This is a genomic window from Pseudomonas sp. P4795 (assembly GCF_048822895.1).
Classification (GTDB): Bacteria; Pseudomonadota; Gammaproteobacteria; order Pseudomonadales; family Pseudomonadaceae; genus Aquipseudomonas.
In genome coordinates this window covers 56198-112923 of sequence record NZ_JBMFBT010000010.1, presented here as the reverse complement: position 1 = coordinate 112923, position 56726 = coordinate 56198, and the positions used below count along the sequence as shown (strand labels likewise).

Here is a 56726-nt window from a genome sequence, read left to right as displayed (position 1 = left end):
CAGAAAAATGAGGGGCTACCTATAACAGGCACAGATTTCAAAAGTGGGATAACTGGCATGGGGGATGCGTGCCAACAGTACCAAGACGACATAGCCCACCTAGGAGTGTTGTATCAAAAACTACACTCTGAAGAGGAAATGCTTGCGATAGCAATTGCCATTGAGGGACAGACCAGAACTTATGTTGATGATTCTAAAGCAATGATGGATCTCAGCGCTTCTTTTGCCCAGGGTTGGAAAGACACTGAGTCTAACTTTAACTCGGTTTATAAGCAACTGCTCGCAACCGATATATCGGAATCGAAGTTGGTGGAAATAAAAGATAATTTTCTGCATGAAGCAAATGGAGGATGGAAGGCATTCAAAACAAATTTACTTAAACTTTCCCGTGCGCTAAGTGGGCTGGGCTAATAAATCAAATATATTTTATAGGGAAATAATATGAACACCCAACTGAAAAATGCAGTGCCCGATAACGTAACGCCTGCACTAAAATCAATCACTTCGATGCAACAAACTCACATGGGAGCTGGAGTCACAATCCAATCGTATGCGATTAGCATTTTAACCCAAGCACATGTACAACTTCAAAACTTTCCGAATCTTAAAGATGAAGAGGATAAAATCAATAACGCGCTCGATGGTGCCAAAGCGCACGCAAAAGATTACCTAGACCACTTGCAAGTTAAAATTCTAACTTCACTATCTGCTATGCAAGAGTATATCTCGGTACATAAGTCATCGACAGGCTTTTTGACCGGTAACATGTCGCTCCAGGATTTCTTGGATGTTTTAAACAATTTGAAAGATACTACTTCTGGATATAGTAAAATTGCCGGCGATGTAGTTGCCGATTTAACTAGTTTTCGCGACAACCTGACAACCGATGCTACAGCGTTCGCCACCCTCGTCAACGACTTTCATTCAAAAACAGGCGGTGATGTTGATCAGCTAAAAAACATCACCACGCAGATTACTGAACTTCAACATCGTATCACTATAGATATTGCACTGGCGGCCGCGAGTGGATTAGGCATTCTTGCAGGCGGGGTGCTGATTTTTGTGGGCGCTGCTACTGAAGTGTTTACCGCTGGGGCTAGCACTGTCGCCGTTGTGGGTGGCATTGGGTTGGTTGCCGCCGGGATTGGGGGGGAAGCTGCATCCGGCGCTGACCTCGCAGCTTTGATTAAGCAAAAAGCGGATCTGGTAAATCAGCAGGTGGCTTTACAGGATGAAATTAAAACAACTCAAACCTTAGTTGCGGGCTATACGGGTTTAGCTCAACATTCTCAACTAGCCTTTACAGCGGCGCAGGATATGGCTAACACTTGGGAGCTTCTAGGTGCTGCACTGGGTGAGTTGGTTACGATGGTTACAAGCGATCTAGGTCAAGCAGAGACTGCTAAAGCCATCATCATTAAAATTATGAAAGGCGCCGTATTAGACGAAATTGATGTTTTGTCTAAAAATATTGATCTGATTACAGAACAATTTGCAGGCGTGCATCAGAAAGTCAAGGCGATTTATAATCAAAAAGGCAATCTCCTTGTTCGAGCGTATAATGACCCGCGCACCAGTACTCCACAGCTTCACGTGGATCCCAACAAAACAGTATATAATATGCTAGTGGGGTAACAATAATTGAGCGCGCTTTTAGTCTAAGGCGCGCGTTTCACTATCAAGGAGGAGACAATGTTTAATACAGTATCGAAGTTTATTATTTCCCAAAACGCATACGATTCGATGAATGGGAATGGTGCAGTTAAGGTTAAGTTACCTATTGCCTCTCACGATGCGGCCAGTGACGCATGGGGCATTATGATGCTTCCCTGGCACATTATGATTTTTGCGAGAACCAGCACTAATTGGCTAACCACCGTTATCAATGGTGGAGCACCTTTCGGTGGCGCGAACATTGTATTGGGTTTAAGCATTATCAAAGCAGATGCGAACGCATTAGTAATAACCATCACTAAGTTTATTGATGACCTTAATCAATATGGCTCGTCTAGATCTAATGGCGAAAACCTTAGTTCTGAACACTTTAAGACCGATAGTAAAGAGGAGACCCTAAGAATTAGAGTGATTGGATCGCTGTCTGCTGTATCGATTAAAAAAAATGGTCTAAAAGATTATGGTAATTTACCTACTCTGTTGAAAGATGAACTCGCCCGCTACAAAACTCAGCTCCAGAAATTCGATGCTGAAGTCCAGAGAGACTTGGCAGAAGAAATAAGTCAGGTTTACATTACTGCTGATCAGACCGAAACAGAACTGCAAGAGCTAAAAAATTCACTGGTGATGTTGATGTCAGAAATAAATAGCGTATCGGACCTGGCATCGCAACACCCTGATGAGAAATACCCGATACACCTCTTAGCACTAAAGGATAGCATAAGCCATTTGCTGCCTAGTTAGCAGCTTCCACTGCTCGTATCAAGTTGCATAAATTAACTGCGAGTTTATTTTGGTAGCTCGCGACGGAGGCCTTAGAATTATTGATTTACCAAATTAATTTTTTCGAATTAATGATCATTAATTGGCGTCGCACACGCATAGTATGCGTACCGCCCAGATCGACTCTTGCCAATTGTTTTATGTATAATTGTGAGTGTAGTCATTAAATATAATGATAAGTGAGCTCGATTGCGGTGGTCGTAAGTAGTAAACCTTATCGTTCCATGAGACTAACATGAGGTTGAAAATGAACGAGGAAAATATTCTTTCAATACCTAAGGGCGGAACCAAGATGGAAAATTTTTCTGTTGGACAAATTTCCACTTACAGTCATCATAAATTACCGCTGCAAAATAAAGTAAAAAGTAAGGAAGGGCAGCAAAAATTCGAAGGCGCTGAGCACACGTACATTGGTGACCATGCAATTCTCCATCTTAGTAATAGCGACCAAATCGGGACACTTGCTCAGCAGGTTCCCTTACCCTTGCCTAATGATCGAGCATTTACTTACGGTCAAATAGTTGCCTTAGGCGGGGATTTTTATGGTAACCCCAGCGAACCTATCTCCGACGGAGCAAATTTTGACGAATGCAAGCATCGTTTCATGCAGGCGTTTGCTCAGTTCGCATCACGTACGACGGCGGCAGCCGATGCTCCCGAAATCCTCAAAGTGATGGAGCAAGAAGTTAGAGCTGTTCAGAATAAGCTTAAAGCGGGTGCACAGCCTCACGAAGCCTATGACGAGCTGGGAGATAAGCTCTCAGAAGAGTGGAACAGGATTACAGGCGGTTTTGGTCCCGGGGGCATCACCCCACCCGGGCGGTATTACCTATTGGCGAGTACAAATTGGGATCATTTTGGCGAGAACGCTATAACGGCCTACAAAGTGGGTCATTATTTGGCTCTTGACCACGCCCTAATCGCCTCTAAGCAATCTGATGATAAACAAAAATTATTAGGGCTTAAATTAGCCTATGCGGTGAGCGCGTTTGCTGATCACTTCCTAACTGATCTTTTTTCCTCAGGACACCTTCGTGTTCCGCGCAAGGAGTTGCATGGGCGGAATTTAGTCTATCCATATGGGGATTTTCTCTCACGTGCCATGCATGATGAAGACAGCAAATTCGGTCTTATCGTTGAAAACGAAATGGGCCACACTTGGCGAGCCTATGGTGACAAACGTTATGCAGACACTCTGGATAGTAGGAATCGTGAAATAGTTCAACTGGCCCTTCAAGCTTCCGTGAACGAGGTCTTTGATGTTTTTAAAACCGGTGGGGTCAACATTGATACGTCTAAGTATGCTGCATTGAAATTCATTCCAAAGCTAGCTTTATTGAAGAAAGGGGTTGACACAAAAAACTTCCCGCCACTTTTCTACTGTGATAACGGTAGTGAAACTATCTATTGTCGTCGTGTCATAATGTCTCTACTTACCCCGTCATGGATATCTGACTGGGGCACCATTGCGACTTATAACCTAACGGAAGATCTCGTCAAACTGGTCAAGGAAGGAAAGGATCCAAGGAAACCTGCCGATTATGTAGAAGCTCCAAGCGCGCCAATTACTGTTAACAAATGGACTTCAAGCAAGGAAGATCTTCCTAATTGGAAAGCGGGAAACATGGTTCGCTATGCGTACAGTTTTGAGGCTGGGGTAAACGAATCATACTTAGGTGAATGGTTGGGATATGTTCGATTATCGGATGGATTCAAACCAATATTGAATATCCCGAGGGGCCCAAAGAACATTACTCGCCGGAAAATTTATCGTCAATTTCATCTGCGTGATGGAGACGCGGTCACTATCATGGATCCTGAATACGTCGGCACAATAGGAGATAACACCAACCTAACTTATGTAGATGAAAAGTCATGATTTGTGGAAGCAGGCTGAATCGTAACTGTTTAGCAGTCATTTCTTAATGACTGCTTCTCGCGCCGAGAGATCTAGCGACTGGCCGTCGGTAGAGCACTAATACCATTAGTCGAAACGCTTTTTTGAGGCCCGACCCTTGACGGGCTTCCTTCTTTCCTTTCCTTCGGGAACATCTGTCTGTCCAGATTCGTGGCTGCTGTAGAGTAAGCGGATGGCGAACACACCTACCGAACTCCAGTATTTAGGGCGATGGTGTCCGCGTATTTTTAAGCGGACGCGATCACCCTTATCGCCAGGATTTCCATGCGCCAACGCAGCTCTTACCCCAAACCGTTCAAAACCCAGGTCGTCCAGGAATGCCTGCAACCTGGAGCGACGATTTCCAGCGTAGCCATCCATCACGGCATCGACGCCAACGTGATCCGCAACTCTGCCGGCCTTCATCCCCGTACAAGCTGCACCCAAGCGCGCAACAGAAGAGACGGTGATCATCTCACTGGCTCTGGGCGATAAATCCGTCGCCGTAAAATGGCCAGCCTCAGATCCGGACGGCTGCGCGTGTTTTATTCGTGGTCTGGCCCAATGATTCGTATCGACTCCATCTGGCTCGCCACCCAGCCCATGCGCATGCGGGCCGGCACTGACACTGCACTGGCCCGGGTGGTTGCCGTGTTCGGTGCGGCTAAGCCGCACTGCGCCTACCTCTTTGCCAACCGCTGGGCCAACCGCATGAAGGTGCTGGTGCATGACGGCGTTGGTATTTGGCTAGCGGCGCGACGCTTGAATCAGGGCAAGTTTCATTGGCCGGGCATCCATCGTGGCGCGGAGGTCGAACTCGACCCCGAACAACTCCAGGCGCTGGTACTTGGATTGCCTTGGCAGCGATTAGGTGCAGGCGGCGCAATTACATTGCTCCAATACCTGGCTTTTAGCTGTGACCGGAGGACTGCTTTGGTAAAATCCACGGTGTGACTTCCTTGCCCGATCTCGACCAAATGCCCCTGAACAACTGCGCGCGCTGGCTGCGCAGTTGATGTCCAAGGTCGACACCATGGGCAGAAAGATCCATCGTGATGAGACGATCATAGAGCAGCTCACTCACGAAATCGCCATTCTCAAGCGGCACAAGTTCGCCAAACGCAGCGAGCAGATCAGCCCGGCGCAAGGCAGCTTGCTGGATGACCGACCTCGAATCGAGGCCGAGTTAAAAGCACTTCATCCCGCACCCGCGCAGGCAGAAACACGCCAGCAACCCCAGCGTGCGCCGTTGCCGTCGCAGTTCCCGCGCACTGTGATCCATCACGAGCCGGACAACACCCTGTGCGCTTGCGGCTGCCAGCTTCAGCGTATCGGTGAAGACGTCAGCGAGAAGCTCGACTACACGCCGGGCGTGTTCACCGTCGAACAGCACGTTCGTGGGAAATTGGCCTGCCGGCAGTGCGAAACACTGATCCAGGCGCCAGTGTCGTTGCAGGTGATCGATAAGGGCATCCCCACTGCCGGCCTGTTGGCGCACGTGATGGTGGCCAAATTCGCCGACCACCTGCCGCTCTATCGACAGGAAAAGATCTTCGGCCGTGCGGGCCTGGCCATCCCGCGCTCGACACTGGCGCAGTGGGTGGGGCAAACCGGCGTGCAGCGTCAGCCGCTGGTCGATGCGCTGCGCGAAGCGGTGCTGGCCCAGCGCGTAGTCCACGCCGATGAAACACCGGTACAAATGCTGGCTCCAGGAGAGAAGAAAACCCACCGCGCTTACGTCTGGGCCTACCGCAGCACGCCATTCTCGGCACTCAAGGCCGTGGTCTACGACTTCAGCCCCAGCCGTGCCGGCGAACATGCGCGTAACTTCCTGGGCACGTGGAACGGCAAGCTGGTCTGTGACGACTTCGCCGGCTACAAGACAAGCTTCGAGCTGGGCATCACCGAAATCGGCTGCATAGCCCACGCGCGCCGCAAGTTCTTCGACCTGCACGTCGCGAATAAAAGCCAGTTGGCGGAGCAGGCGCTTCACTCGATTGGCGGGCTGTACGAAGTCGAGCGACACGCCAAGGAAATGAGCGACGAAGACCGTTGGCGATTACGCCAGGAAACGGCGGTGCCCATCGCTGAAAAACTTCATGAGTGGATGCTGGCCCAACGCGAACTTGTGCCCGAGGGCTCAGCTACGGCCAAGGCCCTGGATTACAGCCTCAAACGCTGGGTAGCACTGACGCGCTACCTGGGAGATGGTGCTGTGCCCATCGACAACAACCAAATCGAGAACTTGATCCGGCCGTGGGCGCTTGGGCGGTCGAACTGGTTGTTTGCTGGGTCGCTGCGTAGCGGCAAACGGACGGCGGCGATCATGAGCTTGATCCAGTCTGCGCGGGACACTGGTCATGATCCGTATGCATATCTGAAAGACGTTCTCAAATGGTCACCGGTTTAATTACGCGAGGCGTGGTAGCCGGACATATAAAAGGGAATGCCGATGCCGAATGGATTACAAGATGGGAGCCTGCAGCAATAAGCTTTGACATTATTATTTTGAAGCCTACTGACCTCAGTGAAAACGATCTGTCCAACGTCGAGGACGTGCTAGATATTGGATGCCCTGAGGCCGTAATCACATTTCTGGAGTTGGTGTTCCCTGGATGTGCCCAAGGTGCATTTTCGGATAGTGAACGCTACTCGCTCGAGTCTGCTCAGAATGGAGACCCAGTGACCACCATACACCTTACTCTCAGATACGGGCGAGCCTGGTCTGACGCACCAATGCTGAGTTCCTGCCCCTGCTCTTGAGGCTCTGGCAATTGCTCCAGTCAGTAGCTTTTGCGGTCTCCGATAACTCAAGGATCACACCTCCCTGCTATAGACGGCCCATCTTGCTCGCCATAGAGCGGCTCACCTAGCGAATTGGCGCGTGTACCTGATCACATGGTCAGGAAACAACTCTTCATAAAAAGCAGTGGGAATGCCGAGGATACTTATCGTAAGCGCTCCATAAACCCCACATTCAAAGTCATCACCTGATCCCCGATGCTGTGCTCCCGATTCCTTTCCGGAGCCAGCACCTCATGATGCGTCCCGACGCAAAAGTCGAAAAAGTCTATCTCTATCCCAAGCCTGTCGACTTCCGAAAATCCATTGACGGCCTCGCCGCTCTGGTCGAACTGGACATCAAGGTCGCGGTGTTTGACCCGGTGCTTTTCGTGTTCCTCAACAAGCCTCGCAACCGAGTGAAGATTTTGTATTGGGAGCGCAACGGCTTTTGCCTTTGGCTAAAGCGGCTGGAATCCGAGCGCTTCAAAACATCGCCGGATTGTTCGGATGAAGCCATCGTGCTGACGGTTCAAGAACTCAACTGGTTATTGGACGGTTTTGATTTGTGGCGCAACCGGCGTTTTTCAAGGTAGTTGTCGCGTCCACCGTCTCGCTATGCGACTTTTACCACTACGGTTAGCTCCCTTTCTGGGTTCAGATACACCGTCCCGATCGGGTTCCAGTTACGCGTTTCACCCGACCACCGTTCCGGCCTTCTTTCTCGGGCAAGCCCGTAGATCGCGTCCCGGCGCGCCAGGATCTCTTTGTCTTTCCCGTCGTGGCGTTGAGCCGGGGTTACGAAGCGGATTCGGCTGTGACGATGCACGGTGTTGTACCAGGTCATAAAATCCCTCACCCAGATTCGCGCATCATCCACGCTGGTAAACCCATCGTGCGGCCATTGCGGGCAGTACTTGAGCGTTCTGAACAGTGATTCCGAGTACGGGTTGTCGTTGCTCACCCGTGGTCGGCCGCGCGATGGAGTGATGCCCAAGTCATACATTTTGGTCAGCAGCGTCACCGATTTCATCGGCGCACCATTGTCCGAGTGCAACACCAAAGGCTGACGCCAGCATTTTTCAAGCGTTACGCTTCTCTGTAGTAACGCTGCTGCTTTTTCGCCGCTCTCGGCTTCGTGGACTTCCCAGCCCACGGCCTTGCGGCTGTAGATATCCTCGATCAAATAGAGGTAGTAAAACTTTCCGCGAACCGGCGATGGCAGATAGGTGATATCCCATGACCACACCTGATTGGCCGATGTCGCTGCGTAAGTGGTCGGTGCCTCATGGCGATGCGGTCGCTTAGCTCGGGAGCGATGATGCTGCTGACCTGCCGCATGCAGCACGCGATAAAAGGTCGCCTCCGAGGCCACGTATCGTCCCTCGTCGGCCAATTGCGGCACGATCTGGCTCGGAGGGAGATGCGCATAGGCTTTGCTGTTGCACAGCGTCACGATGCCTTGTCGTTCAAGTTCGCTGAGCGCGTTGCTCGGTATCGGCCTGAGCGTCGTCGTGCGTCCATCTGCCAAGATTTCTTCCGGCAAGTTCCAGCGTTGCAGCGTCCTCAGTGAAATGCCTACTTCCTGACAAGCAGGCGCCCTGCGGGCGCCCGCCAGGATGGCTTCATTGAGCCAACCAACGAGTAAATACCGTTCTGGCAACAAGGTCAGTTGTCCTCGTCGTCGCTCCCCCAGTAGGCATTGAGCTTTTTTCGCAGTACCAACAAAGCCGCCGTTTCAGCCAAAGCAGCATCCTTGCGGCGCAGCTCACGCTCCAGTTCGCGGATGCGATTTTTGTCGTCTCGTGATTGGCCAGCATTTACATTTTTAACAGCCGATTGCTTGGTGCTGTTGGCGATAAACGCGTTACGCCAATCAGTGATCTGCTCAGGAAAAATACCTTTGCGCCGGCAGTATTCACCGATTTCCAGCTCTGACAACGCTGACGTTTCGATGATGATCGACAGCTTCGATTCGGCTGACCAATTCTCTACTGGTTGCTTGGCGTCGGACAATTGAGTTCCCCTGGCCGCGGCTTGCTTGCGCCAATAAAAGAGAGACATGTCGCTGCAACCCTCGCGGCGCGCGACCTCAGCCGCTGAAAGGCTCAGTGGCGGAAGCATCATTTTCAGCAGTGCGGCTTTTCGTTCAGGTGAGTAGAAAGGCATGACCATACTCTTGCCGCCCCCGGAATACTTTGGATAAAACCGGAGATACGACAACTACCCTGACACCGGGGGCAACCGTCCGCATCAAGTTTTGACGCCTCGATTTGTCGCCTGATTCGGTATAATCCAGGGCATGATTTCCATGCCCAAAGACCTTCCTGACGACCCTGTTTTGCTCAAGCAGCTGCTTGAGCAAATGCTGAGTGAGCGCGAGTCGGATAAGGGCAAGATCGTTCATCTCGAAGAAGAAAACGCGCTGTTGCGTCAGCGTCTTTTCGGGCGCAAGTCAGAGCAGACTGCCGATCCTGCGACCCCGCAAATGGCCTTGTTCAACGAAGCTGAAAGCGTCGCCGAGTTGGTCGACGAAGCGGTTGAAGAAGAGGTCGTAGCGCCGACCAAGCGACGGGGCAAACGCAAGCCTCTGCCCGCCGATCTTCCGCGTATCGAAGTCATTCACGAACTGCCCGAGCACGAGCTGACCTGCGCCTGCGGTTGCCGCAAGCACGCCATTGGCGAGGAAATCAGCGAGCAGCTGGAGATCGTGCCGATGCAAATCCGCGTGATCAAACATGTGCGCAAGGTCTACGGTTGCCGCGATTGCGAAACCGCACCGGTTACCGCAGATAAGCCTGCGCAACTGATCGAAAAGAGCATGGCCAGCCCCAGTGTGTTGGCGATGTTGCTGACGACCAAATACGTCGACGGTTTGCCGCTGCATCGCTTCGAAAAAGTCCTCGGTCGCCACGGCGTCGATATTCCACGCCAGACCTTGGCGCGCTGGGTTATCCAGTGCGGCGAACACCTGCAGCCCTTGATCAATTTGATGCGGGATCGGCTGCTGGAAAGTCGTGTGATCCACTGCGATGAAACGCGTGTCCAAGTGATGAAAGAGCCTGATCGAGACCCCGCCAGCCAATCCTGGATGTGGGTGCGAACCGGCGGGCCGCCGAATCAGCCGGTGATCCTTTTTGACTACTCGACCAGTCGGGCGCAGGAGGTTCCGTCGCGCCTGCTCGAAGGTTATCGCGGTTACCTGATGACCGACGATTACGCCGGTTATAACGCCTTGGGTGCGCAATCCGGTGTCGAACGTTTAGGCTGTTGGGCACATGCGCGACGCAAGTTTGTCGAGGCGCAAAAGGTGCAGCCTAAGGGCAAAACCGGGCGTGCGGATATCGCCCTGAATCTAATCAACAAGCTGTACGGTATCGAGCGAGATTTAAAAGAAGTCGGCGATGAACATCGCCATGAAAGCCGACAGCAAAACAGCCTGCCGGTGTTGGCCCAGTTGCACACATGGCTGGAGAAAACCCAGCCACAAGTGACTGCGCAAAATGCATTGGGCAAAGCCATCAGCTACCTGGCCAGCAACTGGATCAAGTTGGTGCGCTACACCGAAGCCGGTTACTTGCCGATCGACAACAACGCCGCCGAGCGTGCGATCCGGCCCTTCGTGATCGGGCGCAAGAATTGGCTGTTCAGCGACACGCCCAAAGGCGCGACGGCCAGCGCTCAACTTTACAGCCTGGTCGAGACGGCTAAAGCCAACGGACAAGAGCCCTATGCGTGGCTGCGCCACGCACTTGAGCGCCTGCCGACAGCTTCTTCGGTTGAGGATTACGAAGCTTTACTGCCCTGGAACTGCTCGCCGGTATCGCATAGTTAAACGCGCTGTCCATCTTGATGGCTGGTAGGGTTTACGGTGAGTTTAAAGAACGAGCGGAGCAACGATCATGGAATACGACGATAAACTGATTGAAGAAGCCGTGCTTGCCCTGTTGGTAACCTTCAGTTTTGATAACGGCAATGCTTGGAAAGGGTTCGACTTCGAGACCATGAGCCGATTGCATGAACATGGTTTCATCAGCAATCCAGTGAACAAGAACAAATCGATTTGGTTGACGGCTGAAGGGCTAGAGCGAGGTCGACAGATAGCCGACCGATTGTTTGGGGTAAGAACTCAAGTGGAGCATGTATCCGACTCGGATATCTGACTTCATACCACGGCCATACGGTAGGTGAGGTTTATGGATCGCTTACTACTTATCTCGATGCAATCGGGCAGAAGCTCTTCAACGTAATCCAGAATGGCGACTCCCATAGATGGAATAACCAAGCCTGCTTCGGTTTTTACTGAAAGGGCCAAACCGTACTGGTCGAAGTGATTTGTGCGGCACTCGTTTTGAATAGCGGGATACCCAGTGGTTGGCTCGAACTGGCCGAATGCAACGCCCATGGGAGGATCTCCACTCTCCAGCGACGAGTAGCCAACCAAAATCAATCCGCTATAAATGGAAAATCGCGCCATTTGATCGCCTAGTGCTTGCCGTAGCATTGGATATATATGGTGTTTATCACTTGATTAGCTTGAATGCGAGAGCGCAGTGGAGGTTCGGAAGATGACTTGGCCGGACGCTTACTGATGGGCTTACCTTAAGCAGCCCTAATAATTTTTCATCTCCTATGCTGTAGTGGTGAATAATATTACCTTGCAAGTGGAACGTAGCTTCCTTTTGGTAGTGGTCCCATCTTAACTTGGAGCCTCTCTCAGGCTACCTTCTGAACTGAACCAGCGGCCGATCCAATATTGCCTGAGTTATGCCATGCATATCTGCATTGGCCTGCCATGTGAGGAAACGTGCAAGAAGTTGATGATTAATAAACTTGAGACGTTGATTGGCTTCTGTAAGCTTTGCGATGCGCTCATTCGCTCGGTGGATGTCTTTAACCCAACCTTGCTTCTCAGTTGGAGTCCTTAGCGCTGCCTTGCGATCCTTCATTGCCATGCCTACTGCTGGCAGTTTCATCAACGACTGGCGAGCTCTATTGATATTTAGCTTGGTTTTGCACGCCTCGACCAGAAGAGGCCAGCTCAATTTTGGTTCAGACCATTCTTCAATCAGCATGACGATCTGCGCTTCATCTTTCTTGGTTAAATGTCCCACATCTACCCCTCAATCACGTCTAGCATAGCCGCCAGTTCGTCCAAAGACGTAGACGTAGTTGGTTTCGGAGCTTCAATTGTTTTTACGTCTATAAGTCCCGCCATCGCGGCAGCATTTTTGGTCAAATTCCAGCCGTTATCAACATTCCACACAATGTCGCCGTTCTGGAGCTCTGGACTCTCTAAGACGTTGATCAGTGCATCGCATTTGAGCAGATCAACCGCCGTTTTTTTACGCCAGTCAGAAGCCCCGAAGGTGTTGCGAGCTTCGGCAGCCGCCGCTTTTTCAAAGCGCTGCTTAAGGTAGCTCCTCTCTTCCTTCAGATTGGCAAGCTTGACATGGTCACCTTTCACGCAGCCCAAGCATCCGCAAGTCAAACAGGCGCCCATTTTGGGGCAAGGTTCACTTTCAAATGAGTGGACACAAAAACCAAGGTGAGTTTTATGAATGACTCTGTCTTGGTCACCCTCGCCAAGATCAAAAATATCACTGAGATTCAATGGTTCGTTCGTGTTGATCTTATCTAGGCACTTTGTTGCATTACTTTGTTTGGTTTTAGGGTGAACGGCTGCAACGGCTTGGCGACGCTCTTCAACGGTTACATGGTTGTAGACCGACCCTTGGGTCGTGCGTCCTGAAAACGCATCAATCAGCAGTTGTGAAAGGCCTGCCCGATGCATTTCCGTATTCAGTTCGTGACGAAAGGCATGGGTGTTGACCCTGAGGTCTCCGTACCCGTGGCGCTGAAAGATACTTTGTGAATGCGTAGCGCCTCCTAGTTGCGCCGTCATTCTCGTATGGCCGACAGCTATCTCAACGCCAAAATCACGTTGCATTGCGAAATTGTTTTTTGTCTCATTAGGAAGAGAACCCGTACGCACCGTGAATAATGCATCGCGATACTTAACGCGGTTTTTCCCGTCTTGGGTAGCAGTGGTGTAGGGAAAGTTCTTAGGCAAATATTTTTCGCGTACAAGGACATTGAGCTTTCGTAAGGTAATGACTGATTTATCGTTAAACTGATAGGTATTGAGTTTGCCGTTCACGTAAATACGCTGTCCGGTGCTGGTATCCCATCCTTGCCGAATTTCTTCCAGTACCGTTAGGGTGGCAGGACTTAATGCGGAACGTTTTGCTAGCGAGTCGATCCATTTAGTTTCAAAAATCCTTCGAGCTTGTTGTACCCCGTAAACTTTGGTTTTGAGCGCTGCACAGGCTTCTTCGTACGACAGTGGATCATCCGGACCTTTCGACGGCACACCCTCATGCGGGGGGAATTCCTCAGGGTGATCTTCGAGCCATGCTGCATAGCTACGGGCCCCGTCGGTAATCGGTGTCAGTAGCTCAATCATACGTTCTACTGACGACTCCATGCCTGTCACAACGGGCTTAGTCGTCGCTCCAAAACCCTTCTCGGCATACCATCGCAGGAACATGCGATCACCGCCCTGGGCATCGTGTTTAAATACAACGCAGTCACGCTCAACATCAGCTAACTCGCCGACGCGACTGGGCTGGCTGAGTAAAAGGACACAAGCTGAGAGGGTTACAATGTCTAGTGGATTGGTCAATTCGTTATTAAATAACTCGCCCAAGGCTCGAATGGACTCACGGCTCGGTAGTCGTCTCTGATTATTTTTTTGCTGTTCCTTTAGCGTTCCCGAGTTCTTGTATTGCAGCGGCGAAGTCCATCGAAATGGTTTTTCGAGTAATCCTTTGTCCCTCATCAACACGACTATTTGCTCGAGGAATTTACTCCGTCTATACGCACTGTCCCCATCAGGATATTCGGCCATGAGGTGTTCACAAGCTCTGTTGCAGATAGCAGCCGAGACTCTGTTCGGATCGCTCGTCCCAGTCAGGTCAAACAGGGCAACTTCAAGGATTCTCGCGCCGGAGAGCATGTCCTTGGCCGTTTTTTTTGCTCGAAATACGCTGTGATACACGATCAGCGCCTTGGAAAAATCCATGAATGGCGCTTGCATGAGTTTTCTGCCTTTCGTATTTGAGTTTCTCGGTGATCCATGTGCGGTGAAAGCGCAGCTGTTAATACCCGAATGGTGCCATGAGTCCATATCCCATCGAATCCCCGCATAGACCCGTTTACTAGCAACCCCCTTGGGCAAAGTGGATTGTGCCCAAGCGATAAAGGCATCCAACTGCGCGGCAGCTGTGACGTTGCTAAAGGGTTTAAAGTCGATGATTTGACTCATGCGTCACCTCCGTTCGGCTTCCGTGATTGTCGGAGCGCTTTGCAATCAAGAATTACTTTGCGGCATGCCAGAATTGCACGATCCCATAGCACACCTGTGGTTTTATCGTTGCAAATGGTTTGCGCGCGGCGGCGTTCAAGCCGTTCAAGTGCGGCACCGTGATCAGCGTCTAAAAGTGGCTGAAATTTGATGCAGCCGTAACAAGTAAAGGGAGCATCTAGATAGCAAGTTTGATCGGCACCGCAAACAGCTAGATCCTCAATCTGACGGTCCACACGACCTCCGTTTTTTGCAGAAGCGCGATCATTCACGATCAAGCCTGTAAATGCTCCCACAACCAGCGCCAGATGATCACTCATCTTCTCGTCAATCAGCCTCATTAACTCAGCTGAAACCGCCCTGTATTTACGGACGGTGCGTGTGCCTGAATGCATCAGTGCGCTCGCGATTGACCACTCATCAAGCCCCGCGTTGGAGAGGTCTGTACCGAGCGTATGTCTGAAGCGATGGCCTTTAGAAATTTTCAGAGGCTGATGAGTACGCAAGGATATGGGAAATCCACGCATACCTTCCATTTGCAACAACCAAGCTCTTATCATTCCACCGGAAATATGAAATTTTGCCTGGGGGCTCTGCTCCAATACTTCTAGGTCCGGTAAATCAACTAATACAGAAACTAATCTATTCTCCCTTCTTTCATGATCTAGTTTGCGGCGGAAGAGTGGAACGTGCCCAATCGCTTGAGACCAGTTGGCGCGATGAGGATACTCTCGCTCAAGTTGAGCTAGAACAATCGATTTGTAGGCCTGCACTGTATTGTAAAGATCTTCATCTAAGTTGAAGGTTTCGTACGTTACTCGCCATCCAGTATCATCGTTTTTCTGCTTTGCCCAGAATATTCGTACAACGTAGCCTCGCTCGGTTTTTAAGAAATCATCGAAGACCATCATGCGCAGTTGCGATCCGCGTTGTCCGTAGATCATCGCCAGACGCAAATAGAGATAGCGCTCAGCATCTAAGTTGCCGTGACAGAATTGCTCATGTGCCCACTGATGCAGGGCGTCCTGCTCCACCTGCGTGAACGGCCCCTGTTCTGGGTCTAAGCGCAAGATGACATCGTTTTGCGGCCGCTTCTTTTTTGGTAGTGAGTTATAAGCTTCAATCAAGGCTTTCGACGGTCGCTGTTCAAGCGATTCGCATGCTTGCCAAAATCCCATGAAGCCGACGAGCGCAGAAAACTCCCCCATGTTAAAACGCTCTCGCAAATCGATCAGGTGCTCCTCAGTGAGGGGATCTAGCCCCGCCTGCGCGGCGCGCGACAGAATTGAAGCTGCTAGACCAATGGTGCCTTGTGAAGCCTCGGCCATACGATAGGCCAATGCTGCATGTAACCACCGTTGCCAATCGAATGGAACGCAACGGATTGCGGCTTGCCAATTGATCGCACTACGGGATGACCTGTCAGGCCACCACATCGGTTCGGATGGCGTGAAAAGCGCGCCACATTTGGCAAGGCGAGGCGTACTCAGCCACGCATCAAAAGAGTCCAGCGTGGGTACTTCAAATGCTGAAACTGCGAGATTCACTCTGCGTGCCCTCTTCGGACTTCAGCCTCAACACTCACTCGGATAGCCTTGAATTTATCCGAGCGTGTTTTCATCGCCTTATTGGCCTCTTCCTTCCAGAATTTGGCTCCGTACAGGTTCGGCATGTTGGATTCAGGACTCCAGCCAAAAGCGTAGGTGAGGATTTTTTGGGCCTTTGTCGTGCGATCCTCAGGAGTAAGTGTTTCCAAGTCCTCTCGCATGCTCTCCAGGAGCGTGAAGACTGCATCATGGCGCAGCACATGCGGGTGAACATGTGAAAGTTCTGGCGCGACGTTGCCAACCCGAGGCAGGATGCAATCAAGGGCTTTCACGCTCAGCGGCCTGCCGCTATTGCGTCGATGAGACACCAGCAGAAAAGGATGATTCTTTGCTTCAGACGGCCCCCTTTTACTGACTCGGTAGCTGTCGATGTATGTCTTGACTGCGAAGATTAGGTCGTCACCCATTTCCAGCACGCGCTCGTGGGTTTTGAATTGCGGAGCTAAGGTGCGCGGATCGGTTTCCTCACTCTCAATATCTACGATATAGAGTTCACGACTGTGCCACCGAATATCGCCGATCTTGATAAGCAGCATTTCTGATCGGCGTAGGCCCATATCAAGGCCCAAGAGCAAAATAATATAATTGCGCAGCTTCAATGCTTCATCTGCAAAAGGGTTTTCCGTACTCTCAGGGTGCATAATTTCCAGTAAGCGATTTCGCTCCTGGCTGGTCAGCCCTTTCATGTCATCATTTCGGAATTTCTTCCATGAAGGCTTGGCAGCCTTTATCTTGCGATTGATCCGCCGCTCGACTTCATCAAGAGCTGCATCTCGCGTCGCCTTGTCGCCCAGCTTGTCGTACAGAAATTTGAGGTAGTCGCGCACGGTTTCAAGTCGCTGCTGCGCATGAATTTTACCTACTGTTTTGTAGGCTGCAGGAAGCAGACGTACCCCCCTATACTTTTTGTCCAGAGTGGATTTGCACAACGCTGCGTCCGCAACAAAACGTGAAATCTCAGTGTCCGTTAAGTAACGGGACGTCGGTCGTTCCTCCAGGCGAGCGATCAGGTCAATCGACTCATGCTTCAGATAGTCCTCAATTACCCCTATGTGTTCCAAATACTTGTGCTGCGTATTTAAAGCACGGCCCGACTGCTCTAACGTCACATAAAGGTTGGGGTAGTAAACGGGCATGTGCTCTTGCACCAACACCTTTCCTCTCGCGCCATTCACCCTGATCTGAACTATCTGATGGCCCACGATCCGCCTCCAAAACCTGACTTTTTCAAGTATAGTAACGAATCGAATTTAGCCCAGATTGAAACGTGACTTTTTTCATTCTAGATCGCGTGCTGGAAAGCACTGCAAGCCCTGCAATATCTGACTTATAGGTGTTTTTAAAAATGGCAAAAGGTGACAAACACGGACAGACAGGTTCTTACGTATTCACCATGCATCGGCTGGGCAAAGTTGTTCCGCCGAAGCGGGAAATTCTCAAAAACATTTCTCTGTCGTTCTTCCCGGGCGCCAAGATCGGCGTGCTCGGCCTCAACGGTTCGGGTAAATCCACGCTGCTGAAAATCATGGCTGGCGTCGACACCGAGTTCGAAGGCGAAGCGCGTCCGATGCCGGACCTGAACATCGGTTATCTGCCGCAAGAGCCGCAACTTGACCCGACCAAGACCGTGCGTGAAGTGGTCGAGGAAGCGGTCAGCGTGATCAAGAACGCCCAGGCGCGCCTGGACGAGGTCTACGCGGCTTACGCTGAAGAAGATGCCGACTTCGACAAACTGGCTGCCGAACAGGCCAAGCTCGAAGCGATCCTGCAAGCCAGCGACGGTCACAACCTTGATCGCCAACTGGAAGTCGCCGCCGATGCGCTGCGTCTGCCGGCGTGGGACGCCAAAGTCGAATTCCTCTCCGGTGGTGAAAAGCGTCGTGTGGCCCTGTGCCGTCTGCTGCTGTCCGCCCCGGACATGCTGCTGCTCGACGAACCGACCAACCACCTGGACGCCGATTCGGTAGCGTGGCTGGAGCACTTCCTGCACGACTTCCCGGGCACCGTGGTCGCGATCACGCACGACCGGTACTTCCTCGACAACGTTGCAGGCTGGATTCTGGAGCTCGACCGCGGCGCCGGTATTCCGTACGAAGGCAACTACTCCGGCTGGCTTGAAGCCAAGTCCGATCGTCTGGCCGCTGAATCCAAGCAGCAGTCGGCGCACGAAAAAGCCATGAAGGAAGAACTGGAGTGGGTGCGCAAAGGCGCCAAGGCCCGCCAGTCGAAATCCAAGGCGCGTCTGCAACGCTTCGAAGAAATGCAATCGCAGGAATTCCAGAAGCGTTCGGAAACCAACGAGATCTACATCCCGGCCGGTCCGCGCCTGGGCGACAAGGTCATCGAGTTCAAGAACGTCACCAAGGGCTACGGCGATCGCGTGTTGATCGACAACCTGTCGTTCTCCATGCCTAAAGGCGCCATCGTTGGCGTGATCGGCGGTAACGGTGCCGGTAAATCGACCCTGTTCCGCATGCTGATGGGCAAGGAAACGCCGGATTCGGGCAGCATCGAAGTCGGCGAAACCGTGCAACTGGCCTGTGTGGATCAGAGCCGCGAAGACCTCGACGGCAGCAAGACTGTGTTCCAGCAGATTTCCGATGGTTCGGATCAGATCCGCATCGGCAACTACGAAATCCCGTCGCGCACCTACGTCGGTCGCTTCAACTTCAAGGGCGGCGATCAGCAGAAGTTCGTCAAGGACCTGTCCGGTGGTGAGCGCGGCCGCTTGCACCTGGCGCTGACCCTGAAGGAGGGTGGCAACGTCCTGCTGCTCGACGAACCGTCCAACGACCTCGACGTGGAAACCCTGCGTTCGCTGGAAGAAGCCCTGCTGGACTTCCCGGGCGCCGCCATTGTGATCTCTCACGATCGGTGGTTCCTTGACCGCGTCGCGACCCACATCCTGGCGTACGAAGACGACTCGCAAGCGATCTTCTTCGAAGGTAACTACACCGAGTACGAAGCTGACCGCAAAAAACGCCTCGGCGAAGCAGCGGCCCAGCCACACCGGGTACGTCACAAGAAACTGGCCTGATATCGGGTTGGTTGCATGAAAAAACGGAGCCTTGGTGGCTCCGTTTTTTTTGCGCGTTTTTTCAGGGGTACCGAGGTGAATTCATCGCTGGCAAGCCAGCTCCCACAGGATTTTTGTTGTGCCCGGATTGTGTGAACACCACGAAAACTGTGGGAGCTGGCTTGCCAGCGATGGCGGTATAACTGCTGAACACTCCAGGTGCAAAACAGCCTGTTTTATATCCTGTGCACCATTTGATTTAATATTTGCGACATTTCAAGCTGTTCCTGTGTGCAATTGGTTTGTTACAGTCCGGCTCAATCTCCTCCAACGACAACAAATTTGCCGAGACTTTTGCCCATGATCGAATCCGTCGAATCCTTCCTTGCTCGCCTCAAACAGCGCGACCCGGATCAACCCGAATTTCATCAGGCGGTCGAAGAAGTCCTGCGTAGCTTGTGGCCATTTCTCGAAGCCAATCCGCACTATCTGACCTCGGGGATTCTCGAGCGCATCTGCGAGCCGGAGCGCGCCGTGGTGTTTCGCGTGTCGTGGGTCGACGATCAGGGCAAGGTCCAGGTCAATCGCGGTTTCCGTATTCAGATGAACAGCGCCATCGGCCCGTACAAGGGCGGTTTGCGTTTCCATCCTTCGGTAAACATGGGCGTGTTGAAATTCCTCGCCTTCGAGCAGACCTTCAAGAACTCGCTGACCTCCCTGCCCATGGGCGGCGGCAAGGGCGGTTCGGACTTCGATCCGAAGGGCAAGAGTGACGCCGAAGTCATGCGTTTCTGCCAGGCGTTCATGAGCGAGTTGTACCGGCACATCGGCGCTGACGTTGATGTGCCGGCCGGCGATATCGGCGTCGGCGCGCGCGAGATCGGTTTTCTGTTCGGTCAATACAAACGCCTGAGCAACCAGTTCACCAGCGTTCTTACCGGCAAGGGTATGACCTACGGCGGCAGCCTGATCCGCCCGGAAGCCACCGGTTTCGGCTGCGTGTACTTCGCCGAAGAAATGCTCAAGCGTCGCGGGCAAACCGTTGAAGGCAAGCGCGTGGCGATCTCCGGTTCCGGCAACGTCGCGCAATACGCGGCGCGCAAGGTGATGGACTTGGGCGGCAAAGTGATTTCCCTGTCCGACTCCGAAGGCACGCTGTACTGCGAGGCCGGGCTGAGTGAAGAACAGTGGCTGGCGCTGCTGGAACTGAAAAACGTCAAACGCGGACGCATCAGCGAATTGGCAGTGGCGTTCGGTCTGGAATTCCGCGCCGGTCAGTTGCCATGGTCGCTGGCGTGCGACATCGCACTACCGTGCGCCACGCAAAACGAGCTCGACGGCGAATCCGCCCGCACCTTGCTGCGCAACGGCTGCGTATGCGTAGCGGAAGGCGCGAATATGCCGACCACGCTGGAGGCTGTGGATATCTTTGTCGAGGCCGGGATTTTGTTCGCGCCGGGCAAGGCATCGAATGCTGGCGGCGTGGCAGTCAGCGGCCTGGAAATGTCGCAGAACGCCATGCGTCTGCTGTGGACGGCGGGCGAGGTCGATAGCAAGTTGCACGCGATCATGCAGTCGATCCACCACGCTTGTGTGCATTACGGCGAAGAGAACGGACAGGTCAACTACGTCAAAGGTGCGAACGTCGCCGGCTTCGTCAAAGTTGCCGATGCGATGCTCGCTCAGGGCGTGGTTTAAGCCGATTCGATGCGGATCACTTCAATCAGTTGATCGCCGGCCGGACGTTGCCACAGCACTTCGTCGTTGAGTTGTGCCCCGAGCAATGCCCGACCGAGCGGTGACCCCCAGTTGATCAAGCCATTGCCAGCATCGGCCTGATCTTCACCGACCAGTTGCACACGGTGTTGGTTGTTGTGCTCGTCGGCGTAAGTCACCCAGCTGCCGATCTGCACTTTGCCGGTCGAGGTGGCGGCAGCCACAATTTGGGCGCTGCTCACGCGTTGGTTGAAGTAACGCAAATCCCGTTCGAGATCGGCTTGGCGTTGCTTGTCGGCCTGCTCGCCTTTGGCCGATTGTTCAGCGTACTCGGTTTGCAGCTCGGCAACCTTGTCCTGCAACTGCTGCAGACCTTGCGGCGTGACGTAATTGGGTTGCGCACTGACCAGCCGTTCGACCGGCTGATCGGCTTGTGCGGCGGCGGAGTCTTCGTTGACGAATGCGCGGCTCATGGTGTCCTCCCGTTATAAAGCTTGGGCCATGATCGCGGGGCATTGGTTTCACTGGATGTCCGGGAGCGACTCACTGCGAGCGATATGCGCGGCCAGCGCCCTGGTCTTTCTGTTGCTGCCAGGCGCGTTCGCGTTCGTCGAAGTGGCTGTTGCGATAGTCGTCGCGATCCTTGTTTTCGAGCATCGCCTGGCATTGGCGAAAGCCGTCGGTCCAGCCTTCGGCATATTGCTTGTCCTTGAGATAGCGCGGCACGTTCTTGCGAAACTCGCCGCTGATCGAACCGGCAGCTTGTCGGCCGCTGATGCAACCGTCATCAAAACCGTCGGCGAAGGCCGGTGGGTAACCTTTGGCAATCAGATCTTCGTGGGTGGACTGGCATCCGCCCAGCAACAGCAAAAACCCCAGCAAACCTGCGCACCGCCACATCTCACTCTCCCGAGCCGTTTTGCGGCTTACAGGGAGAGTCTAGAAGTGGATTCGTCGATGGGGCGTGAAAGAAAGATCAAAAGATCAGTAGTGATACCACTTCACCTCAAGCATCACTTCGGTCTCCGGCGTGGCAACGTGGCTGAACTCGCGCTGCGCACTCAGGCGCAGACCGAGGTTGCGCGACAATTCCCACTGCTGATTCAGACTCAGGCTACGGCGCACTTCGCCGTTGGTGAAGTAATCACCCTTGGCCTCCAGACTCAGATTGCCCAGCGGGTTTTTCCACAGGACACCGCTGTTGAATCCAGCGGCCGGGGCGATGAACCCGGCGAAGTCGTTGTTGTGCTCGATGCGTACCGTGCCGAGGGCAAAGCCCAGTACATCCTCGCCAAGCTGCCAGGTTCCGCCAGCGCCACCATTGACGTGGCTGACCAGATTTTCGTCGTCATGCTTGCCCGGCACTCGCTCCAGACCGCCGGTGACTTGCCATGACAGCGGCTGCAACAACTCATTGCGCGGAGTCAGAGAGCGAATGGTCGCCAGATCCAGTTGCTGCACCTGCCAGTCGTTGCCTTCGTACTGACGCAACTTCAACTGGAGGATTTCGATCTGCGCGCCGAGCGGGAAGCTTTCGGCGTTGTCGTTGAGATCGTGATAGGCCATGCGCAAACCGTACTCGCCGAACGCGCGGTCGCCACGGGTGCCGAGTCCGGCCTGCCAGGTGCGTGATTCGTGACCGTCCTCGGGCAGACCCGGTTGCGGAATTTGCAGCTCCGGCGGCGGATTCTTGTTGATCGCCCGCAGCAATTCGAAACTGCGCTGCGCCCGTTGCGGATCACGTTCCTGACCGTTGGCGCGGTAGCGTTCCAGACGATACGCCGCGTCAATGATCAATGCCTGACGTGCGCGGGGCAGGGCTTTGAATGCAGGGTCTTGCAGCTGTTGTTGATCGGCGCTGACCTTCAGCACCCAGTCTTGCTCTTCACTGCTCAACGGTTCGGCGCGGCTGAGCAATTCACGCTCGCGCGACGGACGATACTCGATGCTTTCTACCAGCCCGGCCTCTTTCACTGCTTTGACGGTGTCGGTGGGAATCGCGGTCAGCGGGAATTGCTCGGTCAGGCGCAGGCTCGGACGCGCTACTTGCAGCAGTTCGAGCAGGCGATACGAGCAGTTTTCGTCGAAGAAGAAATAGTCGAACTGGATCTGCTTCAACTCCCACACATGCTCGACCATCCGGGCGGTTTCGGCCTGAGTCAGGTTCAGCCGGTATTCCCATAGATCGCGGTTTTCCAGGCTGCGGTACTCGGAAAGTTTCTCCTGATACGGCACCAGCGCAAACAGCCCCGGATAGCCGCCCATCAAGCCTTTCCAGGCATACAGAATGCTGTTGTCCGAACCTTCGATGTAGGCGCCGAAGTTGATCGCATAACTCAGCAGCGACGTCTTGTCGCTCTGCACATCGGCCTGATCGATGCGCAGCAAGGTGTGGCCGAACATCGACGAAGGACTGTTGAGGTAGGCCGCCGGGAAGATCATCACCGCGCTGTGCGGCGAGACGTCTTTGAACCATTTCTTGAATTCGGCGCAATCGGGCTCAGGCAGATCGGTCAGCTTGAGTTGATCTTTTAACCAGCGAGTACGCGCCGGATAGACGCATTGTGCGTGCTGTTCGCCAGTGCTGGCTGGAGCGTACAACGCCTGCACGGTGGCCGCGAGTTCATGATCGGGATGTTCGTTGCCATCAGGTGCGAGAAAGAATTTCTTGTCGCTGACATAGCTGCGCCAGCCGCCAAGCTTGGCGCTTTCGTAGTGACCGAGGGAAATCCAGAAGCGGTCGTTGGCCAGTTGCTGCAAACGTTGAGGATCGATGTGCGGCGCGGCGGACAGCGGGGCGCAGACACACAGCGCCAGCCAGGCAAGGCGTTTGAGCATAAGTGGCAACTTAAGTCGAAAAGAAATAAAGCCCAAAGAGGGGCGGGCCGAAAAAACAAAACCCGCTTCCCGAAGGAAGCGGGCGGGGTCGAGCTTAAGCCTGAGTTGCGTACTTGGCCAGACGTGCGTCTGACTTCAGAACGGACAGGGTGTTGGTATGCACGTCTTCGGCGGTCACGTCAGCCTTGCTGAAGATCTGCTGGAAGTGCTCGTGAGTCACGGCAGCGAAATGCGCGCGATCTTCCGGCGCCACGCCCAGTACCACGGCATAAGTCGTCAGCGCTTCGCCGTTGCCTTTGGCCATGTCTTCGGACAGCTCGTTCATCATGCCATTCATGGCAATCCAGGATTTGCCGCCATAGGTCAGCGACGCGTTGGTCGAGCAACCGTTGGTGCCGGAGGTCATACCAAACGTTGCGTTACCGGATGTGCCGTTGGTGGTGGATGCCAGGAAGTGAGCCGGGGTGCCACGCTGACCTTCGAACAGCATGTTGCCCCAACCGCAATCCGGGCCGCCTGGCGCTTGAGCCATGGCGTTGAGGGATACAACGGTGAAGAGAGTACCGAGAAGAATCCGTTTCATAGCTTTGTTCTCTTTATGTGCATACCAATGGACAGGGGTTCTGGCGCCTTGCGGTGCCAGTGGGCCGGTTATTAGTTCCAGCCGCGCAGTTTGGAGTTTAGGCACATTCCGAGGGTTCCGTGATTTTTTGCACAATATTTGGAATAAACACTGGTTTCCCGAGGCCGGACCTCGGGTTAGCCTGTTGTCTATGCTTTGTCGTATGGCGCGCCTTGCCAGTGGGGCACGGGCAGCGCCAGAATGCCGCTATCTGCCCCGCCTGATTGTTAAGGAAGCCCGATGCCTGATCCTGTTGCTGCCAGCTTGCGTCTAGCGCCCGAAGCGCTGACCCGTCCGTTTTCCGCTGAACAGTTCAGCTTCACTACCACCAATGATCTGGAGCCCTTTCGCGGTGTGCTCGGCCAGGAACGCGCGGTCGAGGCCTTGCAGTTCGGTGTGGCCATGCCACGCCCCGGTTACAACGTGTTCGTCATGGGCGAGCCCGGCACCGGCCGGTTCTCGTTCGTCAAACGCTATCTGAAGGCCGAAGGCAAACGCCTGCAAACCCCGGCGGACTGGGTCTACGTGAACAATTTCGATGAGCCGCGCGAACCTCGCGCGCTCGAATTGCCGGCCGGCACTGCCGGTGCGTTCATCACGGACATCAACGGCCTGATCGACAACCTGCTGGCGACGTTTCCGGCGGTGTTCGAACACCCGTCCTACCAGCAAAAGAAAAGCGCCATCGACCGCGCCTTCAACCAGCGCTACGACAAGGCGCTGGACATCATCGAGCGTCTGGCGCTGGAAAAAGACGTCGCGCTGTACCGCGACAGCAGCAACATCGCGTTCACGCCGATGCTCGACGGCAAGGCGCTGGACGAAGCCGAATTCGCCCAGTTGCCGGAAGTCGACCGCGAGCGTTTCCACGACGACATTTCCTGGCTGGAAGAACGCCTGAACGAAGAACTCGCCAGTCTGCCGCAGTGGAAGCGCGAGTCGAGCAATCAACTGCGTCACCTCAACGAAGAAACCATCACACTGGCCTTGCAGCCACTGCTCGCGCCGCTCTCGGAAAAGTACGCCGAGAACGCTGCGGTCTGCGGTTATCTGCAAGCGGTGCAGGTCTATCTGCTGAAAACCGTGGTCGAGCAACTGGTCGACGACAGCAAGACCGACGCGGTGGCGCGCAAGCTGCTGGAAGAGCAATACGCACCGAGTCTGGTGGTCGGTCACCCGTCCAGCGGCGGTGCGCCGGTGGTGTTCGAGCCGCATCCGACCTACGAAAATCTTTTCGGACGCATCGAATACGCCACCGATCAGGGCGCGCTCTACACCACTTATCGCCAGTTGCGCCCGGGTGCCCTGCACCGCGCAAATGGCGGTTTCCTGATCCTTGAAGCGGAGAAAATGCTCGGCGAGCCGTTCGTGTGGGATGCGCTCAAACGCGCCCTGCAATCGCGCAAGCTGAAAATGGAATCGCCGCTGGGCGAGATGGGCCGTTTCGCCACCATGACCCTCAGCCCGCAGTTCATTCCGTTGAACGTCAAAGTCATCATCATCGGGGCGCGGTCGCTGTATTACACGCTGCAAGACCTCGATCCGGACTTCCAGGAGATGTTCCGGGTACTGGTGGACTTCGACGAAGACATCCCTATGGTCGACGAAAGCCTCGAGCAATTCGCCCAGTTGCTGAAAACCCGTACTTCGGAAGAAGGTATGGCGCCGCTGACCGCCGATGCGGTGGCGCGTCTGGCCACTTACAGCGCGCGTCTGGCCGAACATCAGGGGCGTTTATCGGCGCGCATCGGTGATCTGTTCCAGCTGGTCAGCGAGGCGGATTTCATTCGCCATCTGGCCAGCGATGAGATGACCGATGCCGGCCACATCGAACGCGCGTTGAAGGCCAAAGCCACGCGCACCGGTCGCGTGTCGGCGCGGATTCTCGACGACATGCTCGCCGGGATCATCCTGATCGACACCGATGGCGCAGCGGTTGGCAAATGCAACGGGCTGACTGTGCTGGAAGTCGGCGACTCGGCGTTCGGTGTACCGGCACGGATTTCCGCCACGGTGTATCCGGGCGGCAGTGGCATCGTCGACATCGAGCGCGAGGTTAACCTGGGCCAGCCGATTCACTCCAAAGGCGTGATGATTCTGACCGGGTATCTGGGCAGCCGTTACGCGCAGGAATTCCCGTTGGCGATTTCTGCGAGCATCGCGCTCGAGCAATCCTACGGTTACGTGGACGGCGACAGCGCGTCGCTGGGCGAGGCGTGCACGCTGATTTCGGCGTTGTCGAAAACCCCGCTCAAGCAGTGCTTCGCGATCACCGGTTCGATCAACCAGTTCGGCGAAGTGCAGGCGGTTGGCGGGGTCAACGAGAAGATTGAAGGTTTCTTCCGTCTCTGCGAGGCCCGCGGGCTGACCGGCGAGCAGGGCGCGATCATTCCGCAGGCCAACGTTGCGACGCTGATGCTCGATGAGAAAGTGCTGGCGGCAGTGCGTGCCGGGCAGTTCCACGTTTACGCCGTGCGTCAGGCCGACGAGGCATTGAGCCTGTTGGTCGGCGAGCCGGCGGGTGCGCCGAATGAGGATGGCGAGTTTCCTGAAGGCAGCGTCAACGCGCGGGTGGTGGAGCGCTTGCGGGTAATTGCCGAGATGATCAGCGAAGAGGATCTGAAAGAAGCCGAGAAAGAGTTGGCGCTGGAGGCACTGGCCGAAGCCAAACCGGCGTAACCCATTCGCACCGCACAACACTGTGGGAGCGGACTTGCCCGCGATGACTGACTGTCAGTTGACTCAAATATTGACTGACACTACGCCATCGCGGGCAAGCCCGCTCCCACAGTTACTTGGATTGCATGTCGAGAAAAGTGCCATCACTCTGGCGCCAATATTCACACAATGACCATTCGGCGCCTTCTGGTTCCGTTCGGCTTGCGAGGCGAACTTTTCTTCTATTCTCAGCTCAAGGATAAGGACAGGATCAGTGGATCGAAACAGCTCTTCAGCAAGGGCTGAATAACGGCTTTACCGAGGGTCGCCGCCATGTCGCGCAACCTCTGTCTCACCCGTCAGTGCCTGGGTCTTGTGACCCGTATCGAATGCGCCATCAAGCCGTTGGCCGGTGATAACGGCATGTGGACGCTGCTCTTCGCCGCCGGCATGGCCGGTGAACAACCTTCCGCCATCAAGGCTCAAGGCCCGTTTCATGGGCCGATCGCCGCCGAATCAATCCTCGACACCATTGTTGAAAGCCTGACAATGCACGGCTACGAGCTGGCCAGCGATCCGCAGATCTGGTCGTTGCATCTGCAAGCGCAACTGCGCCAGATCAACGGTGGGCGCGGGCGTCCTGTTGGCGTTTTCGACCACTAGGCGTGATCACGGCGCAGCACTCTGGGTCTGCGCCTTGTCGAGTTTGACCTCAAAGCCATATTGCACGGTGGCGAGGTCGGTGCGCTGGTAGGTTTCCACCTGCGTGGGGCGCCCATAGAAATAATGCACGCCGAACACCGCCGGGCCTTCTGCGCTCGCATCATGGCTGACCGAAAGAATCTGCTTGAGGTAGTTGCCACTGGCGTCTTTGACGAAGAATCGCCATTCATCGGCGGGGAAGGTCTTCAAATCCACCACCAACGTGTTGTTCCTGACCTCCAGGCCCTTGGGCAGGGACTTGGCGTCGAACGACTGTTTGGCAACCTTCGCCAGGAACAACGGTATCGAACCGACGGCAATCGCCGGGGTTTCCGGGAACAGGTTCAGGTCGTAGGTGATGGTCGCTTGTAGCGGATCGACCTGATACGCCTCGGGCGGCAGTTCAATCGGCTCATCAAGTTTGCCGCCGCGTTTCTCGGTGAAGAACGTTACCGGACTGACGCCGGGACTCAGGTCATCACCGAGCAATTCATCATTGAAGGTTTTACGGTGATCGAACTCGATGCGCGCCGCGCTGGGATCTTCCACCGACTGGCGGATATGCACACTGGCTTTCAACTGATCTTCGGTGAGGCTGGCGCCTTTGAGCCAGTTCACCGCCCGATCGTCATAGGCGGTGATTGGCAGATCGAGCGGCTGCACGGCTTTGGCGGTGGTGTGCGCGTCAAATTCGCGGATCGGCAGATCAAGGGTTTTGCGGGTTACTGTCGCTTGCGAAAAGTCCAGCACGCTGACTTCAAGTGTCTCGATGGGGCCATTGAAGTAGACCTTGTTGTAGCGGCGTGGATGCTGCTGTTCGAAGGCGTTTTGCTCGTCGTTCAGCTGTTTTTCCAGGGTGTCACTCCAGGTCGTTGCCTGTTGCAACTGCGCCAGTTGTTTCTGATAGAACGCAACTTGCGCCGGGCTTTCGTTGATCGAACCGGCGCGCCCCAGATACTGCCCCGTGTTGTCGCGCGCCTGGACGATCAGCGGGTTGAGCGGGGTTTCGCGGACTTCCTCGGCGAGCGGCGAACTGTTGCTGAATTCGACTTCGGCGTAGTTCTTCTCAAGTTTGACCAGGGTGACGCTGAGGTTGTCATCGCTGCGGGTCTGGCCGATGTCGTTCTTGCTCAGGTTGAAAGTGTGCAGGCGCTTCGGCGCGATGACTTCGACCTGGCCTTGCAGGCTGACCGGTTGCGGCTGTTTGTCCTTGTCCCGGTCCAGACCGTCGATGAACGGGTAAGTCACGGTCAGATCATCGGGGTTGGTCACATTCGAGCTGGATGGGCTGAGCTGGATTCCGGGGTCGGTTTCCGACCATTCCGGCTGGAAGGCGATCACGCGGTTGTCGCTCAGGGTCACCGACTGCCATTCCACGCCATGCGGGAACAGGAAGCCGCCGGGAATGTTCAGGTTGAAGGGGAACACCGGTTGCAGGTCGGTCAGGTAGTCGGAACTGGAATCCTTGTGCAGCACAAACAGACCGTTGATGAAGGTATCGACCAGTGCCTGCGGCGAAGGGTAGTGCTTGAGCACGCCGAGGGCGTCTTCGCCGTATTCGGTTGTCGCCGGCTTATCGTCGAGCCGTTGCTGCGCGCGTTCGAGCAACAGCAGCGAGCCGCCGAGTTCGGTGACGGCGTCCTTGAGCTTGGGATCGCTGATGGTATCCAGCGACTGTTCGAACTGTGCAGTCTTCTGTTCGAGAGTCTGCGGGTGTTTCTCGTCATCGGGCGAACAGCCACCGAGGAGCAGGGCCAGGCAAATTGCGGTCGTCGCTAATGGTAATCGCACATGCATTTCCAGTTGTCCTGTCCACTGTCGCCGGGCTGGCATTGTTTTCGACACTAGCAGAAAACCTTTGATACATACGCGTGGGCGGAGGTATTTCGGGCTATTTCTGGCTGTCATTAGGGGCTGATATACTCGCGGCCATTTCCAGCCCCTTGTGTGAGTAACGATGGAACGCTTTATTGAAAATGCAATGTACGCTTCGCGCTGGCTGCTGGCGCCGATCTACTTCGGTCTGTCACTGGGATTGCTGGCGCTGGCGCTGAAATTCTTCCAGGAAGTGTTCCACGTTATCCCCAATGTTTTCGCGATGGCCGAGTCGGATCTGATTCTGGTGCTGCTGTCGCTGATCGACATGGCGCTGGTTGGCGGCCTGTTGGTGATGGTGATGATTTCCGGCTACGAGAACTTCGTCTCTGAACTGGACATCGACGAGGGCAAGGAGAAGCTCAGTTGGCTGGGCACCATGGACTCGTCGTCGCTGAAAATGAAAGTCGCGGCGTCGATCGTGGCGATCTCTTCGATTCACTTGCTGCGGATCTTCATGGACGCCAAGAACGTCGATCCCGAGCATCTGAAGTGGTACGTGATCATCCACATGACTTTCGTGGTCTCGGCTTGCGCCATGGGTTATCTGGACAAGATCACCAAGCACTGATTTGTATTGCGCCAAATATCTGTGGCGAGGGAGCTTGCTCCCGCTGGGTCGCGTAGCGATCTCTTCAACGCGAAGCCGCCCGTCTGTTGCGAAACAGACGGGCGGCTTCGTTTGTGGGTTGTACTTTTGCGCGCCGAGGCATATCCCTGTAAGAGTCCAGTCTCGCCACTGCGTGGGGTGTGTCCATGAATCTGCAAGAGTTGAATGCGTTCGCCGTCGCCGGGAAGGTCCAGGAGTTGAATCTGATCTCGCTGGAGGGCGGGATTTACCTGCTTGAGGCAAGGATGCATGGAGCGGCGTATCCGCTCAGCGATCCGAAGGGGCAGATGCTCAAACTGCGCTCGGTCGAACATGCGCGGGACGTATTGCATACCTTTCCGGTATTGCCGTTTAACCTGGTGCACACCTCGGTGCACGATGAAATGTGCGGGCTCGGCGCCAGCGCCGAGGAAAGCCTGAAAGTGCCGATCGCCTGGCGTTCAGCGCTGTAGGTCTGCCCCGCTGATCAATGCCGGAACATCTGTGCTAGTCTGCTCGCCCTTTTGGTTCCGGGCGCGCCGGGACGCGCTGTGTACGCACGGCATGTCTTGCGGCCGTCCGCACAGCGGAGCAGTGTCATGTCCGAAGTAAATCTGTCCACCGACGAAACCCGCGTCAGCTACGGCATTGGCCGTCAGTTGGGTGACCAGCTGCGCGACAACCCGCCACCGGGTGTGAGCCTGGACGCGATTCTGGCTGGCCTGACCGACGCTTTCGCCGGTAAGGAAAGCCGTGTCGGTCAGGAAGAAATGTCCGCCAGCTTCAAGGTTATCCGCGAAATCATGCAAGCCGAAGCCGCTGCCAAAGCTGAAGCGGCGGCTGGTGAAGGCTTGGCATTCCTGGCTGAAAACGCCAAGAAAGACGGCATCACCACTCTGGCTTCCGGCCTGCAATTCGAAGTACTGACTCAAGGCGAAGGCGCCAAGCCGACCCGTGAAGATCAAGTGCGCACTCACTACCACGGCACCCTGATCGACGGCACTGTCTTCGACAGCTCCTACGATCGTGGTCAGCCTGCAGAATTCCCGGTTGGCGGCGTGATCGCTGGCTGGACCGAAGCGCTGCAATTGATGAATGCCGGCAGCAAATGGCGTCTGTACGTGCCGAGCGAACTGGCTTACGGCGCTCAAGGCGTTGGCAGCATCCCGCCGCACAGCGTTCTGGTATTCGACGTCGAGCTGCTCGACGTTCTGTAATCCGGTTACCCTGCACAAGCATTGCTTGTGCAGGGTTCCTCAGCCTTTCTCATACTTCGATCTTGTGCTGCAGTTCACTGGTCGGGCGCAATGCACGGGCGTAGCAGAACAGGAACAGATTGCGCACCAGCTCCTTGAGCACCATCGGCTCGCTGGAACTCAGTCCACTGACATCCAGATCGCCCTGATCCTGCAATTCATGCAGGGCTTCTTCTTCAAGCACCGCACAGACTTCCCCGGTTTCCCGATGGAGGATCCTGAGGTAAGGGTGTGGGCGATCCAGCCAGGCGTCGATCAAATAAGTCATGGTTATTCTCCTTGAAAGGTTTCAATGAGAATAATTCTTATTCATCAAATAGCAAGCGCCTATTGGCGGATTGTGATTTTTCGTGGGTAAAGATTGCGTAAGGTCAAAACGGCTGGCGTTTGGCTATTGCGAGGGTTTGCTGGGGAGAAGCGGGGAGGGCGAAGCACCCTCCCACGCCTGATGCGGGGGAGGGCTGACAGCAGAATCAGACTTTTCTGACGAACTCGGATTTGAGCTTCATCGGGCCGATGCCGTCGATCTTGCAGTCGATGTCGTGGTCGCCATCGCACAGGCGGATGTTCTTGACCTTGGTGCCGACCTTGACCACCAGCGAAGTGCCCTTGACCTTCAGATCCTTGATCACGGTGATGGTGTCGCCGTCCTGCAGGACGTTGCCGACCGAATCTTTCTTCACGGCATCATCGGACGCAACTTCGGCTTCGCCGCCGGCAGTCCACTCGTGGGCGCACTCAGGGCAGATCAGTTGGGCACCGTCTTCGTAGGTGTATTCGGAATTGCATTTCGGGCAGGGTGGCAACGTGCTCACTAAGGCTCCTTGGTAGGGATCGCTAAAAGTCGCACATTGTATAGGGTTTTAACTGAATGGGCAGTCAACAAAAAACCGCAGGCTCCAATGGAGGCTGCGGTTTCGTGGTACTGCAGTGTTGATCAGTGCGTTCGGGCAACCGCAAATTCACTCAGCTCAACCAACGCATCGCGATACTCACTGGCCGGCAGCGCATCGAGGCACTTGATCGCACGGGCCACGTAATCACGCGCCAACTGTGCGGTGTACTCCAGCGAACCCGAGGCTTCCACGGCAATGCGGATGCTTTCGAGATCTTCGATCCCACCTTTCTGGATCGCCTGGCGCACCAAGGCTGCCTGTTCCGGCGTGCCTTCGCGCATGGTGTAGATCAGCGGCAGCGTCGGCTTGCCTTCTGCCAGATCGTCACCGACGTTCTTGCCCAGGGTTGCCGCGTCGCCCTTGTAGTCGAGCAAATCGTCGACCAGCTGGAACGCCACGCCAAGGTGATCACCGAAGGTGCGCAGGGCTTCGCTCTGCTCGGCACTGGCACCGGCGAGAGCGGCAGCGCTGTGGGTCGAGGCCTCGAAGAGCATCGCAGTCTTGCCGCGGATGACTTCCATATAGGTTTCTTCGGTGGTGCTGGCATCGCGCACCTTGGACAACTGCAGCACTTCGCCTTCGGCGATGATGCGCGTGGCCTGGGACAGGATCTTCATCACCTGCATCGAGCCGAGTTCGACCATCATTTCGAACGAGCGCGAATACAGAAAGTCGCCGACCAGCACGCTCGGGGCGTTGCCCCACATGGCGTTGGCGGTCGAGCGACCACGGCGCATGCCGGACATGTCGACCACGTCGTCATGCAGCAGGGTTGCGGTGTGCAGGAATTCGATGGTGGCGGCCAGCAGGCGCATGTCATCGCCTTCACGGCCCAGAGCCTTGCCGCACAACAGAACCAGCAACGGACGCAGACGTTTGCCGCCGGCCGAAGTGATGTAGTCGCCGATTTTCGATACCAGCGGCACGCGGGAAGTCAGCTGCTTCTTGATGATGCCGTCGACGGCGCTAAAATCGTCCGCCACCGCGCGGTAGAAAGCTTGGGGTTGCATCAGCGACAGTCGCTCCAGAAGGGTTGCGCGGCATGCTAGGACCCACATCGGCAGGTGTCAAGGCGCGATGGACGGCCTCTTGCGTGACTCCCGAAGCTTGCGTACAATCGCGCACCCTGAACTTCCTGGGCAGCACCTGCCTTACGCAATTGCAATCGGGCCTCCAGCCCAATGCAGCCATGCCAGCCAATACCTCTTCTTATAAAGAGCTGGGTGAGCAGGATTATCGGAGAAATACCATGTCGTACGCAGTAATTGTTACTGGTGGCAAGCAATACAAGGTCGCCCCAGGTGAATACCTGAAGATCGAAAAACTGGAAATCGCTACCGGCGAATCCGTTACTTTTGATCGCGTTCTGTTGGTCGCCAATGGCGATGACGTGAACATCGGCGCTCCAGTTGTTGCTGGCGCTACCGTTGTGGCTGAAGTGATCTCCCAAGGTCGTCACGATAAAGTCCGCATCATCAAGTTCCGTCGTCGTAAGCACCACATGAAGCGTATGGGCCACCGCCAGTGGTACACCGAGATCAAAATCACCGGTATTCAGGCTTAATTTCAGCCTAATTCCTCACTAGGAGAATTGACTCATGGCACACAAAAAAGCTGGTGGTAGTACCCGTAACGGTCGCGACTCAGAAGCCAAACGCCTTGGCGTGAAGATGTATGGCGGCCAGAAAATCATTCCGGGCAACATCATCGTTCGTCAGCGCGGCACCCAATTCCACGCCGGTTACGGTGTTGGCATGGGTAAAGATCACACCCTCTTCGCGAAAATCGAAGGCGTGATCAAGTTTGAAGTAAAGGGCGCGTTCAACCGCCGTTACGTGAGCGTTGTCGCCGCTTAATTGCGCGATCGCTGGAAAAGCCCTGTCTCGCGACGGGGCTTTTTCGTTTGTGGGGTGAGTCTCTTGCAAAACTGTTTGTATGGGCTGTCGGCGTACGATGTAGGTCGTGGATTGGGGTCGCTGCGCTCATTTTTGCAAGAGTCTTATGTCTTGATTGTTTTTCGGCTCGTCCGTATGGCGAGAGGCGTTGGTTATGAAGTTTGTAGATGAAGTATCGATTCGCGTAAAAGCTGGCGACGGTGGCAATGGTGCCATGAGTTTCCGCCGGGAAAAATTCATTGAAAACGGTGGCCCGAACGGCGGTGACGGCGGTGACGGCGGTTCCATCTATATGATGGCCGACGAAAACCTCAACACTCTGGTCGACTACCGTTACACCCGGCACTTCGATGCCGAGCGTGGCTCCAACGGCGGCAGCACCGACTGCACCGGCAAGAAAGGTGAAGATCTGGTGCTGCGCGTGCCGGTCGGCACCACCATCATCGACTCGGCTACCCAGGAAGTCATCGGCGACCTGACCAAGGCGGGTCAGAAGTTGATGGTCGTACAGGGCGGCTGGCACGGTCTGGGTAACACCCGTTTCAAATCCAGTACCAACCGCGCGCCGCGTCAGACCACTCCGGGCAAACCGGGTGAGCAGCGCGACCTGAAACTGGAAATGAAAGTACTGGCCGACGTAGGTCTGCTGGGCTTGCCGAACGCCGGTAAAAGTACTTTTATCCGTTCGGTCTCGGCTGCCAAGCCGAAAGTCGCCGACTACCCGTTCACCACGCTGGTGCCAAACCTCGGTGTGGTCAGCGTCGATCGCTGGAAGAGCTTCGTCGTCGCGGATATTCCGGGGCTGATCGAAGGTGCTTCCGACGGTGCCGGCTTGGGCATTCGCTTCCTCAAGCACTTGGCGCGTACGCGTCTGCTGCTGCACCTCGTGGATATGGCGCCGCTGGATGACGCCAGCGCCCCGGACGCTGCTGAAGTGATCGTCAACGAGCTGATCAAATTCAGCCCGTCGCTGGCCGAGCGTGATCGCTGGCTGGTGCTGAACAAGTGCGACCAGATCCTTGAAGAAGAGCACGATGCTCGCGTCAAGGAAATCGTTGATCGCCTTGAATGGACTGGTCCGGTGTACGTGATCTCGGCCATTTCCAAGCTCGGTACCGAGCGTCTGTGCCGCGACATCATGCGCTACATGGAAGATCGTGCCGATCGTCTGGCTGCAGATCCTGCTTATAAGGAAGAGTTGGCGGATCTCGATCAGCGCATCGAAGACGAAGCTCGTGCGCAATTGCAGGCGCTGGATGACAAGCGTGCCCTGCGTCGCAGCGGCGTGAAGTCGGTCCACGACATCGGCGACGATGACTGGGATGAAGAAGATGTGGATGACGAAGACGGTCCGGAAATCATTTACGTGCGTGACTGATCTGTTGCGATAAACTTGAACGCCGCTCAATCGAGCGGCGTTTTAGTATCTGGAAATCGATCGTTGGTCACCAATAACCACGATTAACGTCACGGGCAGCGCCGGGTCGCGCTGTCCTCAAGCTAAGGTTGAAGATGATGCGGAGCAAGGTGACAGGTGCGCAGCGTTGGGTCGTGAAGATCGGCAGCGCTTTGCTGACAGCAGATGGCAAAGGGCTGGATCGTGCGGCAATGGGGGTCTGGGTCGAGCAGATGGTGGCCCTGCATGAAGCCGGCGTCGAGCTGGTGCTGGTGTCCTCCGGGGCAGTGGCGGCCGGCATGAGCCGCTTGGGCTGGAGCACCCGACCCAGTGCGATGCACGAGCTTCAGGCCGCTGCGGCAATCGGCCAGATGGGGTTGGTGCAAGCCTGGGAATCGAGCTTCGGCGAGCACGGTCTGCACACCGCACAGATCCTCCTGACCCATGACGACCTGTCTGATCGCAAGCGCTACCTGAACGCTCGCAGCACTTTGCGTGCGCTGGTCGAGCTGAAAGTCATCCCGGTCATCAATGAGAATGACACGGTGGTCACCGACGAAATCCGTTTCGGCGATAACGACACGCTGGCGGCGCTGGTGGCGAATCTGGTCGAGGCCGATCTGCTGGTGATTCTTACGGATCGCGACGGCATGTTCGACGCTGATCCGCGCAACAATCCTGATGCGCAGCTGATTTACGAAGCGCGCGCCGATGATCCGTCGCTGGATGCGGTGGCTGGCGGCACCGGTGGTGCATTGGGCCGTGGCGGCATGCAGACCAAATTGCGTGCGGCACGTCTGGCGGCACGCTCCGGTGCACACACGATCATTGTCGGTGGGCGTCTTGAGCGTGTGCTTGATCGTCTGAAAGCAGGCGAGCGCATCGGTACGCTGTTGTCGCCAGAGCGCGGCATGCTCGCGGCGCGCAAGCAGTGGCTGGCCGGGCATCTGCAAACCCGTGGCACGCTGGTGCTGGACGATGGCGCGGTTTCGGCGCTGTCGCAGGGCAACAAAAGTCTGTTGCCGGTTGGCGTCAAGCTTGTGCAGGGCAGTTTCCGTCGCGGCGAAATGGTCGTGTGCGTGGCGCCGGATGGTCGCGAGATCGCCCGCGGTCTGGCCAACTACAGTGCGCTCGAGGCGCAAAAAATCATCGGTCAGTCGTCAGATGCAATTGTCGGCTTGCTGGGCTACATGGCTGAGCCGGAACTGGTTCATCGTGACAATCTGATTCTGGTCTAAGGAAAAGTCGATGCGCGTAGTAAAGGGATTGTTGGGTCTGTTGGTGGCACTGCCATTGCTGGCCTCGGCCGAGGAGATCGGTCAGGTATCGACCGTGTTCAAGTTGGTCGGGCCGAACGACCGGATCGTCGTCGAAGCATTCGATGATCCGAAGGTTGAGGGTGTGACGTGCTATCTGTCGCGCGCCAAGACTGGTGGTGTGAAGGGTGGTCTGGGTCTGGCTGAGGATCGTGCCGAGGCTTCCATTGCTTGCCGTCAGGTCGGGCCGATCAGCTTCAAGGGTGAGCTGAAGGACGGTGACGAGGTGTTCAAGGAGCGCACGTCGCTGGTGTTCAAGACCATGCAGGTGGTGCGTTTCCTCGACAAGAAGCGCAATACCCTGGTGTATCTGGTCTACAGCGACCGCGTGATTGAGGGTAGTCCGCAGAATGCGGTGACCGCGATCCCGATTTTGCCGTGGGTTCCGGTGAAGTAATCTGCCGATAAAAACAGAGGAGCCAGGTGCTCCTCTTTTTTTGCCGTGTTTTCAGCAAATCGCAGGCAATAAAAAACCGACCCGGAGGTCGGTTTTTTAACGAACGCTTCGCTTAGGCAGCAGCGGCAACGTTCAGGGCCTTTACGTGGCCATTCAAACGGCTCTTATGGCGAGCAGCCTTGTTCTTGTGGATGATGCCTTTATCGGCCATACGGTCGATAACTGGCACAGCCAGAACGTATGCAGCTTGAGCTTTTTCAGCGTCTTTTGCGTCGATGGCTTTAACTACATTCTTGATGTAGGTGCGAACCATGGAACGCAGGCTGGCGTTGTGGCTGCGACGCTTCTCAGCCTGTTTTGCACGTTTTTTGGCGGAAGGTGTGTTGGCCACCGTCGAGCTCCTCGAAAGACTTTTTAGGAAATAGCAAACAAAATAGGCCGCGAATCATGCCGATGAGTTGAAGTCTTGTCAAGGGCGCTTGAAACGTTCCGCTAAGTGGTAGGTGTACTGCGACGGGATATTTCTTTCCGGCGTGTGACCTGTAAACTCGCGAGCTTTGGCTCTGTGCTGTTGCGGCGCGGAGTATCGCACAAGTAGGCGCATTGTTCGCCTGCTGTTTATCGACAGGCACTAATTCCCTCAATGAACCTGCTCAAATCGTTGGCCGCCGTCAGCTCTATCACCATGCTTTCCCGGATTCTCGGGTTCGTTCGTGACACGCTCATCGCCCGTACATTCGGTGCCGGGATGGCGACCGACGCCTTCTTTATCGCCTTCAAACTGCCCAATCTGCTGCGGCGAATTTTCGCCGAGGGCGCATTTTCCCAAGCCTTCGTGCCGATTCTGGCGGAATACAAAAGTCAGCAGGGCGAAGAGGCGACTCGCACGTTCGTTGCTTATGTGACGGGCCTGCTGACCCTCGTTCTGGCGCTGGTGACCGCGCTGGGCATGATCGCTGCGCCCTGGGTGATCTGGGCCACCGCGCCGGGTTTTGCCGATACGCCGGAAAAATTCCAGCTGACCTCCGATCTGCTGCGAGTGACCTTCCCTTATATATTGCTCATTTCCCTGTCCTCGCTGGCCGGGGCGATTCTCAACACCTGGAACCGATTCTCGGTGCCGGCCTTCGTGCCGACCTTGCTCAACGTCAGCATGATCGTGTTTTCACTGTTCCTCACGCCGTACTTCGATCCACCGGTCATGGCCCTCGGCTGGGCGGTACTGGTCGGTGGTCTGGCGCAGCTGCTCTATCAACTGCCGCACCTGAAAAAGATCGGCATGCTGGTGCTGCCACGCCTGAACCTGCGCGATACCGGCGTCTGGCGCGTGATGAAGCAGATGCTGCCGGCGATCCTCGGCGTGTCGGTCAGCCAGATCTCGCTGATCATCAACACGATTTTCGCCTCGTTTCTGGTGGCCGGTTCGGTGTCGTGGATGTATTACGCCGACCGCTTGATGGAGTTGCCGTCCGGCGTGCTTGGTGTGGCGCTCGGCACGATTCTGCTGCCGACACTGGCCAAGACTTACGCCAGCAAGGATCGCCACGAGTATTCGCGGATTCTCGACTGGGGTCTGCGCCTGTGTTTCATCCTGGTGCTGCCGTGTGCGCTGGCGCTGGGGATTCTGGCCGAGCCGCTGACGGTTTCGCTGTTCCAGTACGGCCAGTTCAGTGCGTTCGATGCGTCGATGACGCAACGGGCGTTGATTGCCTATTCTGTCGGGCTGCTGGGCATTATCGTGATCAAAGTGCTGGCCCCGGGCTTTTATGCGCAACAGAACATCCGTACACCGGTAAAAATCGCAATCTTCACCCTCATCGTCACCCAGCTGTTCAACCTGGTGTTGATCGGCCCGCTGGCTCACGCCGGTCTGGCGTTGGCGATCAGCGCCGGCGCCTGCCTCAACGCCGGGCTGCTGTTCTATCAACTGCGCAAGCAGCAGATGTATCAGCCGCAACCGGGTTGGGCGAAGTTCGGCTTCAAGCTGCTGGTGGCGGTAGCGGTGATGTCGTTGGTGTTGCTGGTCGGCATGCATTTCATGCCGGCCTGGGAGCAGGGCGGCATGCTTGAGCGCTTCTTGCGTCTGGGCGCTCTGGTGGCGGCCGGCGTGGTGAGCTATTTCGGTATGTTGCTGTTGATGGGCTTTCGTCTGCGCGACTTCAATCGCAAGGCGCTGAGCTAGGGTTTCGGCCCACATCGGGATGCTCGGGCCGGCAGTTTTGTCGGCTCGATCACTTTGGGTTACGGTGTTGCCTGTCGTCTGCCGCCGGGTGTGGTTATAATCGGCCACTTTATGAGCAAGAAGCGCGTTATGCAGCTGGTTCGAGGCCTCCACAACTTGCGCCCCCAGCATCGGGGCTGCGTCGCCACTATTGGCAACTTTGACGGTGTTCACCGTGGTCACCAGGCAATCCTGGCCCGACTGCGTGAGCGTGCGCTCGAGTTGGGCGTACCCAGCTGCGTGGTGATTTTCGAGCCGCAGCCACGGGAATTCTTCGCGCCGGACACCGCACCTGCGCGTCTGGCCCGATTGCGCGACAAGCTGCAATTGCTCGCCGCCGAGGGCGTTGACCGGGTGTTGTGCCTGGCGTTCAACCAGCGTCTGAGCAAACTCAGCGCCAGTGAATTCGTCGACACAATTCTGGTGGATGGCCTCGGCGTGCAACATCTTGAGGTCGGTGACGACTTCCGCTTCGGTTGCGACCGCCTCGGCGATTTCGACTTCCTGTTGCAGGCCGGGCAGGTTCGGGGTTTCACCGTCGAAGCGGCGCAAACCGTCGAACTGGATGGCATTCGTGTCAGCAGCACCCAGGTGCGCAATGCGTTGGCCGCCGCCGATTTTGCCCTGGCTGAAAGCCTGCTCGGGCGCCCGTACCGCATCGCCGGTCGCGTGTTGCACGGGCAGAAACTCGCTCGGCAACTGGGCACGCCCACTGCCAATGTTCAACTGAAACGTCGTCGCGTGCCGTTCACCGGGGTTTACCTGGTCGACGTCGACATCGACGGCAAGACCTGGCCCGGTGTCGCCAATATCGGCGTACGGCCCACGGTGCAAGGTGATGGCAAGGCCCACCTTGAAGTCCATCTTTTAGATTTTGCCGGCGATCTGTATGACCGGCGTTTGACGGTGGTTTTCCACCAAAAGCTGCGTGAAGAGCAGCGTTTCGCCTCCCTGGAGGCGCTGAAAACGGCGATCAACGCGGATGTCGCCGCCGCCCGTGCACTAGCCGCACCTAGCGCCCACCGCTAATGAAGAGCCTTAAATGACCGACTATAAAGCCACGTTAAACCTTCCGGACACCGCCTTCCCAATGAAGGCCGGCCTGCCACAGCGCGAACCGCAGATCCTGCAGCGCTGGGACAGTATTGGCCTGTACGGAAAGTTGCGCGAGATTGGCAAGGATCGTCCGAAGTTCGTCCTGCACGACGGCCCTCCGTACGCCAACGGTACGATCCACATCGGTCACGCTCTGAACAAGATTCTCAAGGACATGATCATCCGCTCGAAAACCCTTTCGGGTTTCGACGCGCCGTACGTTCCGGGCTGGGACTGCCACGGCCTGCCGATCGAACACAAGGTTGAAGTGACTCACGGCAAGAACCTGGGCGCGGACAAGACCCGTGAACTGTGCCGTGCCTACGCCACCGAGCAGATCGAAGGGCAGAAGTCCGAATTCATCCGCCTCGGCGTGATCGGCGACTTTGCCAATCCATACAAAACCATGAATTTTACCAACGAGGCCGGTGAAATCCGCGCCCTCGCCGAAATCGTCAAGGGCGGTTTCGTGTTCAAAGGTCTGAAGCCGGTGAACTGGTGCTTCGATTGCGGCTCGGCGCTGGCCGAAGCGGAAGTCGAATACGAGAACAAGAAGTCGTCGACCATCGACGTGGCGTTCCCGATTGCCGACGAGGCCAAACTGGCCGCCGCATTCGGTCTGCCAGCGCTGAGCAAACCGGCTTCGATCGTGATCTGGACCACCACTCCGTGGACCATCCCGGCCAACCAGGCGCTTAACGTTCACCCGGAATTCAACTACGCGCTGGTTGATGTCGGCGACAAGCTGCTGGTGCTGGCTGAAGAACTGGTCGAATCGTGCCTCGCTCGTTACAGCCTGGAAGGTTCGGTCATCGCGACGACCACCGGTAAAGCGCTGGAGCTGATCAACTTCCGTCACCCGTTCTACGACCGTCTGTCGCCGGTGTACCTGGCTGACTACGTGGAACTGGGCGCTGGCACTGGCGTGGTTCACTCCGCCCCGGCCTACGGCGTGGACGACTTCGTGACCTGCAAGAAATACGGCATGGTCAACGACGACATCCTCAATCCAGTGCAAAGCAACGGCGTTTACGTGCCGACGCTGGAGTTCTTCGGCGGCCAGTTCATCTGGAAAGCCAACCCGGCCATCGTCGACAAACTCACCGAAGTCGGTGCGTTGCTGCACACCACCGTCATCGAACACAGCTACATGCACTGCTGGCGCCACAAGACCCCGCTGATCTACCGCGCCACCGCGCAGTGGTTCATCGGCATGGACAAAGAGCCAGTCAGCGGCGACACCCTGCGTATCCGCTCGCTCAAAGCCATCGAAGAAACCAAGTTCGTTCCGGCCTGGGGCCAGGCGCGCCTGCACTCGATGATCGCCAACCGTCCGGACTGGTGCATCTCGCGTCAGCGCAACTGGGGCGTGCCAATCCCGTTCTTCCTGAACAAGGAAAGCGGCGAACTGCACCCACGCACTGTCGAACTGATGGAAGAAGTGGCCAAGCGCGTTGAAGTCGAAGGCATCGAAGCCTGGTTCAAGATGGACGCCGCCGAACTGCTGGGCGATGAAGCGCCGCTGTACGACAAGATCAGCGACACCCTCGACGTCTGGTTCGACTCGGGTACCACGCACTGGCACGTGCTGCGCGGTTCGCATCCGATGGGCCACGAAACCGGCCCACGCGCCGACCTGTACCTGGAAGGTTCGGACCAGCATCGCGGCTGGTTCCACTCGTCCTTGCTGACCGGTTGCGCCATCGATAACCACGCGCCGTACCGCGAACTGCTGACCCACGGCTTCACCGTCGATGAGTCCGGCCGCAAGATGTCCAAATCGCTGGGCAACGTGATCGCCCCGCAAAAAGTCAACGACACCCTCGGCGCCGACATCATGCGTCTGTGGGTTGCATCGACCGACTACTCCGGCGAAATCGCGGTGTCCGAGCAGATTCTGGCTCGCAGTGCCGATGCCTACCGGCGTATCCGTAACACCGCGCGCTTCATGCTTTCCAACCTGACCGGTTTCAACCCGGCCACCGACATCTTGCCGGCCGAAGAAATGCTCGCGCTGGATCGTTGGGCGGTGGATCGCACCTTGCTGCTGCAACGCGAACTGCAAGAGAACTACGGCGAATACCGTTTCTGGAACGTCTACTCGAAGATCCACAACTTCTGCGTGCAGGAGCTGGGTGGTTTCTACCTCGACATCATCAAGGACCGTCAGTACACCACTGGCGCCAACAGCAAGGCCCGCCGTTCGGCGCAAACCGCGCTGTACCACATCTCCGAAGCGCTGGTGCGCTGGATCGCGCCGATCCTCGCCTTCACCGCCGACGAACTGTGGGAATACCTGCCGGGCGAGCGCAACGAGTCGGTAATGCTCAACACCTGGTACGAAGGTCTGACCGAACTGCCGGCCAACTTCGAACTGGGCCGCGAGTACTGGGAGCGGATCATGGCCGTCAAGGTCGCGGTCAACAAGGAAATGGAAATCCAGCGCGCGGCCAAAGCCGTCGGTGGCAACCTGCAAGCCGAAGTGACGCTGTTTGCCGAAGACGCGCTGAGCGCCGATCTGGCCAAGCTGAGCAACGAACTACGCTTCGTGTTGATCACCTCCACCGCCAGCGTTGCACCATTCGTGCAGGCACCGGCCGATTCCGTGGTCACCGAAGTCAGCGGCTTGAAGCTGCAGATCGTCAAATCGGCCTTCCCGAAGTGCGCCCGTTGCTGGCACTGCCGTGAAGACGTCGGCGTGAACCCAGAGCACCCGGAAATCTGCGGTCGTTGCGTAGACAACATCAGCGGCGCTGGCGAGGTTCGTCACTATGCCTAATGCCATTGGCCGTTTCGGACGGTTGAGCTGGCTCTGGTTGAGTTTGCTGGTCCTGGTCATCGACCAGGCCAGCAAGTTCTACTTCGAAAACAAGCTCGAAATGTTCCAGCAGATCGTGATTATTCCCGATTACTTCAGCTGGACCCTGGCCTACAACACCGGCGCTGCATTCAGCTTCCTGGCTGACAGCTCCGGCTGGCAGCGCTGGCTGTTCGCCCTGATCGCCATTGTGGTCAGTGCGGTGCTGGTGGTCTGGCTCAAGCGTTTGGGTCGCGACGAAACCTGGCTGGCCGTCGCTTTGGCGTTGGTGCTGGGTGGCGCGCTGGGCAATCTGTATGACCGGATTGCCTTGGGCCATGTGATCGATTTCATTCTGGTGCACTGGCAGAACCGCTGGTACTTCCCGGCCTTCAACATCGCCGACAGCGCAATTAGCGTAGGCGCAGTGATGCTGGCACTGGACATGTTCAAAAGTAAAAAAACCGGAGAAGCCGCTCATGACTGATCAGGTATTGGCTGAGCAACGCATCGGCCAGAACACGGAAGTCACCTTGCACTTCGCGTTGCGCCTGGAAAATGGCGACACCGTCGACAGCACGTTCGACAAGGCCCCGGCGACTTTCAAGGTCGGTGACGGCAACCTGCTGCCGGGTTTTGAAGCCGCGTTGTTCGGCTTCAAGGCTGGCGACAAGCGCACCCTGACCGTCGAGCCGGAAAACGCGTTCGGCCAGCCGAACCCGCAAAACGTGCAGATCATTCCGCGTTCGCAGTTTGCGGACATGGAACTGTCGCCCGGTTTGCTGGTGATCTTCAACGATGCGGCCAATACTGAGCTGCCGGGCGTGGTGAAAGAATTCGATGACGCGCAAGTGACCATCGACTTCAACCACCCGCTGGCGGGCAAGACGCTGACCTTTGACGTGGAAATTTTCTCCGTCAAAGCTCTCTAAGCAATACAGCAGAACCACTGTGGGAACAGGCTTGCTCGCTCCCACAGTGGTTGCTGATGAGCCAATTTTTCGCGCGCAAGACACGAGGCACAGCATGCAAATCAAACTCGCCAATCCCCGTGGCTTCTGCGCCGGTGTGGACCGGGCGATCGAAATCGTCAACCGCGCCCTGGAAGTCTTCGGGCCACCGATCTATGTGCGTCACGAAGTGGTGCATAACAAGTTCGTGGTTGAAGACCTGCGCAGCCGTGGCGCGATCTTCGTCGAAGAGCTGGATCAGGTGCCGGACGACGTCATCGTGATCTTCAGTGCTCACGGCGTATCGCAAGCGGTGCGTAGCGAAGCCGCCGGCCGTGGTTTGAAAGTGTTCGATGCCACTTGCCCGCTGGTTACCAAGGTGCACATCGAAGTCGCGAAATACAGCCGCGACGGCCGTGAATGCATCCTGATTGGCCACGCCGGTCACCCGGAAGTCGAAGGCACCATGGGTCAGTACGACGCCGGCAATGGTGGCGCGATCTACCTGGTCGAAGACGAAAAAGACGTTGCCGAGCTGCAAGTGCACAACCCGGAAAAACTCGCCTTCGTTACCCAGACCACGCTGTCGATGGACGACACCAGTCGCGTCATCGATGCCTTGCGCACACGTTTCCCGGCCATCGGCGGCCCGCGCAAGGACGACATCTGCTACGCCACGCAAAACCGTCAGGATGCGGTCAAGCAATTAGCCGATGAATGCGACGTGGTGTTGGTGGTCGGCAGCCCGAACAGCTCCAACTCCAACCGTCTGCGTGAACTGGCCGAGCGCATGGCCACTCCGGCGTACCTGATCGACGGAGCCGAAGACCTGCAAAAAAGCTGGTTCGATGGTGTCGAGCGCATCGGCATCACCGCGGGTGCCTCCGCGCCGGAAGTATTGGTGCGCGGCGTGATTCAGCAATTGCAGGCCTGGGGCGCGACCGGCGCCGATGAACTGGCCGGGCGTGAAGAGAACATCACCTTCTCCATGCCTAAAGAGCTGCGCGTGCGTTCATTGCTTTAACACTCTGCGCCTTGGTACACAGCGCCTGTTCAGCCTTGTCGCTGGCCAGGCGTACGCGACCGGTCGCCGCCAGCACCAATTGCAGCTGGCTGACCGGCTCGCGTGCCGAGCAGATATGTAATGTGCCTGCCTGAAATGCCCGACCGGGCATCAGCGGTTGCCCCAGACTGCTGAACCTTATGTAGCGACTGACCGACCAATTACCGACAATCGGAATCCGCCCGTCACTGGCGTGTTCGATCAGCAGCGGATTGGCATTGTCCTGCGACCCCTTGCCGCTGATATCCAGAATGATCCGCCAGCCCTGACTCCAATCGCCGTTGATGCCATGAATCACCACGCTCTGATTGCGCGTGATGGCCATCGTCCGTGCGTTGCGAATGCCATCAAGCAGTGACTGCGCCGCTTGTTCGCGACGGTTCGATTCGGTAAAGGCAGCAAACGCCGGACTGACCAGCGACAGAACAATTGTGCCAATCGCCAGTCCCATGAGCAGTTCAACCAGCGTGAAACCTGTTTGCGGCATGCGTCTTCCCTCCATGGGGTCGGTTGACCAAGGCAATCCGTGCCTCAGTCGTGGCAAATCAACCGGCGCAGTCCGGTCGAATGTTCTAGCGTGTAGAAGCAGGTATAGCCGAAGGCTACGGAGGGCATCGATGGATCATCGTACAAAAGGTTTCACGCTGATCGAGCTGATGGTGGCGGTCGCGGTGTTCCTGATCATGATCACGATTGCGGTGCCGTCCTTTACGCGTTCAATTCAGGGCAGCAAGGCCGACACCGAAGTCGGCGACCTGCAACGAGCCCTCAACTACGCTCGTATGGAGGCCATTAACCGGGGTGTGACCACACGCTTGCGGCCGAGCGCCGGCGGCAGCGTGTGGACCGGCGAATTGGCGGTCTACGGCAGTACTGGCACTCCGGCCAATGTATTGCGGGTTGTTCCAGCGATGAGCAGCGGCGCGACTCTGACGCTACCCTCTGGAGTGACCGCGCTGGATTTCAACAATCTCGGCGGTCTGGCGGCCCCGTCCACGGCGGTGGTCATCAGCTATACCCTGGGCACGCAAAGCAGGACGCTGAACGTGTGTCTGAACGGACGAATTCAATTGGGTGGAAGTTGCGGATGAGGGCAGGGAGCAAAAGCGCACAGGAGGGCATGACGCTGATTGAAGTGTTGGTCGCGTTGCTGATTCTGACAGTCGGGATACTGGGCGCGGCGGCCGTGCAGTTGAACGCGCTGAAGTACACCGACAGCTCGCGTATGACCAGCCAGGCGAGTTTCATCGCCTATGACATGATGGACCGCATCCGCGCCAACTCCGGCGCCGACTACACCGGCACACCGCCGACTGCCGGCAATCTGAGCGTTGCGCGGGATCAGGATCTCTACGATTTCAGCACCAACATCATCGCCTTCGGCGGCCCCAGCGCCACTGGCAGCATCACCCTCAACCAACGGGTTTACACCATCACCATCACCTGGGATGACGCCCGCGCCGCCAATACCGCCAGCGCGCGGCGCAGTTTCGTGTTGAGCAGTCGCGCCACCGTCGATCCGGTGGTCACGCCATGAAGCGCAATCAACGTGGGTTTGGTCTGATCGAATTGCTGATCACTCTGGCGCTGGGGCTGATCGTGGTGCTGGGCGTGGTGCAGATTTTCATCGCGGCGAAAAACACCTATATCAGCCAGAACAGCGCTGCCGCGATGCAGGAAGACGCGCGTTTCGTCCTGAGCAAGATGATTCAGGAAATCCGCATGGTCGGGATGTTTGGATGCCTTGGCACCATCACCGATTCGAGCGCTACGGGGGATTTTTATGCCGCGCAGCTCGCACCGATCAGTTGGGATAATGCCAACCTCAAATTGACCCTGGTCACGGCCGATGTGGGTAGCAGCGGTGGTACGCCTACATGGACGGTGGTTTCCGACTGCCGCAATAGTGCAACGGCTTACACGGGGCTGCGCGCCGCCGCGACTGGCCAGATTGCCTTTCCCATCCGCCGGCTGATTTACAGCTTCAGCAATAACCAGATACTCATGGGCACCGGTAGCGGCACACCGACCCAGCAGGTGCTGGTGAACAACGTCAGTGCCTTCACCGTCATGTTCGGCCTTGCGAGTTCCGCTACGGATATCGCAGCGTCCACCTACAGCGCAAACCCCGGCGATCCAGCGCGCATCCGCAGTGTGCGCCTGAGCCTGACCCTCACTGACCCGAACAGTCGGGTACGCAATCAAACCTTCAACGTGGTTGCCGCTTTGCGCAACCGCTTGCAGTGAGGGGCGGACGATGAGAATTACCCTCCATCAGCGTCTGGCTCAGCGCGGCATGGTCTTGTTGATCAGCTTGGTGTTTCTGCTGGTGCTGACGCTGATCGGCCTGTCATCGATGCAAAGCGCCAACCTCCAGGAAAAAATGGCTGGCAGCGTGAGTCTGCGCAATCAGTCGTTCCAGACTGCAGAAGCGGCGTTGCGTATTGGTGAAAGCGCGGTGCAACTCGACACCTACACGCTGCCGGTTTGCGCCAGCGCCACGCAGTGCGCACCGCCGGCAGAGTCGTCGGTGGTCACGGCAGCGGGGCTCAACTCCACTTCTGGAGTGACCTGGATCACTGCTGGCAGTGGCTTTTACGGCGTACAAAATATCGGCACCACCCTGACGGCGGTCAACGTCCCGAGCAACACCTCGGCGACGTTGTACCGGGTCACCGCTGTCGGCCTGGCGGGCAGTTCGCGCAGCGTGGTGGAGAGTGTCTATGCGAAGTATTGAGCGCGGTTCGATCTGGCGGTCGCTGCTGACCGGCATGCTGCTTATCCTGTATCTGACTGCCCCGGCGTACGCCTTCACACCGTCTGAGTCGCCGCTGCTTAGTGCCGCAGCGGTGCCGCCGAACGTCATGCTGCTGATCGACGATTCCGGGAGCATGAACAGCATCATCTATGCCGCAGGATTTGACCCGACCACCAATCGCACGCCGGCCCGGCAATGCAATGCATTCCTCGGGTTGTGTTCGGCGCTGAATGCCCCGGCGATTACTGGCGATACCGTGTTCCTGTCGAGTTTGCCGACCTCTGGCTGCTCCGGCGGGGCGTACGCTTTTTACAACAACAGCGTCGCACCGTTATGCCTGAAGTTACCGGATCCAGTGGGTGGCGAGGACACCCGTTATTCGGCCGATTACATCTCATATCTGGTCGGACTGGCCATCAGCAACGGTACTCGCGATTTCACCTCCGGCGCGATTCCCAACGACTACCGGATCAACGTCGCGCGCAATGTCTCCAGCGCATTGGTCACCAGCAACCGCACGCTGCGCATGGGGCTGGCGACTTTCAACCCTGCCACCAGCAACAACTCGGGCAACGGTGGATTTATCGCCCGGGCGATCAGCGATCTGGCGCCGGTCAGTGGCAACGTCACCCAGGCCCAGGCCGACAACAACTACAACGCGCTGATCTCGTCGATCAACGGCCTGAGCGGCGTGGCCAACACGCCGCTGGCGGAAGCCTATTACGAAGTCACCCGTTACATGCGCGGGATGGCGCCGTACTACAACAGCACGCCGGCGACCTACACCAGCCCGATTCAGTACCGCTGCCAAAAAAACTATGGTGTGGTCATCACCGACGGATTGCCGACCTTTGACCGGACATTTCCCACCAATGATCCTTTGGGCGGCACGCGCTTGCCGAACTGGGACGGCGTCAACAATGACGGCGACAATCTCAATGGCGACGGGGAGGGTGACACCCTGTATCTGGACGACATCGCCAAATTCGCCTTCGACATCGACATGCGCTCAACCGGTACCGACGCGGCCGGCAAGAGCTGGAACGCGGTGGACTTTCCTAAACAGAACATGAACACCTACACCGTTGGCTTCACCGCCTCCAACGACATGCTTTCGGACGCCGCCGATTACGGGCGAGGCAAGTATTACCAGGCGACTGACAGTACCGGCCTGAATGCCGCGCTGTCTTCGGCGTTAAGCGACATCACCTCCAAGGCTGGCTCCGGCGGTGCGGGTGTGACCAGCGGTACCACGCTGACCAGTAGCAGCAGTTTTTATCAAACCACCTATGACCCCAAAGATTGGCGCGGCACCATCAAGTCGTTCGGTTTCACCTCGGCCGGGGCGGTTAATACGTCTGTTGCGCAGTGGACGACCGACACCACCATCGTGCCATCCGCCACCGCACCGACTTACCAGTCCTGGAACACCTTGAGCAACGCCGGGGTAACGTTGGCCTATGGCAATTTTTCCCCGGCGCAGCAGACCACGCTCAGTCAGGGCCTGCCCACCGGCATCAGCGGCATTGATCTGGTGGAGTGGAGCAAAGGCGTCAACAAGGCCGGCCTCAAAGTGCGCAGCGTGTTGCTCGGCGACATCATCAATTCACCGCTGGTGCTGGCTTCGCCCACTGACAAGACCGCTTCTGATCTGTCCGGGGACACCACTTACAGCAGTTACCTGACCACCAAGGCGGCCAACATGAACGCCAATCTGCTGGTGAATGCCAACGACGGTTTTGTCAGCGTGATCAACTCGGCGAATGGCACCCGACGTTTTGCGTACATGCCATCCAGTGTGTTGCCGTCGTTACGACTGATCGCCGACACCAATTACGTCAACGGTGTCAGCCACAAGTTTCTGGTGGACGGGCAGCTCGGGGTGTTCGACGCGCAGTTCGGCACGGCCTGGAAAACTCTGGCCATTGGCGGCACCGGCGCTGGCGGAAAGACCTTCTACGGGCTGCAACTGTTCGATGCCTCGGCGGGCAATGTGCTCAAGGCGTTGTGGGAAGTCAGCGCGCCGGCCACTGCCAACACGGCGAACGCTTTCAATGATCTGGGTTATGCCTACGCCCGCCCGGAAGTGGCGCGTTTGGCCGATGGTCGCTGGGCGGCATTCATTGCCAACGGCTATGGCAGTAACTCCGGAGTGGCTGCGTTGTACGTGCTGGATGTGCGCGATGGTTCGCTGATCAGGAAGATCGTGATCGACAGCACTGAAACCACCAACGGCCTGTCGTCAGTGAAGCTCAAGGTCAACTCGCAGAATGTAGTGCAGGCTGCCTATGGCGGCGACTTGAAAGGGCGCTTGTGGAAGTTTGATCTGAGCGCTACATCGAGTGACAGCTGGGGCGTCGCGTTTTCCGGCAAGCCGTTGTTCACCACGGCGGGCGGGGTGACGCAGCCGATCACGGCACAGCCATTGCTCGCGGACAACTCGCTCGGCGGCAAACAGATCTTCGTCGGCACCGGTAAATTCAACGAGACCGCCGACAAGACCAACAAGGATTTGCAGGCGTTCTACTCCGTGTGGGATGCCGATGGTGGCTCAGGACAATTGACCGTCAGCAGTTTGCAGGCCCAAGCGATTACCGGATCATTCTCCGGTAGTTCCGGGCAGTTCCTCACCACGACTCAGAATGACACGACGTATCCGGCGGAGAAGGGCTGGTATCTGCCGCTGGTGTATAACAACGTGCTCACGGGCGAGCGGGTGATCAATCAGGCCAGCATCGTCCTCGGGCGCATCGTGTTTACCACGGCCAGTGTCGACACCACCGATCCCTGCGCGAGTTTCGGGACTGGCAAACTGGTCGAACTCGATGCGTTCAGCGGTAAGATGCTCAACTACGCGGTGCTCGATACCAACGCCGATGGCGTGGTCAACAGCAGCGACACGATTTCCAGCGGTGTGATATTCACCGGCGGCATTCCGACCTTGAACTTCGTCTCCAGTAATGCTGAGCGGAAGGGAACGCTGGACACCAGTGGCACGATCACAATCATTGTGGAAAAGGGCGGCGGCGGCAGCCGTCGCATAATGTGGCGACAAATACAGTAAGTGAGACTTGAGGCATGCGCAGATCCAACCGCGGATTCACCCTGATCGAAATCATGATCGTGATTGCGATCATCGGGATCGTCATTACCATTGCCGCACCGAGTTTGACCGAATACGTGAAAAAGGGCCGTCGCGCTGAAGTGGTCTCGCTGCTCTCGGAACAATCGCAGATCCTCGAACGCTTCTACTCGAAGAACAATATCTACACCGGTATCACCGGGCTGAGCACCGGCAACGATTTCTACACCATCACGCCGACCATCACTGACCAGACCTTCCTGCTGACTGCAATGCGCAAGACCGGCACGGCGATGGCCACCGACAAGTGCGGGGATTTCACCCTGACCAACACCGGCGTCAGAAGCATGAACAACGCAACAACCGGGCTGACCACCAAAGATTGCTGGGGTCGCTGAGCCGTTTTTCTTCGGGCGCCTTTTGCGCCCACGTCTTTTTTACGGTTGGATCAAACATGACCAGGCAACAGCAAGTGGTGATTGTCGGTGGCGGCGTGATTGGCCTGCTCACCGCATACAACCTCGCCTCCGAAGTGCGCAGCGTGGTGCTGCTGGATCGTTCGAATCTCGGTCAGGAGTCGTCCTGGGCCGGGGGCGGCATCGTTTCGCCGCTCTATCCTTGGCGCTACAGCCCGGCGGTTACCGCGCTGGCGCATTGGTCGCAGGATTTTTATCCACAACTCGGTGAGCGTTTGCTTGCGGCGACCGGGGTCGATCCCGAAGTACACGTCACTGGCCTGTATTGGCTGGATCTGGAGGACGAAGCCGAGGCGCTGGCCTGGGCAGCGCGGGAAAATCGTCCGCTGCGGGCTGTGGATATCTCGGCCGCGCACGATGCGGTGCCGGTGCTTGGCAGTGGATTCTCGCGGGCGATCTACATGGCTGATGTGGCCAATGTGCGCAATCCACGCCTGGTCAAATCGTTGAAAGCGGCCTTGCTGGCGCTGCCCAATGTGACGATTCACGAGCAATGTGAAGTCAGCGGTTTTGTTCGTGAGGGCAATCAGGTAGTTGGCGTGCAGACTTCCCATGGCGTGATTGCCGGTGATCAAGTGGTGCTGACTGCCGGTGCCTGGAGCGGCGAGTTGCTCAAGACGCTGGAGCTGACGTTGCCGGTCGAACCGGTCAAGGGCCAGATGATTCTCTACAAGTGTGCGGCGGACTTTCTGCCGAGCATGGTGCTGGCCAAGGGGCGTTATGCGATCCCGCGCCGCGATGGGCACATTCTGATCGGCAGTACGCTGGAGCATGAAGGCTTCGACAAGACCCCGACCGATGTGGCGCTGGAAAGTCTGAAGGCGTCGGCGGTGGAGTTGCTGCCGGCGCTGGCCGAGGCTGAAGTGGTGGGGCATTGGGCCGGGTTGCGTCCGGGTTCACCGGAAGGAATTCCATACATCGGCCGGGTGCCGGGGTTCGAAGGGTTGTGGCTGAACTGCGGGCATTACCGTAATGGGCTGGTACTGGCGCCGGCGTCGTGTCAGTTGTTTGCCGATGTGATGCTTGGGCGCAAGCCGATCATTGATCCTGCGCCGTATGCACCTGAGGGCCGTATTTAATTTCAAATTTCTACGCATCTGTTAGATCGCCATCGCGGGCAAGCCCGCTCCCACAGGGATTTGTATAACGCCATAGATCCCTGTGGGAGCGGGCTTGCCCGCGATGAGGCCCTCAATCCAGACCGAGTTTTTTCAGTCGATAGCGCATCGAGCGAAACGACAGATTCAACCGCTGCGCCGCCGCCGTCCGGTTCCACCGAGTCTCCTCCAGCGCCTGCAAAATCAGTTTGCGTTCGACGTTCTCCAGATAATCCTCGAGATTGTCGATCTGCGTCAGATCAGCAATACCACCCTCGGCCGCACAATTGCCCTCGCTCAGACGCAGATCCTGCGCCTCGATCGTGCGCTGCTCACACAGGGTGTGCGCCCGCTCCAGTACGTTCTCCAGTTCACGCACATTGCCCGGGAAGCGGTAATTCTTCAGCGCCTCCAAGGCTTGCGGATGCAAGCGCGCCGCGGGTTGCCCGCTGCCATTGGCCAAGCGCTTGAGCATGTGGCTGGCGAGGGTTTCGATGTCATCGCGACGTTCGCGCAGGGACGGCACGCGCAGTTCGATCACATTCAAGCGGTAATACAGATCCTGACGAAAGCGCTCGGCCGCAACCTCGGCGTCGAGATCCTTGTGCGTGGCGCACAGAATGCGCACATCGACCACGCTTTCCTGCTGGCCGCCGACGCTGCGTACGGCTTTTTCCTGAATCGCCCGCAGCAATTTGACCTGCATCGACAGCGGTAAATCCGCCACTTCATCGAGAAACAGCGTGCCGCCATGCGCTGTCTGAAACAGCCCTGGCTTGTCCTCCATGGCGCCGGTGAAACTGCCTTTGCGGTGACCGAAGAATTCGCTTTCCATCAACTCTGAAGGAATCGCCCCGCAGTTCACCGGCACAAACGGCTGGCTGGCGCGCGGACCTTGTTCGTGGATCAGTCGCGCGACCAGCTCCTTGCCGCTACCGGACTCGCCGCTTATATATACCGGCGCCTGACTGCGGGCGAGTTTGTCGATCTGTTTGCGCAAGTTGCGCATCGGCAGCGAATCGCCAAGCAATCGCCGCTCGATCGACGTACACACACCGCCGGCTGCCGGCATGCGCAGGGCAGTGCTGACCAGTTCGCGCAGCCGGGTCAGATCCACAGGTTTGGTGAGGAAGTCGAAGGCGCCGGCCTTCAGCGCGTTGATCGCGGTTTCCAGGCTGCCGTAGGCGGTGATCATCGCCACCGGCAGTTGTGGATAACGTTGCTGGATGTGCTGCACCAGATCCAGACCGGTACCATCGGGCAGACGCATGTCGGTCAGGCACAGCTCGAACGTCTCGCGATGCAATAAAGCCTGGGCCTCGCTGAGATTACGTGCGCTGTAAGTATCGAGTTTCATCCGTCCCAGGGTGATTTCCAGGAGTTCGCGGATATCCGGTTCGTCATCAACGATGAGAATTTTTTGCCGTGAGCTCGTATTCAACTTTGTTTCCGTCCGTGAGCAAAGGTGATGCGAAAGCAGCCGCCGCCTTGGCGTGGTTTGAAGTCTAGGCGCGCTTGATTGCTTTCGCACAGCTCACGGGACAGATAAAGCCCAAGGCCGGTGCCTTGATGACTTGTGGTGAAAAACGGTTCGAACAGATGGGCCTGCTGATCAGGTGGCACGCCGGGGCCGTTGTCCTGCACTTCGAGCACTGCCAGCTGGCTGTCGGGGTCGATGAACAGTGCCAGCCAGACCTCGGCGGGATCGTGCAACAGAGCGCTGTGGCGCCAGCCGTTGCGTAACAGATTGTCGAGAATTTGCGTCAATTGGTTGGGGTCCATCAGCGTGCCGAAGTCTCCCGCATCGATGCGCAGATGAATCTGCTGGCGTTCGCTGGCTTGCTCGCGACTTTCAGCGACGAACTGCTCCAGCCACGGCTTGAGATCAAGGCGTTGCGGGGCGCTGTGCTGGCGGCGGGACAGTTGCAGGACGTTTTCGATGACTCGATTCATGCGCTGGGAGTGGTCTTGAATAATCTGCGTCAGACGCCGATCCGCGCCATCGAGTTCCTCGGATTCCTGCAGCAACTGCGCGGCGTGACTGATGGCGCCCAGCGGATTACGGATTTCGTGGGCGATACCGGCGGTCAGTCGCCCAAGTGCGGCGAGCTTCAATTGCTGCGCTTGTTGGGCGATTTGCGCCAGATCTTCGAGGAAAACCAGCGTCTGCCGGTTCGGGCTGTGTTTTAGCGCGATGAAGTTCGGTTGCAGCTCCAGACCGTTGCCAGCCATCTTCAGGCTTTGCGGGCGCAGGCTTGGATTGTTCAGCCACAGTTGCAGGCGTTCGACCAGCGCGCTCGAATAATCGTCGATCAACAAGCCTTCTAGATGAGGCTGGCCGATCAGGGTTTTCGCACTGTGGTTGGCCAGTTGCACCCGACGTTGCTCGTCGAGCACCAGAATCCCGGTGCGCATGCGTTGCAGGATCAGCGCGTTGAGTGCTTCGAGGCCGACCACTTCGCTGGCGCGTTGCTCGGCCAGGGTTTCACTGACTTCAAGTCGGCGGATCAAACCCTGCACCAGCAGTGACGCAGCGAAACACAGCGCACCGAGGGTGCCCGCTTGCAGATAATCGTTGGCGCTCAGCGGATGACTGAAACTCAGCAGAAAGCTCAGGACGACAATGCCGATGGCGCCAATCGCCGCAATCAGCAGGCCGATGCGCCGCCGCAGCAAGGTATTGCTGATCGCCACCGAGACAATCAGCAAATTGCCTATGGCGCTGCCCACACCGCCGGCAGCATAAAACAGGCCGCACAGCAGCAGCACATCGACCAATGAGAGGGCAAACAGCTGCGTCGGGCGACGGATGTTCTCTAGGAACACCACCAGCAGAATATTCAGCACCAGGTACAACCAACTGCCATTGCGCAGCCACTCGTCGTTGGCTGACGTCAGCAGGCGGTTGTCCATGTTGCTGGAGATCAGCAGCACCAGCGTGATGCCGATACTTAAACGGTAGAGGTGATAAAGGCGCAGCAGTCGCTGAGCCTGTTTGCTGTCGGCGTTGGCGGCCTCAGCGGTCACTGGCACCCGGGCCTTGCTCAAGGTGAGCCTGGCTGCAATACCACTGTTGTTGCAGGTTCAGCGCGCGGTCACGCGGCAGGTGCACGCCGCAGTGGGCGCAGCGCACCATGGGCGCGGCGTCTTGCTCGCGCGGCGATTGGGCGGACGCGGCAGGCGCTTTGAATTTGCGCCACAGCCACAGCGCGGCGGCAATCAGGGCGATCCAGAACAGTAAACGAAGCATGATGGGCGGCTTTTCGACGGATGAATCGGCAGTTTAGCCAAGGACTCGGCAGGCGCACAGCCTATTAAATCGCGGCAATAAAAAAGGGAGATCCGCAGATCTCCCTTTTTCGTACCGCCGATGTAATCAGTCGAACAGACCAAAGGTCATGTAGCTGAAGATCGAGCGGTCAGTGTCGCTTGATTCCGGCTCAGGCTCTTCGATCACGTCGCCGTTCTCGTCTTTCGGCTTGAGATCGTTCGGAATCGCGTCTTTCGCGTCCTGGTACTGCTTCTGCACGTCCTGGTTGGCGCGGGTTTCGCCCGGCGGCAGCGGTGGACGCGATTCGATCAGGCCCAGAGTCGCCTTGCTCAGGAACGAACGGTTGTCGGCTTCGGCGACCGTTGGCACGAACTGACCGTCTTGCAGGGTGCGGTGATTCGGGTAGTTGAGCTTCAGGGTTTCCAGACTGGTGGCAGCCAGTTCGTCGAGGTGCAGACGCTGGTAAGCCTCGGTCATCACCGCCAGACCGTCACCGACCGATGGGGTTTCCTGGAAGTTCTCAACCACGTAACGGCCACGGTTGGCAGCGGCTACGTAGGCCTGACGGGTGAGGTAGTAGTCGGCCACGTGGATTTCGTAGGCCGCCAGCAGGTTGCGCAGATAAATCATGCGCTG

At 56.7% G+C, this 56726-nt stretch carries 54 protein-coding genes and 1 pseudogene (2 of these 55 running past the window's edge); 35 read left to right on the top strand and 20 right to left on the bottom strand.

The annotated features are described in order from the left end of the window. The 8 genes and pseudogenes from ACOI8A_RS24690 to tnpB (ACOI8A_RS24655) all read left to right on the top strand — a co-directional run. On the top strand, window positions 1–411 hold the 3' end of the coding sequence (locus ACOI8A_RS24690; protein ID WP_420651392.1) for a hypothetical protein. The gene continues 705 nt to the left of window position 1, outside the view; 411 of the gene's 1116 nt are visible here — the last part of the coding sequence; the start codon falls outside the window, past its left edge; its stop codon occupies window positions 409–411. A 30-nt stretch (window positions 412–441) separates the two neighbouring features. Continuing rightward, window positions 442–1635: an HBL/NHE enterotoxin family protein gene (locus ACOI8A_RS24685; RefSeq protein WP_420651393.1), complete on the top strand. Its 1194-nt coding sequence runs from the start codon at window positions 442–444 to the stop codon at window positions 1633–1635. A gap of 57 nt (window positions 1636–1692) precedes the next feature. Continuing rightward, window positions 1693–2418 (top strand): hypothetical protein, encoded by a 726-nt coding sequence (locus ACOI8A_RS24680; protein ID WP_420651394.1) that lies wholly within the window; start codon window positions 1693–1695, stop codon window positions 2416–2418. A 286-nt stretch (window positions 2419–2704) separates the two neighbouring features. Then, a complete protein-coding gene (locus ACOI8A_RS24675; RefSeq protein ID WP_420651395.1) occupies window positions 2705–4336 on the top strand; it encodes a phospholipase in 1632 nt (543 codons plus the stop codon). A gap of 303 nt (window positions 4337–4639) precedes the next feature. Then, window positions 4640–4849 (top strand): transposase, encoded by a 210-nt coding sequence (locus tag ACOI8A_RS24670; protein ID WP_420651396.1) that lies wholly within the window; start codon window positions 4640–4642, stop codon window positions 4847–4849. Between the two features lie 69 nt (window positions 4850–4918). After that, on the top strand, window positions 4919–5308 hold the full coding sequence (gene tnpB / locus ACOI8A_RS24665) for an IS66 family insertion sequence element accessory protein TnpB (RefSeq protein WP_420651397.1): 390 nt from the start codon (window positions 4919–4921) through the stop codon (window positions 5306–5308). Then, window positions 5305–6764: pseudogene (gene tnpC, locus ACOI8A_RS24660) on the top strand (IS66 family transposase). The gene tnpB (ACOI8A_RS24665) and the pseudogene tnpC (ACOI8A_RS24660) overlap by 4 nt, the downstream one beginning before the upstream one ends. Window positions 6765–7392: 628 nt before the next feature. Next, window positions 7393–7731 carry an IS66 family insertion sequence element accessory protein TnpB gene (gene tnpB, locus ACOI8A_RS24655; protein WP_420651398.1) on the top strand — a complete coding sequence of 113 codons (339 nt, stop codon included), beginning with the start codon at window positions 7393–7395 and terminating at the stop codon, window positions 7729–7731. Between the two features lie 20 nt (window positions 7732–7751). On the opposite strand, the gene ACOI8A_RS24650 is transcribed toward tnpB (ACOI8A_RS24655), so the two are convergent. Then, window positions 7752–9304, bottom strand: a protein-coding gene (locus ACOI8A_RS24650) for an IS3 family transposase (RefSeq protein WP_420651399.1) whose coding sequence is annotated in 2 segments (ribosomal slippage) — window positions 7752–8842 and window positions 8842–9304 — 1554 coding nt in all. Because the reading frame shifts where the segments join, the coding sequence is not laid out codon by codon here. A 133-nt stretch (window positions 9305–9437) separates the two neighbouring features. Here ACOI8A_RS24650 and tnpC (ACOI8A_RS24645) point away from each other — a divergent pair. Together tnpC (ACOI8A_RS24645) and ACOI8A_RS24640 are read left to right on the top strand one after the other, a co-directional pair. Next, a complete protein-coding gene (gene tnpC / locus ACOI8A_RS24645) occupies window positions 9438–10970 on the top strand; it encodes an IS66 family transposase (protein WP_420651400.1) in 1533 nt (510 codons plus the stop codon). A gap of 67 nt (window positions 10971–11037) precedes the next feature. Further along, complete coding sequence (locus ACOI8A_RS24640) at window positions 11038–11298, top strand: DUF6429 family protein (protein WP_420651401.1); 261 nt, start codon at window positions 11038–11040, stop codon at window positions 11296–11298. Window positions 11299–11300: 2 nt separating this feature from the next. Here ACOI8A_RS24640 and ACOI8A_RS24635 read toward each other — a convergent pair whose 3' ends face one another. From ACOI8A_RS24635 to ACOI8A_RS24615, 5 genes are all read right to left on the bottom strand, one after another. Next, on the bottom strand, window positions 11301–11612 hold the full coding sequence (locus tag ACOI8A_RS24635) for a hypothetical protein (protein WP_420651402.1): 312 nt from the start codon (window positions 11610–11612) through the stop codon (window positions 11301–11303). A 244-nt stretch (window positions 11613–11856) separates the two neighbouring features. Continuing rightward, window positions 11857–12249 carry a hypothetical protein gene (locus tag ACOI8A_RS24630; protein WP_420651403.1) on the bottom strand — a complete coding sequence of 131 codons (393 nt, stop codon included), beginning with the start codon at window positions 12247–12249 and terminating at the stop codon, window positions 11857–11859. A 2-nt stretch (window positions 12250–12251) separates the two neighbouring features. Further along, window positions 12252–14462 carry a hypothetical protein gene (locus tag ACOI8A_RS24625; RefSeq protein WP_420651404.1) on the bottom strand — a complete coding sequence of 737 codons (2211 nt, stop codon included), beginning with the start codon at window positions 14460–14462 and terminating at the stop codon, window positions 12252–12254. Then, the gene (locus ACOI8A_RS24620; RefSeq protein WP_420657872.1) at window positions 14459–16048 is read right to left on the bottom strand and encodes a site-specific integrase; all 1590 of its coding nucleotides are present in this window, start codon (window positions 16046–16048) and stop codon (window positions 14459–14461) included. Before ACOI8A_RS24620 ends, ACOI8A_RS24625 begins: the two co-directional genes overlap by 4 nt. Then, the gene (locus ACOI8A_RS24615) at window positions 16045–17310 is read right to left on the bottom strand and encodes a site-specific integrase (RefSeq protein WP_420651537.1); all 1266 of its coding nucleotides are present in this window, start codon (window positions 17308–17310) and stop codon (window positions 16045–16047) included. The genes ACOI8A_RS24620 and ACOI8A_RS24615 overlap by 4 nt, the downstream gene beginning before the upstream one ends. Before the next feature lie 143 nt (window positions 17311–17453). Between ACOI8A_RS24615 and ettA the strand changes: the two genes are divergently transcribed. Then, window positions 17454–19145, top strand: coding sequence for an energy-dependent translational throttle protein EttA (gene ettA, locus ACOI8A_RS24610; protein ID WP_420651536.1), 1692 nt, complete (start codon window positions 17454–17456; stop codon window positions 19143–19145). A 339-nt stretch (window positions 19146–19484) separates the two neighbouring features. Continuing rightward, window positions 19485–20822 carry an NADP-specific glutamate dehydrogenase gene (gene gdhA, locus ACOI8A_RS24605; RefSeq protein WP_420648461.1) on the top strand — a complete coding sequence of 446 codons (1338 nt, stop codon included), beginning with the start codon at window positions 19485–19487 and terminating at the stop codon, window positions 20820–20822. Here the strand turns inward: gdhA and ACOI8A_RS24600 are convergent. The 4 genes from ACOI8A_RS24600 to ACOI8A_RS24585 form a co-directional block, all read right to left on the bottom strand. Then, window positions 20819–21313, bottom strand: coding sequence for a GreA/GreB family elongation factor (locus ACOI8A_RS24600; protein ID WP_420648460.1), 495 nt, complete (start codon window positions 21311–21313; stop codon window positions 20819–20821). The two genes, gdhA and ACOI8A_RS24600, sit on opposite strands and share 4 nt — an antisense overlap. 70 nt (window positions 21314–21383) lie before the next feature. Next, complete coding sequence (locus ACOI8A_RS24595; RefSeq protein WP_420648459.1) at window positions 21384–21740, bottom strand: hypothetical protein; 357 nt, start codon at window positions 21738–21740, stop codon at window positions 21384–21386. A gap of 84 nt (window positions 21741–21824) precedes the next feature. After that, complete coding sequence (locus tag ACOI8A_RS24590; protein WP_420648458.1) at window positions 21825–23678, bottom strand: DUF4105 domain-containing protein; 1854 nt, start codon at window positions 23676–23678, stop codon at window positions 21825–21827. 94 nt (window positions 23679–23772) lie between these two features. Next, window positions 23773–24261 (bottom strand): DUF3015 domain-containing protein, encoded by a 489-nt coding sequence (locus ACOI8A_RS24585; RefSeq protein WP_420648457.1) that lies wholly within the window; start codon window positions 24259–24261, stop codon window positions 23773–23775. Window positions 24262–24540: 279 nt separating this feature from the next. Between ACOI8A_RS24585 and ACOI8A_RS24580 the strand changes: the two genes are divergently transcribed. After that, entirely contained in the window at window positions 24541–26979 is a 2439-nt protein-coding gene (locus tag ACOI8A_RS24580) for a Lon protease family protein (RefSeq protein ID WP_420648456.1), read from the top strand. Window positions 26980–27291: 312 nt separating this feature from the next. Continuing rightward, complete coding sequence (locus ACOI8A_RS24575) at window positions 27292–27621, top strand: hypothetical protein (protein WP_420648455.1); 330 nt, start codon at window positions 27292–27294, stop codon at window positions 27619–27621. 6 nt (window positions 27622–27627) lie between these two features. On the opposite strand, the gene ACOI8A_RS24570 is transcribed toward ACOI8A_RS24575, so the two are convergent. Then, complete coding sequence (locus ACOI8A_RS24570) at window positions 27628–29457, bottom strand: hypothetical protein (RefSeq protein WP_420648454.1); 1830 nt, start codon at window positions 29455–29457, stop codon at window positions 27628–27630. Window positions 29458–29617: 160 nt separating this feature from the next. On the opposite strand from ACOI8A_RS24570, the gene ACOI8A_RS24565 reads away from it, so the two are divergent. The 3 genes from ACOI8A_RS24565 (at window position 29618) to ACOI8A_RS24555 (ending at window position 31341) form a co-directional block, all read left to right on the top strand. Continuing rightward, entirely contained in the window at window positions 29618–30106 is a 489-nt protein-coding gene (locus ACOI8A_RS24565; RefSeq protein ID WP_420648453.1) for a TIGR00645 family protein, read from the top strand. A 185-nt stretch (window positions 30107–30291) separates the two neighbouring features. Further along, on the top strand, window positions 30292–30597 hold the full coding sequence (locus ACOI8A_RS24560) for a DUF6482 family protein (RefSeq protein ID WP_420648452.1): 306 nt from the start codon (window positions 30292–30294) through the stop codon (window positions 30595–30597). Window positions 30598–30723: 126 nt separating this feature from the next. Then, window positions 30724–31341: an FKBP-type peptidyl-prolyl cis-trans isomerase gene (locus ACOI8A_RS24555; protein ID WP_420648451.1), complete on the top strand. Its 618-nt coding sequence runs from the start codon at window positions 30724–30726 to the stop codon at window positions 31339–31341. A 49-nt stretch (window positions 31342–31390) separates the two neighbouring features. Here ACOI8A_RS24555 and ACOI8A_RS24550 read toward each other — a convergent pair whose 3' ends face one another. The 3 genes from ACOI8A_RS24550 to ACOI8A_RS24540 form a co-directional block, all read right to left on the bottom strand. Then, window positions 31391–31648, bottom strand: a complete 258-nt coding sequence (locus ACOI8A_RS24550; RefSeq protein WP_420648450.1) for a hypothetical protein — start codon at window positions 31646–31648, stop codon at window positions 31391–31393. Window positions 31649–31853: 205 nt separating this feature from the next. Continuing rightward, entirely contained in the window at window positions 31854–32195 is a 342-nt protein-coding gene (locus ACOI8A_RS24545; protein WP_420648449.1) for a zinc ribbon domain-containing protein YjdM, read from the bottom strand. A 122-nt stretch (window positions 32196–32317) separates the two neighbouring features. Further along, a complete protein-coding gene (locus tag ACOI8A_RS24540) occupies window positions 32318–33286 on the bottom strand; it encodes a polyprenyl synthetase family protein (protein WP_420648448.1) in 969 nt (322 codons plus the stop codon). A 239-nt stretch (window positions 33287–33525) separates the two neighbouring features. Between ACOI8A_RS24540 and rplU the strand changes: the two genes are divergently transcribed. The 5 genes from rplU to ACOI8A_RS24515 all read left to right on the top strand — a co-directional run bounded on the left by rplU (window position 33526) and on the right by ACOI8A_RS24515 (window position 37280). After that, window positions 33526–33840, top strand: coding sequence for a 50S ribosomal protein L21 (gene rplU, locus ACOI8A_RS24535; RefSeq protein ID WP_003176051.1), 315 nt, complete (start codon window positions 33526–33528; stop codon window positions 33838–33840). Window positions 33841–33874: 34 nt separating this feature from the next. Then, entirely contained in the window at window positions 33875–34132 is a 258-nt protein-coding gene (rpmA, locus tag ACOI8A_RS24530; protein ID WP_003176049.1) for a 50S ribosomal protein L27, read from the top strand. Between the two features lie 193 nt (window positions 34133–34325). Next, the gene (cgtA, locus tag ACOI8A_RS24525; protein ID WP_420648447.1) at window positions 34326–35549 is read left to right on the top strand and encodes an Obg family GTPase CgtA; all 1224 of its coding nucleotides are present in this window, start codon (window positions 34326–34328) and stop codon (window positions 35547–35549) included. Window positions 35550–35686: 137 nt separating this feature from the next. Further along, window positions 35687–36805: a glutamate 5-kinase gene (gene proB, locus ACOI8A_RS24520; protein WP_420648621.1), complete on the top strand. Its 1119-nt coding sequence runs from the start codon at window positions 35687–35689 to the stop codon at window positions 36803–36805. Window positions 36806–36815: 10 nt separating this feature from the next. Then, a complete protein-coding gene (locus ACOI8A_RS24515) occupies window positions 36816–37280 on the top strand; it encodes a CreA family protein (protein WP_420648446.1) in 465 nt (154 codons plus the stop codon). A gap of 112 nt (window positions 37281–37392) precedes the next feature. On the opposite strand, the gene rpsT is transcribed toward ACOI8A_RS24515, so the two are convergent. Beyond that, complete coding sequence (gene rpsT / locus ACOI8A_RS24510) at window positions 37393–37671, bottom strand: 30S ribosomal protein S20 (RefSeq protein ID WP_003185593.1); 279 nt, start codon at window positions 37669–37671, stop codon at window positions 37393–37395. Between the two features lie 252 nt (window positions 37672–37923). Between rpsT and murJ the strand changes: the two genes are divergently transcribed. The 6 genes from murJ to ispH all read left to right on the top strand — a co-directional run bounded on the left by murJ (window position 37924) and on the right by ispH (window position 45367). Further along, a complete protein-coding gene (gene murJ, locus ACOI8A_RS24505) occupies window positions 37924–39462 on the top strand; it encodes a murein biosynthesis integral membrane protein MurJ (protein WP_420648445.1) in 1539 nt (512 codons plus the stop codon). A gap of 129 nt (window positions 39463–39591) precedes the next feature. Further along, complete coding sequence (gene ribF, locus ACOI8A_RS24500) at window positions 39592–40530, top strand: bifunctional riboflavin kinase/FAD synthetase (protein ID WP_420648444.1); 939 nt, start codon at window positions 39592–39594, stop codon at window positions 40528–40530. A 13-nt stretch (window positions 40531–40543) separates the two neighbouring features. Continuing rightward, window positions 40544–43375: an isoleucine--tRNA ligase gene (gene ileS, locus ACOI8A_RS24495; protein WP_420648443.1), complete on the top strand. Its 2832-nt coding sequence runs from the start codon at window positions 40544–40546 to the stop codon at window positions 43373–43375. After that, window positions 43368–43880 carry a signal peptidase II gene (gene lspA, locus ACOI8A_RS24490; protein WP_420648442.1) on the top strand — a complete coding sequence of 171 codons (513 nt, stop codon included), beginning with the start codon at window positions 43368–43370 and terminating at the stop codon, window positions 43878–43880. The genes ileS and lspA overlap by 8 nt, the downstream gene beginning before the upstream one ends. 7 nt (window positions 43881–43887) lie before the next feature. Next, window positions 43888–44325 (top strand): FKBP-type peptidyl-prolyl cis-trans isomerase, encoded by a 438-nt coding sequence (gene fkpB / locus ACOI8A_RS24485; protein WP_191624081.1) that lies wholly within the window; start codon window positions 43888–43890, stop codon window positions 44323–44325. A 94-nt stretch (window positions 44326–44419) separates the two neighbouring features. Then, the gene (gene ispH / locus ACOI8A_RS24480) at window positions 44420–45367 is read left to right on the top strand and encodes a 4-hydroxy-3-methylbut-2-enyl diphosphate reductase (protein WP_420648441.1); all 948 of its coding nucleotides are present in this window, start codon (window positions 44420–44422) and stop codon (window positions 45365–45367) included. Here ispH and ACOI8A_RS24475 read toward each other — a convergent pair. Further along, window positions 45336–45893, bottom strand: a complete 558-nt coding sequence (locus tag ACOI8A_RS24475; RefSeq protein WP_420648440.1) for a GspH/FimT family pseudopilin — start codon at window positions 45891–45893, stop codon at window positions 45336–45338. The two genes, ispH and ACOI8A_RS24475, sit on opposite strands and share 32 nt — an antisense overlap. A gap of 130 nt (window positions 45894–46023) precedes the next feature. On the opposite strand from ACOI8A_RS24475, the gene ACOI8A_RS24470 reads away from it, so the two are divergent. Genes ACOI8A_RS24470 through thiO form a run of 7 tightly spaced genes read left to right on the top strand, consistent with a single transcriptional unit; the run spans window position 46024 to window position 52801 of the window. Beyond that, window positions 46024–46497, top strand: coding sequence for a GspH/FimT family pseudopilin (locus ACOI8A_RS24470; RefSeq protein ID WP_420648439.1), 474 nt, complete (start codon window positions 46024–46026; stop codon window positions 46495–46497). Beyond that, window positions 46494–46943 carry a type IV pilus modification protein PilV gene (gene pilV, locus ACOI8A_RS24465; RefSeq protein WP_420648438.1) on the top strand — a complete coding sequence of 150 codons (450 nt, stop codon included), beginning with the start codon at window positions 46494–46496 and terminating at the stop codon, window positions 46941–46943. Before ACOI8A_RS24470 ends, pilV begins: the two co-directional genes overlap by 4 nt. Next, the gene (locus ACOI8A_RS24460) at window positions 46940–47653 is read left to right on the top strand and encodes a PilW family protein (protein ID WP_420648437.1); all 714 of its coding nucleotides are present in this window, start codon (window positions 46940–46942) and stop codon (window positions 47651–47653) included. Before pilV ends, ACOI8A_RS24460 begins: the two co-directional genes overlap by 4 nt. A gap of 10 nt (window positions 47654–47663) precedes the next feature. Next, window positions 47664–48143, top strand: a complete 480-nt coding sequence (locus ACOI8A_RS24455) for a pilus assembly PilX family protein (RefSeq protein WP_420648436.1) — start codon at window positions 47664–47666, stop codon at window positions 48141–48143. Then, window positions 48130–51228: a pilus assembly protein gene (locus ACOI8A_RS24450; RefSeq protein ID WP_420648435.1), complete on the top strand. Its 3099-nt coding sequence runs from the start codon at window positions 48130–48132 to the stop codon at window positions 51226–51228. Before ACOI8A_RS24455 ends, ACOI8A_RS24450 begins: the two co-directional genes overlap by 14 nt. A gap of 14 nt (window positions 51229–51242) precedes the next feature. Continuing rightward, on the top strand, window positions 51243–51644 hold the full coding sequence (locus tag ACOI8A_RS24445) for a type IV pilin protein (RefSeq protein WP_420648434.1): 402 nt from the start codon (window positions 51243–51245) through the stop codon (window positions 51642–51644). 56 nt (window positions 51645–51700) lie between these two features. Then, window positions 51701–52801: a glycine oxidase ThiO gene (gene thiO, locus ACOI8A_RS24440; protein ID WP_420648433.1), complete on the top strand. Its 1101-nt coding sequence runs from the start codon at window positions 51701–51703 to the stop codon at window positions 52799–52801. Between the two features lie 112 nt (window positions 52802–52913). Here the strand turns inward: thiO and ACOI8A_RS24435 are convergent, their stop codons facing one another. The 4 genes from ACOI8A_RS24435 to ACOI8A_RS24420 all read right to left on the bottom strand — a co-directional run. After that, entirely contained in the window at window positions 52914–54260 is a 1347-nt protein-coding gene (locus ACOI8A_RS24435; RefSeq protein ID WP_420648432.1) for a sigma-54-dependent transcriptional regulator, read from the bottom strand. Further along, window positions 54257–55846 (bottom strand): sensor histidine kinase, encoded by a 1590-nt coding sequence (locus ACOI8A_RS24430; protein ID WP_420648620.1) that lies wholly within the window; start codon window positions 55844–55846, stop codon window positions 54257–54259. The genes ACOI8A_RS24435 and ACOI8A_RS24430 overlap by 4 nt, the downstream gene beginning before the upstream one ends. After that, window positions 55836–56069 carry a PP0621 family protein gene (locus tag ACOI8A_RS24425; protein WP_420648431.1) on the bottom strand — a complete coding sequence of 78 codons (234 nt, stop codon included), beginning with the start codon at window positions 56067–56069 and terminating at the stop codon, window positions 55836–55838. Before ACOI8A_RS24425 ends, ACOI8A_RS24430 begins: the two co-directional genes overlap by 11 nt. Window positions 56070–56195: 126 nt before the next feature. Then, window positions 56196–56726: the 3' portion of an outer membrane protein assembly factor BamD gene (locus ACOI8A_RS24420; protein WP_420648430.1), read on the bottom strand. It continues 486 nt past the right edge of the window; only the last 531 of its 1017 coding nucleotides appear in the window; its start codon lies beyond the right edge, outside the window; it ends in the stop codon at window positions 56196–56198.

What these genes read in the sequence shown, in the direction of transcription:
- tnpB (WP_420651398.1), top strand. Translation starts at nt 7,393, where the DNA reads ATGATGCGTCCCGACGCAAAAGTCGAAAAAGTCTATCTCTATCCCAAG.
- ACOI8A_RS24600 (WP_420648460.1), bottom strand. Translation starts at nt 21,313, where the DNA reads ATGAGCCGCGCATTCGTCAACGAAGACTCCGCCGCCGCACAAGCCGAT.
- tnpB (WP_420651397.1), top strand. Translation starts at nt 4,919, where the DNA reads ATGATTCGTATCGACTCCATCTGGCTCGCCACCCAGCCCATGCGCATG.
- ACOI8A_RS24670 (WP_420651396.1), top strand. Translation starts at nt 4,640, where the DNA reads ATGCGCCAACGCAGCTCTTACCCCAAACCGTTCAAAACCCAGGTCGTC.
- ACOI8A_RS24625 (WP_420651404.1), bottom strand. Translation starts at nt 14,462, where the DNA reads ATGAGTCAAATCATCGACTTTAAACCCTTTAGCAACGTCACAGCTGCC.
- proB (WP_420648621.1), top strand. Translation starts at nt 35,687, where the DNA reads ATGCGGAGCAAGGTGACAGGTGCGCAGCGTTGGGTCGTGAAGATCGGC.
- ribF (WP_420648444.1), top strand. Translation starts at nt 39,592, where the DNA reads ATGCAGCTGGTTCGAGGCCTCCACAACTTGCGCCCCCAGCATCGGGGC.
- tnpC (WP_420651400.1), top strand. Translation starts at nt 9,438, where the DNA reads ATGATTTCCATGCCCAAAGACCTTCCTGACGACCCTGTTTTGCTCAAG.
- ACOI8A_RS24455 (WP_420648436.1), top strand. Translation starts at nt 47,664, where the DNA reads ATGAGAATTACCCTCCATCAGCGTCTGGCTCAGCGCGGCATGGTCTTG.
- ACOI8A_RS24640 (WP_420651401.1), top strand. Translation starts at nt 11,038, where the DNA reads ATGGAATACGACGATAAACTGATTGAAGAAGCCGTGCTTGCCCTGTTG.
- ACOI8A_RS24470 (WP_420648439.1), top strand. Translation starts at nt 46,024, where the DNA reads ATGGATCATCGTACAAAAGGTTTCACGCTGATCGAGCTGATGGTGGCG.
- ispH (WP_420648441.1), top strand. Translation starts at nt 44,420, where the DNA reads ATGCAAATCAAACTCGCCAATCCCCGTGGCTTCTGCGCCGGTGTGGAC.
- ACOI8A_RS24595 (WP_420648459.1), bottom strand. Translation starts at nt 21,740, where the DNA reads ATGTGGCGGTGCGCAGGTTTGCTGGGGTTTTTGCTGTTGCTGGGCGGA.
- ACOI8A_RS24560 (WP_420648452.1), top strand. Translation starts at nt 30,292, where the DNA reads ATGAATCTGCAAGAGTTGAATGCGTTCGCCGTCGCCGGGAAGGTCCAG.
- ACOI8A_RS24445 (WP_420648434.1), top strand. Translation starts at nt 51,243, where the DNA reads ATGCGCAGATCCAACCGCGGATTCACCCTGATCGAAATCATGATCGTG.
- ACOI8A_RS24550 (WP_420648450.1), bottom strand. Translation starts at nt 31,648, where the DNA reads ATGACTTATTTGATCGACGCCTGGCTGGATCGCCCACACCCTTACCTC.
- ACOI8A_RS24680 (WP_420651394.1), top strand. Translation starts at nt 1,693, where the DNA reads ATGTTTAATACAGTATCGAAGTTTATTATTTCCCAAAACGCATACGAT.
- ACOI8A_RS24565 (WP_420648453.1), top strand. Translation starts at nt 29,618, where the DNA reads ATGGAACGCTTTATTGAAAATGCAATGTACGCTTCGCGCTGGCTGCTG.
- gdhA (WP_420648461.1), top strand. Translation starts at nt 19,485, where the DNA reads ATGATCGAATCCGTCGAATCCTTCCTTGCTCGCCTCAAACAGCGCGAC.
- thiO (WP_420648433.1), top strand. Translation starts at nt 51,701, where the DNA reads ATGACCAGGCAACAGCAAGTGGTGATTGTCGGTGGCGGCGTGATTGGC.
- ACOI8A_RS24515 (WP_420648446.1), top strand. Translation starts at nt 36,816, where the DNA reads ATGCGCGTAGTAAAGGGATTGTTGGGTCTGTTGGTGGCACTGCCATTG.
- ACOI8A_RS24575 (WP_420648455.1), top strand. Translation starts at nt 27,292, where the DNA reads ATGTCGCGCAACCTCTGTCTCACCCGTCAGTGCCTGGGTCTTGTGACC.
- ACOI8A_RS24585 (WP_420648457.1), bottom strand. Translation starts at nt 24,261, where the DNA reads ATGAAACGGATTCTTCTCGGTACTCTCTTCACCGTTGTATCCCTCAAC.
- cgtA (WP_420648447.1), top strand. Translation starts at nt 34,326, where the DNA reads ATGAAGTTTGTAGATGAAGTATCGATTCGCGTAAAAGCTGGCGACGGT.
- ACOI8A_RS24675 (WP_420651395.1), top strand. Translation starts at nt 2,705, where the DNA reads ATGAACGAGGAAAATATTCTTTCAATACCTAAGGGCGGAACCAAGATG.
- ACOI8A_RS24460 (WP_420648437.1), top strand. Translation starts at nt 46,940, where the DNA reads ATGAAGCGCAATCAACGTGGGTTTGGTCTGATCGAATTGCTGATCACT.
- ACOI8A_RS24555 (WP_420648451.1), top strand. Translation starts at nt 30,724, where the DNA reads ATGTCCGAAGTAAATCTGTCCACCGACGAAACCCGCGTCAGCTACGGC.
- ACOI8A_RS24570 (WP_420648454.1), bottom strand. Translation starts at nt 29,457, where the DNA reads ATGCATGTGCGATTACCATTAGCGACGACCGCAATTTGCCTGGCCCTG.
- murJ (WP_420648445.1), top strand. Translation starts at nt 37,924, where the DNA reads ATGAACCTGCTCAAATCGTTGGCCGCCGTCAGCTCTATCACCATGCTT.
- ACOI8A_RS24635 (WP_420651402.1), bottom strand. Translation starts at nt 11,612, where the DNA reads ATGGCGCGATTTTCCATTTATAGCGGATTGATTTTGGTTGGCTACTCG.
- rplU (WP_003176051.1), top strand. Translation starts at nt 33,526, where the DNA reads ATGTCGTACGCAGTAATTGTTACTGGTGGCAAGCAATACAAGGTCGCC.
- ACOI8A_RS24450 (WP_420648435.1), top strand. Translation starts at nt 48,130, where the DNA reads ATGCGAAGTATTGAGCGCGGTTCGATCTGGCGGTCGCTGCTGACCGGC.
- ettA (WP_420651536.1), top strand. Translation starts at nt 17,454, where the DNA reads ATGGCAAAAGGTGACAAACACGGACAGACAGGTTCTTACGTATTCACC.
- ACOI8A_RS24580 (WP_420648456.1), top strand. Translation starts at nt 24,541, where the DNA reads ATGCCTGATCCTGTTGCTGCCAGCTTGCGTCTAGCGCCCGAAGCGCTG.
- ACOI8A_RS24425 (WP_420648431.1), bottom strand. Translation starts at nt 56,069, where the DNA reads ATGCTTCGTTTACTGTTCTGGATCGCCCTGATTGCCGCCGCGCTGTGG.
- ACOI8A_RS24590 (WP_420648458.1), bottom strand. Translation starts at nt 23,678, where the DNA reads ATGCTCAAACGCCTTGCCTGGCTGGCGCTGTGTGTCTGCGCCCCGCTG.
- ACOI8A_RS24540 (WP_420648448.1), bottom strand. Translation starts at nt 33,286, where the DNA reads ATGCAACCCCAAGCTTTCTACCGCGCGGTGGCGGACGATTTTAGCGCC.
- rpmA (WP_003176049.1), top strand. Translation starts at nt 33,875, where the DNA reads ATGGCACACAAAAAAGCTGGTGGTAGTACCCGTAACGGTCGCGACTCA.
- pilV (WP_420648438.1), top strand. Translation starts at nt 46,494, where the DNA reads ATGAGGGCAGGGAGCAAAAGCGCACAGGAGGGCATGACGCTGATTGAA.
- ACOI8A_RS24475 (WP_420648440.1), bottom strand. Translation starts at nt 45,893, where the DNA reads ATGCCGCAAACAGGTTTCACGCTGGTTGAACTGCTCATGGGACTGGCG.
- lspA (WP_420648442.1), top strand. Translation starts at nt 43,368, where the DNA reads ATGCCTAATGCCATTGGCCGTTTCGGACGGTTGAGCTGGCTCTGGTTG.
- ileS (WP_420648443.1), top strand. Translation starts at nt 40,544, where the DNA reads ATGACCGACTATAAAGCCACGTTAAACCTTCCGGACACCGCCTTCCCA.
- ACOI8A_RS24685 (WP_420651393.1), top strand. Translation starts at nt 442, where the DNA reads ATGAACACCCAACTGAAAAATGCAGTGCCCGATAACGTAACGCCTGCA.